This is a genomic window from Streptomyces sp. NPDC003720 (assembly GCF_042875075.1).
Classification (GTDB): Bacteria; Actinomycetota; Actinomycetes; order Streptomycetales; family Streptomycetaceae; genus Streptomyces.
The window spans coordinates 167,904-223,135 of record NZ_JBIANZ010000012.1; the positions used below are offsets into that span (position 1 = coordinate 167,904).

Sequence of the window (55,232 nt, forward strand, 5' to 3'; positions counted from 1 at the left end):
GGCCACCACGGCCGCCACCGCCACGGCGTGCGCCTGCCCCGGCCACACGTAGGCCCCCACCGTGAGCGCCATGGCCGCGCAGGAGGCCGTCTTGCCGACCACGAACGCCCAGCCGGCCAGATACCCCCAGAACTCGCCCAGCCGCTCCCTGCCGTACACGTACGTCCCGCCCGACGCCGGGTAGCGGGCGGCCAGACGCGCGGAGGACGTGGCGTTGCAGTACGCCACGACGGCCGCGACGGCCAGCCCCACGAGCAGCCCCCGCCCTGCGGCACGGGCGGCCGGGCCCATGGCGGAGAACACGCCCGCGCCGAGCATCGCGCCGAGGCCGACGACCACCGCGTCCCGCACGCCCAGGGTGCGCCGCAACGCCGTTCCGGAAGCTGTCATGCGCCGCACCCTACTGATCGGCGCAACCGGCGGGTGGACTCGAGGCGTCCTCTCCCTCGACACGGCACGAACACGCGCGCGACCGACAGCCGATCCTCACCGGATTCTCAGGGGCCGGCCAGTGCGGACACAGCGCGGAAGGGCAGGTTCACGGCATGAGCATCATCGGTTGGATCATCCTGGGGCTTCTCGCCGGAGCCATTGCCAAGATCCTGCTGCCGGGCCGCGACCCGGGCGGCTTCATCGGCACGACCCTCATCGGCATAGCGGGCGCGTTCATCGGCGGCTACATCTCGTCCCGCTGGCTGGACCACCCGGTCAGCAAGCACTTCTACGACGGCGCCACCTGGGCCGCCGCGATCGGCGGCTCGCTGGTCCTGCTGATCGTCTACCGCATCCTGTTCGGCAACTCGCGCGACTGACGCGACGCGGGCGGTGAGGCGCGCCTCAGGAGCGAGCGAAGGGTGGGCACCGTACGGTGCCCACCCTTCCTGCTCACGACCCGGCGGGCCGGCGGCGCCTGACGCGGTGGCCGTCGCCGCCGGACCGCGCCGTACTACCGGTAATTGACGAACTGCAGCGCGAAGTCGAAGTCCTTGCCCTTCAGCAGGGCGATCACGGTCTGCAGGTCGTCACGGCTCTTGGAGCTGACCCGCAGCTCCTCGCCCTGGACCTGGGCCTTCACGCCCTTGGGGCCCTCGTCACGGATGATCTTGGCGACCTTCTTCGCGTTGTCCTGGGAGATGCCCTCCTCGATCGTCGCGAAGATCTTGTACTCCTTGCCGGAGAGCTGGGGCTCGCCCGCGTCCAGCGCCTTCAGCGAGATGCCGCGCTTGATCAGCTTGGACTGGAAGACGTCGAGGACGGCGTTCACCCGGTCCTCGGAGTTCGCCTCCATGAGGATCTTGTCGCCGGACCACGAGATCGAGGCACCCACGCCCTTGAAGTCGTAGCGCTGCGAGATCTCCTTGGCGGCCTGGTTGAGGGCGTTGTCGACCTCCTGCCGCTCGACCTTCGAGACGATGTCGAAACTGGAGTCGGCCATGTCCTGTGGCTCCTTGTATCGGGGTGCGTATCGGGTGCGTGGCGGCGGCCGCCGAACCCGGCGTGACGCCGGGCCGCATCCGCCCCAGCCTAGCCACCCCGCGAGCCGGGAGGTGGAGATCAATGGGGTGGCGAAGCACCCCCACGCATCGGGTATTGTTTACGTCGTTGCCACGGAGCACCGCCGAAAGACGGTCCGAAGGGCAGCAACCCCGGCGGTGTGCCCGAGCGGCCAAAGGGAGCAGACTGTAAATCTGCCGGCTCAGCCTTCCCAGGTTCGAATCCTGGCGCCGCCACGCTGAGGGAGACCCCCTCTCACCAGGTTAATCACCTGGTGAGAGGGGGTCTCTGCGTTGCCTGCACTCTTCCGGGCGCTGTCCATGCCGTCCTCGACTTGGGCGTACTTCTCTATCAGCGGGGCGATGGCATCGCGCGTGGCGGATCAAGATCGCATGCGCGGGGCTCCGGTAACAGCCTGCCCGATCGCCCACAGGAGAAGAACGGGCCGGTGCAACGCTACGCCGGCGGCACGCCGTGCTGGCCGCAGGTCTCCTACCCGCCGGTGGAAGGTCTTGGGTGGCTCCACGAGGGTGAACCCTTCCCGCCTCAGCCAAGCCACGGCATGCTTGAGGCCGCCACGGAATCCTGGCGATGAGGGATTGAGCGCTACGCCGAAGTCGCACTTGTGGGCAACACAGCTATCGCCTTCGAGTCGTACAGGTTGTTGCGGTTCGTCCGGGGGGCAGTCCTGACCAGGCGGCAGTCGAAAAGGCCGGCGGCCACGGCGGGCCCGGGGCGATGAGCAGCGTCAGCGCCCCGAACCTCCGCCTGGCACATCACCTCAGTCGCTGAAGTCCCCGCCCATCGAGGGCAGTTCCGTCAGCCCGGTGGCTGTCGGGACAGTGCCCGTGCCGCGGAGCAGGACGCTCAACTCCGCCGCCCCGATGCCCAGGTCCGCTTTGCCGTCGCCCGTCACGTCGCGCAGGCGGAGGGTGTAGCCGAAGCCAACGTTCGAGTCGGCCGCGCCCTGCACCGTCTGCGGGATCCAGGAGGACCGCGAACCGCTCAGGCCGCCGGATCCGCCCCGGAAGACGTGGACGCCGCCCTGGTCCTCCATACCGTTCACGTCCTCGTGCGGGACGCCGACCGCCAGGTCCGCGTAGCCGTCACCGTTGGTGTCGGCGGCCGAGACGTCGTAGCCGAAGTCGTCGTCGGTCTCGGGGGAGCCGGAGACGCCGGAGGTGGCCTGCGTGAACGTCGTCGAGCCGTTCGGGCCCGACGAGCTGCCGCGCCAGACGGTCACCGCGCCCTTGCCGTGGTCGCGGTCGGGCTGGGCGAGGGCGATGTCGCCGTAGCCGTCCTTGTCGAAGTCCCCGATGGCGGCGTTCGCGCCGAGGCCGCCGTTCCAGTCGCTGTCGAGGGTCTTGGACGTGCCGGAGGCCAGGCCGGTGGAGGTGCCCTTGAGGAACCAGGCGCGCAGCTGTACGGCGCTGTCGGATCCCTGCTCGCCGAGGACCACGAGGTCGGTCTTGCCGTCGCCGTTGACCTTTCCGGCGGCGAGGCCGTACGAGTTCCATATCGCGTCCGGTTTGTCGATCTCGGAGACGCTGCCGGTGGTGCCAGACTTGGTGAACGGGCCTCGGTACAGCCAGGCGTCCCCTCCGCCGAGGACCGTAAGGTCGGGCGAACCGTCGCCGTTGAAGTCGCCGGCGGCGAGGTCGCCGCCGAAGTGGGCCCCGGAGCCGCTCGCGCCGGACTTCGGGCTGATGACCGTGCCACCGGACAGGCCCGAGGCGGAGCCCCACACCACGGTCACCGTGCCGCGGTACCGGGCGCTGCCCACGTGCTCCGTCGAGTTGCCGACGATCAGGTCCGCGTACCCGTCCTTGTTGAGGTCGGCACTGGTGAGGCTCTCGCCGAACATGTCGTCCTCCTCGCCCGCGCCCGGGATGCCGGAGGTGTCCTGGTCGATGACCTGGGTGTGCGAGGTGTCGAGGCCGCCTGCCTTGCCGTAGACGACGGTGACGGCGCCGCCGGGGTGGTTGATCCGTTCGTAACCGCCGTACGCCACGTCGCGGTATCCGTCGCCGTTGAAGTCGTCGTAGTGCTTGGCGACCGCCGGCGAGGCCGGCGTGCTCAAGGCGAGAGGGGTCAGGGCGGAGGCGAGGAGTGCGGCCTTCAGGACCGCGGGGATGGGTCTGCGCATGGGGGCTCCTTGGGTCAGTCAGCCGGTCAGGTCGCGGCCGAGGCCGGGGTCGCCGGTGGTGGAGATGCCGAAGGCGCTCGGGCCGTACGTCGTCGCGCCGGAGGTCGTGATACCGGAGGCCGAGCCCTTCAGGACGGTGACGTTGCCGTTGAAGTCGTTCTCGCCGTCCGAGCCGGCCAGCAGGTCGGCCTTGCCGTCCTTGTTCAGGTCGGTGAGCAGCGTGCCGTCGCCGAAGAAGTCGTTGCGCTCGCCGCTGCCGGGGACGCCGGCAGCGTTCTGTGTGAGCGTGACGGCGTCGGACGTGAGGCCCCGGGCGGTGCCGTAGAGGATGCGGACGGCTCCGCTGACGACGTCATCGGTTGAGTCCTCGGGGTCGCCGAGTGCCAGGTCCTTGTAGCCGTCGCCGTTGATGTCGCCGGCGGACGGGATGCCCGGCCAAGGCAGGCCGGCACTGGAGGAGACGCCGGAGGACGAGACGTACGAGATACGGGCCCGGCCGGTGGCCGCCAGGTCGCCGCCGGTCGCGGTCTGCGTCCAGCCGGTGACGATGTCGCCGTAGCCGTCCTTGTTCAGGTCGGCGATGGCGAGCTTGGTGCCGTACGGCAGTTCGCTCTTCCTGGTCGGAGCCGAAGCCGTGCCGTAGTACAGGTGGTTGTGGTCGAGGTAGCGCTCCGAACCGATCTTGGTGTGGCCGCCGATGACTAGGTCGGCCTTGGCGTCGGTGTTCACCTTGCCGGCGGTGAGGCGCAGGACGCCCGCGCCGCCGGTCCACGACGTCGTGTACGTGATCTTCGCGCCGGTCGAACCGGACCTGCTGAAGGCGCCCTTGATGATCCACTGGGTGGTGCCGGTGGCGCCGACCGCGAGGTCGGGCCTTCCGTCGCCGGTGAAGTCGCCGATTGCCAGGGCCTGTCCCCAGTTGCCGTGCCGGGTCGGCGCCGGGTCCTTCACGGTGGTGGCCCCCTTCAGGCCGCTCGCCGAACCCCAGACGATCACCACCGCGCCGGCGCTCTCGTCGTCACCGACCGACTCGTACGGGGAACCGACCACCAGGTCGCTGTAGCCGTCCTTGTTCAAGTCGCCGACCGCTACCGCGGCGCCGAACCAGTCCTCTTCCTCGGCGGATCCGGGGACGTCGGAGCTGTTCTGGCTGACGGACGAGGTACGGCCGACGCCGCCCGGTCCGCCGTACACGATGCCGATGGCGCCCGCGTGCCACTTGCCGCCGACGGTGGCCTCGGGGGTCGGGGCGACGGCGTCCTTGTAGCCGTCGCCGTTGAAGTCAGCGCTGTACTGGCCGGTTACGGCCGCCGCCGGGGTGGCCGCAACTGAGAGCAGACCGCCCGTCAGCGCGGCCGCGGTGGCCGTCGCGAGGGCGAGTCGTAGGTGGTGCTTGTGCATGGGGGTATCGAGCTGGGGCATGCGGGTTCTCCTGGCTGCGGCATGCGGGATGCCGGAGTCAGGGCATCCACGGTCGATATGCGATCAAGAGACTCACGTCCAGGCCCGAGGGTTGTATGTGCCTTCGAATCATTTTCGAGGTTCACCAGATGGTGATGGCCGCGGTCTACCACCAGCGAGAGCGGGACCCGGCACGGCCGTCACGCCGAGGTCGCCGTCCCCTCGGGCTGAGGGGGATCCGGTGACCTCGGGGTGGGCCGGACGCAGCAGGCGGTCACCGACGCGGTAGCCGGGGCGCAGGCGTGTCCCGCTCCCTGCACGTAGGGAGCCGCAGAGCCGGGGCGCGTCGGCAGCAGTGGGGTAGGCATGGGGCGAGATGTTGCCCCTTGAGCGCAAGTGCTGGTCGCGGCGCGCTGCTTCCGCGGCCTGTAAATCTGCCGGCTCAGCCTTCCCAGGTTCGAATCCTGGCGCCGCCACACGGGAACAAGGGCCCCGTGACCTGCGATTATCGCAGGTCACGGGGCCCTTGTCGTGCGTGGGTGTGTCCCGCGCCGCCCCTCCACACAGGGTCTCGAACATGCGGCCGTACCCGTGCAGAGAGGCGTCGCCCCCTCCCGCAGTGCGGGGTTTCCCACCGTGGTGATCAGCGCCAGTTGGTGTCGTGGGTGAGTCGGTTGTGGTGGGTGTCGTACTGGTCTACGGCGGTGATGGTGTGTCCGTTGGGGATGGGGGCGGCCCAGGCGCGGTAGGTGGTGCCGGGGAGGGTGGCGGTGGTGGCTTTGACGTGGGTGCCGTCGGAGAGGGTGAGGGTGCCGTAGGCGACGTTTGTTTCGGGGTTGGAGACCATGAGGCGGCTGCCGCTGAGGCCCTTGTCGTGCAGGCCCCACAGGCCCATCTCGCCGGCTGCGCGGGGGTCGTGTGTGCCGTTGACGGGTTGGCAGTCGGCCCAGGGGCCGCCTTGGTGGTCGATGCGGATGCCGCCGATGTACATGCGCTGGCACAGCAGCGACGTGCCCTGTGGTGCGGTTCCGTCGGGGAGTTTGGGCGGGGTGTAGCCCTTGGGGAATGTGCGGTGGAACTCCAGCGCCACCGACCAGCGGTGCCCGTCCACTCGCCCGTTGCCGATCAACTGCGTGACCGTCGTCGGCACCTTCCGGTGCGCGGAAGCAGAGTGCTTGGTGACGGCGGAGGCGGGCGCGGTCGCCGGGTGGACGGCCTGGCCCGGCGCCGCCTCGCTCGCGGATGCGGCGAACGAGACCCCTACGAGCGCGGCGACTGCGGCGGTCGCCACGGCTGCCTTCCTGGCGGAACTGAGAGCCACGGAGCGTTTCTCCTTCGGAGCTGCCGCCCGGCGCCACGCCGGACGGTCGTCGACGGCCGGCGCGCTGGGCCCGCGTACCGGCTGCCGCGACCACCAGGAGCGGTGGCCGCGGCGTGGACGTCCGCCCGTAGGTACTCCCAAACACTTACGGCGGGTTGCACGCCGCGCGACATCGCTTCGCGGCATCCGCGCTCGCCGCGCACCGGAGTTGCGCACGCGGGGTGACGCCGCTCCTGGTCAGGGTCGATCCAACGGGGGTTGACTGCGCGTCAATCTCGGGCGCACCGTCTAGAGTTCTGTATCAGCTGCTGAGATGAAGGTCTACGTCAGCCTTCTCTGTCGAGCCGCAGCGGATCGCATGTCACGGCGGCGTGGGAGCCTCAAGCCCTCGGTGTCGGGCGCAGGGCCAGCAGGGCGATGTCGTCGGAGGTGTCGGCGCCGAGTTTGATGATCAGTTCGTCGCAGAAGACGTCCAGCGGGTCTCGCGCGTACGTGGCGGTGAGCCGGCTCAGGCGCTTCATCCCCTCGTCGAGGGACTCGCCGCGGCGTTCGATGAGGCCGTCGGTGAAGAGCAGCAGGGTGGAGCGGGGTGGCAGCGGGTCGCGGGCGGAGGTCCGGGGGAGGCCCGGCTCCATGCCGATCAGCAGGCCCCGGCCCGTGTTCAGGTAGCGGGTGTCGCCGTCCTCGGTGGTGAGGAGCGGCGGGAGGTGCCCGGCCGACGAGTGGTGCAGGTGCCACGGGCCGCCCGCGGGGCCCTTGACCAGGCCGTAGGCGCAGGTGGCGGTGGCATGCGGGTTCAGGGTGTGGTTCGCGCGGTCCAGGCGGCGCAGGACGTCCCCCGGCGGTTCGTGGCCGTCCACGGCGAGGCCGCGCAGCATGTTGCGCAGGGCGCTCATGGCGACGGCCGTCCGCAGGTCGTGGCCGGACACGTCGCCGATGACCAGCACGGTGTCGCCGCTGGGCACGGTGAAGGCGTCGTACCAGTCCCCGCCGACCTCCGCCGTGGTGCTGGAGGGGACGTAGCGCGCGACCAGCTCCAGATGGCCGATCCGGGGCAGCTCGGGCAGCAGGGCGCGCTGGAGGCGCGCGGCGGTGGACTGGGTGTGCCGGTGCAGCCGGGCGCTGTCCACGCCCAGGGCGATGCTCCGCACCAGTTCCGCGATCGGGAGGATGTCCTCCCTGGTGAACGGCTGCCCGTCGTGGACGCGGACCATCGTCAGGGCGCCCAGCACCTCCCGGTGCGCGGACTGCAGCGGAGCCATGACGGCGCTGTTGCCGCCGAAGTGGTCAACCAGCTCCCTCTGCCGGGCGTCCAGGGCACTGTGCACCTCGTCGGGCCGCAGGACCTCGGTGACCAGCAGCGGGCCCGCGCCGCGCAGCACCCGGGGCAGCGGGCCCCGCGTGTTCCCGGACACCGGCGGAAGCCGGCCGAGGTGCGCCCCGGCGACCCGTACCTCGGGATCGCGGTGTACGACGCAGACCCGGTCCACGTGCCCGGTCTCGTCGACGAGGTCCACCGCGCACCAGCCACCGGGTCAGCACATGGCACACCCGCCGCAGGCCCTCCTCCACGCTGGGAGTGCTGGTCAGCGCCCTGCCCGTGTCGGCGAACAGGGACAGCCACTCGGGCGTCGCCCTTCCGAAGCTCTCCGCGGCGGCCTTCTTCGTGGTGGACGGCAGGTGCACCGGGCCCGGCACCGGACGCGTCGCGTGCCGGTCGCCCGCCGGGGAGTACGGAGGAGCGGGGGGAGCCGTCCTCGCGGTGAGCTGGGCGACGAACACGGTGCGCCCGTCGATCGCCTCCTGCGTCTGGATGTGCAGGCGGATGGGGATCAGCCGGCCGTCCCTGTGCAGCGCGGGAACCGGGATCGAGCGGCCCAGGATGCGCGACCGGCCGGTGAGCAGCAGCGAGGTGAAGGCCGCCGTGTGGCGTTTGCGCAGGTGCCCGGGCATCAGGTCGGTCAGCCGCCGGCCCATGAGGTCGTGTGCCTGCCAGCCCAGCATGCCCGCCGCTGAGGCGTTCACCGCGATGATCCGGTTGCCGTCGTCGGCCGCGATGGTGGGCACGCTGCTGGCCTCGACGTCGCTGGCGTCCCAGGGGGACAGCGCCGTGGGCGTGGCTCCCGGCGTGCCGGGGGCCAGCGTCCAGGCGGTCGGGTGCTCCCCGGAAAGCTGGGCGACGATCTGGTCCAGCAGCCAGTGCCGGAAGGCCCTGATCTGCGGCAGCGTCGGCAGGATGAGCATGCTGCCCTGCTGGGCCATCTCGTCGGCCGCCTCCAGCACGTCGTGCAGGGTCCGCGTGGCCGGAGCGGCGTCCACCGGGAACGCCACGAGCAGGGACAGCGTCGAGCTGTCGGGGGTCTCCTGTTCCACGGCGGCCGTCATGGACGCGGAGATGACGTTGCTGGTGTCCTGGGCGACGACGAGCTCCCGCGGCGCCACCCCGGCCCGGTCGGCCGTGGACGGGGAGAGGAGCAGTTCGCGCAGCAGTCCCTCCCACTGCTGTTGCGCGGCCCAGTACAGCGCGTACGGAACGTCGTTCAGCGCGACGGACAGGGTCCGGCCGGGTGGCGCCACGGTCTCCCACGCCGAGGCCGGCGGCGCGGGCGCCTCGGGCCACATCTCGAACCAGACCGTCTTGCGGTCCCCGCCGCTGTGCACGCCGTGACTGGTGGCCAGGTCCTCCACCAGGGTCAGGCCCCTCCCCGTGCAGGCGTAGGGGTGGCGGTCGTGGGGCACGAGCCCGCGGTCCGGCCGCCGGTCAGTGACCCGTACCTGGACCCGGCCCTCGGTCGTCCAGGCCCGCACCTCGATCTCGGTGCGGGCGTGGATCACGGCGTTGGTCACCAGCTCGCCGACCAGCAGCTCGGCGGTGTGCGCCGACTCGGGCGGTACACCGTCGAGCACCGACCGCACGAACCGCCGGGCCAGCGCGACGCTCTCCGGTTCCGGTGGCAGCCGCCGGGACGGCACTCCGGGCGGACTGGGGCTGCCCATACGGGCAGAGTGCCCAGATATGCCCGCTCGAACAGGGCCTAGGCAGCGACTGCGAGTGGCGAGTCCGCGATGCCTACCGGCGGTCACCGGTCCGGCGCGGCGAATGCGGGGCGGGGGCCGGCGTCGCCACGGTTCTGGGGCTCCGGCGTCGCCTCGGGTTCTGGGGCTCCGGTGGGACAGCGGGCACACTGGCCGCATGGCATCCCGTCGCAGAACCTGTCCCGTGTGCCGCCGTGAGATCGCCGTCGTCGCGGGCCGCTTCGCACGGCACGACCCGCCCGGAGCACGGGGGAACGGCGAACTGCTCTCCTGCTCCGGGTCGCGGCGGCCGGCCCAGCTCGGAGCCGCCCAGCCGGCGTTGGACGGGTACGCCGTGCCGGACTTCCCCGGGCAGCTGCCCCTCTTCTGATCTCTGACCGGTGAACGGCCGTTGTTCCGCGGCCGGTCGAACGGCCGGCCGGCGGTCTCAGTTCCCCGCGACCGACTTCACGGCCACCGACACCGGCGTCGAGCCGCCGATCAGCTCCAGCGTCAGACCGGCCGTCGCCGAGGTGTCCACCAGTTCCGCCAGGACGGCCGCCACGTCGTCCCGCGGGACCGTGCCGCGACCGGTGTGCGCCTCCAGCCGGACCAGGCCGGTGCCCGGTTCGTCGGTCAGCGCGCCGGGGCGCAGGATCGTCCAGTCGAGGGCCTCCTGCCGGGCGACGTACGCGTCGGCCTCGCCCTTGGCGCGCAGGTAGACGTCGAAGACGTCGTCGCCCTGGTGCGTGGGATCCGCGCCCATCGAGGAGACCACCACGAAACGGCGCACGCGCGCGCGTACGGCCGCGTCCGCGAACAGCACCGCCGCGCCCCTGTCCACCGTGTCCTTGCGGCCCGCGCCGCTTCCCGGGCCCGCGCCCGCCGCGAAGACCGCCGCGTCCGCGCCCTGAAGATGTGCCGCGACCTCCTCCACCGAGGCGGACTCCAGGTCGAGCAGGACCGGTTCGGCGCCCGCCGCCCGCAGGTCGTCGCCCTGCTCCGCCTTGCGGATGATGCCCGCGACCTCGTCCCCGCGCGCGGCGAGCATCCGCTCCAGCCGCAGCGCGATCTGTCCATGACCACCAGCGATGACAATGCGCATGATTCCGACCGTACGCCCGAAGGGGCCCGCGCGCCGCATCGGTTGGGGGAGCACCGGCCCCCGTCACTCCGGGCGCACTCCGGGCTTCCCGGCGACGGCTGTCCTTCCCGTGACAGCGAGCGCCCTCGCGCCCCCGGGCTCCCTCACGCCCGCCAGCCCTCTCATGACAGCCGGCCCCCTCCCAGGACAGGAGCCGCGCTCACGTCAGCGGGCCCCCACGCCAGCGGGCCCCCACGCCAGCGGGCCCCTCGCGACAGCGGGCCTTCCCAGGACCGGAGCCGCGCTCACGTCAGAGAGTCTCCTTGCAGCAGCGAGCCCTCCTAGGACCGGAGCCGCGCTCACGTCAGCGGCCCCCTCGCGACAGGACCCGCGCTCACGTCAGCGGGCCCACTCGCGAACCCGGCGCCCTCCCGACAGCCGGCGCCCTCCCGACAGCCGGCACCCGCACAACCTCCGGCACCCGCACAACACCCGGCGCCCTCCCGACAGCCGACGCCCCCGCACAACAACCGCCGCCCGCACGACATCCGACCCCCTCAGGACAGCTCCCCCCGTCCCTGCCGGGGCAGCCCCAGTTCGGCGGCCGCAGCCGAGTTGCAGTACTCGCGGACCGCGCTCGTGCGGGCCACCACCCGGCCGCGGTGCACCACGATCCGGCTGTAGGCGAGGGACAGGGCGCCGGACAGGTGATCGCCGCGCACGGCCAGCAGCTCGGCGGGGAAGCCGGCCTCGACGCGCACCGAGGGCAGGCCCAGCGCCTCCCGGGCCGCGGTGCTGACCGCCTCGTAGGCGTCCTCGGGGCGCAGGCCGTGCGCGGAGGCGAGGAGATAGGCGGCCTCCAGGGGGTCGCCGCGGCCGACGGGGTTGGCGACGTCCCGGAGGGCGCCGCTGCCGGCCGCCACCCGGACCCCGGCCGCGCGCAGCAGCCGTACCGGCGCCGCGCCCCGCCGGTCGGCCGTGCCGCAGCCGCCCTGGGGGAGGCACACCACCGTCACACCGGCCGCCGCGAGCTGCTCCGCGAGCCGGGAGGCCGCCTCGGCCGGCAGGCGCGCGAGACCGGCGCACGGGCCGACCGTCACGCCGGGGCGCAGACCGGCCGCCATGGCCGCGAGCCGGGAGAGCCGGGCCGGGTCGGTGGCGTCCGTGTGCAGGTCCACGGGGCAGCCGTGCTCGGAGGCCACCTCCAGGACGGCCTCCACATAACCCGTGGGGTCCGGGTCCGCGTCCGGGCAGCCGCCCACCACCGACGCGCCCATCTTCACCGCGTCCCGGAGCATCGCGAGCCCCTCGGCCCCCGCCACCCCGGTCAGCAGGCGCGGCATCGCCACCGTGGTCAGCTCCGCCAGGCCCCGCAGCGAACGCCGGGCCTGCAGTACGGCGCCGAGCGCGCCGAGGCCCTGGACGTCGCCGACGCGTACGTGCGCGCGTGCCGCCGTCGCGCCGTGGCCGAGCTGGAGCAGGGCCGCCTCGGTGGCCCGGCGCTGGACGTCCTCGGGGGCGTACGAGACCGGTCCCGGGTGCTCGGCGGACAGCGCGGTGTCGCCGTGGGCGTGCGGTTCGGCCGGGGCCGGCAGCAGCAGGTAGCCGCTGAGGTCGACGCGGGAGGTGCCCGGCCTCGGCGGACCCGGGGTCAGGCTGCCGGCCGTGCCGACGGCTTCGATGCGCCCGCCGCCCAGCCGTACGTCCACGGCCCGGCCGTCGGTGAGCCGCGCCCCGCACAGCAGCACCACGGCCTGATCGGGCTGCCCGGAGGACCCCGACTGGTTCGACGGCCATGGGGGCGGCTGCGGCTGGCTGTCGGGCATCGGACTCCTGGGTTCGGGCCGGGGGCTCGGGGCAGGGTCGCGTGAGCGGGGCCCGGACGCGCGCCGGACCCAAGATCACGCAGAGTGAGTCGAGCCTAGGGTGGCGAACCCGGTGTGGCGCGGAGGAGCGCAATAGTCGTACCGGCGTGGTCCGTCCATGACGAGGCGTCCGTCTCCCGCCGCGGCGGGCGGTCTCCGCACGCGCGCGTGCCTGGATCGACGGGGGGCCGCGCGGGTGGTCCGGAGTGCCCTGAACCGCCCGCGACGGGGGGCGCGGCGGGCGTCCGGATACGGATTTGGGCGAACGGCGGCGGACCGTGTAATGTCTTCATCGCTCGCCCCAATAGCTCAGTCGGCAGAGCGTCTCCATGGTAAGGAGAAGGTCAACGGTTCGATTCCGTTTTGGGGCTCTGGTGTGAGAGGTTCCCGTCGAAAGGCGGGGCCCGATCGCATCACAGCGGTGTAGCTCAGTCGGTAGAGCAAGCGGCTCATAATCGCTGTGTCACCGGTTCAAGTCCGGTCACCGCTACTGACAGTAGCCGATTGCGGGGTCGGTCCTTCGATCGGCTACTCTTGCTTGCGTTAAATCAGTCAATCCGTTCGTCTTAGGAGCACTCACGTGGCTGCCACCGACGTCCGCCCGAAGATCACGCTGGCCTGCGTGGAGTGCAAGGAGCGGAACTACATCACGAAGAAGAACCGGCGTAACAACCCGGATCGTCTTGAGATGAAGAAGCACTGCCCGCGTTGCAACGCGCACACCGCGCACCGCGAAACGCGATAAATCAGGCTCGTACGTGAGGCCGCCCCCGCAAGCTGGGGGGCGGCCTCACGTCGTTTCACCGGCTGCTGAGACCAGACACGCTGCTTGAGACCAGGAGGTTCCGGGCCAATGGCGCTCGACCAGTCCTTCGTGGGGCGGACCTACCCGCCCACCCGGCCGTACGAGGTGGGCCGGGAGAAGATCCGTGAGTTCGCCGAGGCGGTCGGGGAGACCAACCCGGCGTACACGGACCCGGACGCCGCCAAGGCGTTCGGTCACCCCGACGTGATCGCTCCGCCGACCTTCGTGTTCTCCATCACCTTCCGGGCCGCCGGGCAGGTCATCGAGGACCCGCAGCTCGGGCTCGACTACAGCCGGGTGGTGCACGGCGACCAGAAGTTCGCCTACGTCCGCCCGGTGCGGGCCGGCGACCGGCTCACGGTGACGTCCACCATCGAGGGAATCAAGTCGCTCGCGGGCAACGACATCCTGGACATCCGCGGCGAGGTGCACGACGAGTCCGGCGAGCACGTGGTGACCGCCTGGACCAAGCTCGTGGCCCGTGCGGCCGAGGAGGCGTGAGGCAACCGATGACGGCGAGGATCGCGTACGACGACGTCGAGGTCGGCACCGAACTGCCGGCCCAGACCTTCCCCGTGACCCGCGCCACCCTGGTGCGGTACGCGGGCGCCTCCGGGGACTTCAACCCGATCCACTGGAACGAGAAGTTCGCCAAGGAGGTGGGCCTGCCGGACGTCATCGCGCACGGCATGTTCACCATGGCCGAGGCGATCCGCGTGGTCACCGACTGGGTGGGCGACCCGGGCGCGGTCGTCGAGTACGGCGTCCGCTTCACCAAGCCGGTCGTCGTGCCGAACGACGACGAGGGCGCGGTGGTCGAGGTCGGCGCCAAGGTCGCGGCCAAGCTGGACGACCGGACGGTGCGCGTGGACCTGACGGCGACGAGCGGCGGCCAGAAGGTGCTGGGCATGTCCCGGGCGGTCGTACGGCTGGCCTGAGGGTTCCCGATGTTCGAGCGAGGGGCGTCCACCGAGGTGGGCGCCCCTTCGCCGTACCCGGGCCTGAAGCCCTTGACGAAGTTAGTTATTGAGCACTAACTTCTTTCCATGCCCAGGATGAGTGCGGAAGAGCGGCGTGAGAGCGTCATTCGCGCGGCGATCTCCGAGTTCGCGCGGAAGGGGTATTACGGGACCTCCACCGAGGCGATCGCCAAGCGGGTCGGAGTCTCGCAGCCGTACCTCTTCCGGCTCTTCGAGGGCAAGAAGGCGATCTTCGTGGCCGCCTCGCTGCGGTGCGTGGAGGACATCTGCCAGGTCTTCGCGCAGGCGGCCGAGGGGCTGGAGGGCGAGGAGGCCCTGCGCGCCATGGCCGACGCGTACGTGCGCCTGATCACGGAGCAGCCCGAAAAGCTCCAGATGCAGATGCAGACGTACATCACGGTGGCCGCCGCGGAGGCGGAGGGCGAGCACGGGTTCGGCGAGGCCGTGCGGGCCGCGTGGATGCGGCTCTGGGACACCGTGCACCTGCCGCTCGGCGCGGACGACGGCGAGACCACGACCTTCATGGCGTACGGGATGCTCATCAACACCCTGGCCGCCATGGGGTTCCCGCCCGGGCACCGGGTCTGGCAGTCGGTGTACCCGTCGTCCCGGATCACCGGCCGGCTCCAGCACTAGCGGAACGGGGGCGGAAGTCCGCCCCCTTTTCTGTGGCCGTAAAAGTTAGTCAGCAATTACTAATCACCGCTGGAACACCCTCTGGGGGAGAGATGTCACAGCAGACCGCACGTCGCGGGGGCGCCGCCTGGGCCCTCGTCATCACCAGCGTCGCCGGGTTCATGGCGGCCCTCGACAACCTCGTCGTCACCACCGCCCTGCCCTCGATCCGCGAGGACCTCGGCGGCGCGCTGGACGACCTCGAATGGACCGTCAGCGCCTACACGCTCACCTTCGCCGTCCTGCTGATGTCCGGCGCCGCGCTCGGCGACCGCTTCGGGCGCCGCCGGCTCTTCCTCGCCGGACTCGTCGTCTTCACCGGCGCCTCCGCCGCCGCGGCCATGGCCCCCGGCATCGGCTCCCTCATCGCCGCCCGCGCCGTCCAGGGCGTCGGCGCGGCCGTGCTGATGCCGCTCACGCTGACCCTGCTCACCGCCGCCGTGCCGGCCGCCCGGCGCGGGATGGCGTACGGCATCTGGGGCGCCGTCAACGGCCTCGCGGTCGCCTCGGGGCCGCTGATCGGGGGCAGCCTCACCGAACACATCTCCTGGCACTGGATCTTCTGGCTCAACGTCCCGCTCGGCATGGCCCTGCTGCCGCTCGCCCGGCTGCGCCTCGCCGAGTCCTACGGCACCGGCGCCCGCCTCGACCTGCCCGGCACCCTGCTCGCCAGCGGCGGCCTCTTCGGCATCGTGTACGGCCTGGTCCGTGGGCCCGCCGACGGCTGGACCGGCCCCCTGGTGCTGACCGCGCTGTTCGCCGGGGGTGCGCTGCTGGTGGGCTTCGTCCTCTACAGCACCCGCGCCGCCGCCCCGATGCTGCCGATGCGGCTGTTCCGCTCCCGCGCGTTCTCCGGGATCAACGCGGCCAGCCTGCTGATGTTCGTCGGCATGTTCGGCTCGATCTTCCTGCTCAGCCAGTACATGCAGGGCGTGCTCGGCTACTCGCCCACCGAGGCGGGACTGCGCATGCTGCCGTGGACCGGTATGCCGATGCTGGTGGCGCCCGTGGCGGGCATCCTCTCCGACCGGGTCGGCGGCCGTCCGGTCGTCGCCACCGGCCTGTTCCTGCAGGCGGTGGGCCTCGGCTACATGGCCTCCGTGGTCTCCGCCGACGTCTCCTACACGGCCCAGCTCCCGGCTCTGGTGATCAGCGGCATCGGCATGGCCCTGTACTTCGCCCCGGCCGCCAACCTGGTGATGTCCAGCGTCCGCCCGCAGGAGCAGGGCATCGCCTCCGGCGCGAACAACGCGCTGCGCGAGGTGGGCGGCGCGCTCGGCATCGCCGTCATGTCGTCGATCTTCGCCGCCCAGGGCGGCTACGCGAGCGCCCAGAACTTCGTGGACGGTCTGCGGCCCGCCCTCGTCACCGGCTCGGCGGTGGTCGCCGTCGCCGGCCTGGCCGCCCTGCTCGTCCCGGGCCGACGGCACACCCCGAGCCCCGAGCCGGCCACCGGGCAGGAGGCCGCCCCGGCCGCCGAGGCACTCTCCGCCTGACACCCGCCGCACCGGCACGCGCGCGGTCGTGTCAGTCGGCTGTCAGGGTGCGGTCAGTGGGGGTTGGCATGGTGGTGCTTGTGAACGGCGCGGGGGACCGGGTCGGGAGCTGGGAGAGGTGCCCGGAGTGGTTTATCGGGGACCGAGAGCATGTCTTGAGGTCGGGCCTCACGGGGTCCGCGCAGGTTCGAATCCTGCCCTCTCCGCAGCCGTGGACGCGCGTGTGGGCTTTTGGGGCCTGCGCGCGCGTCTTGTTTTTGTGCGGCGCGGTCGTGTCAGTCGGCTGTCAGGGTGCGGTCAGTGGGGGTTGGCATGGTGGTGCTTGTGAACGGCGCGGGGGACCGGGTCGGGAGCTGGGAGAGGTGCCCGGAGTGGTTTATCGGGGACCGAGAGCATGTCTTGAGGTCGGATCTCACGGGGTCCGCGCAGGTTCGAATCCTGCCCTCTCCGCTCGCAGGGAGCGCCGGCGCCGCAGGGCCGCCGGCGCCGTCTCGTACTCTTGGGCCCGTGCAGGAACTCCACGACGCCCCCCTCGCCCCGCTGACCACCTTCCGGCTGGGCGGCCCCGCGGCCCGGCTGGTCACCGCCACCACCGACGCGGAGGTGATCGACGCCGTCCGCCGGGCCGACGACACCGGCACCCCGCTGCTGATCATCGGCGGCGGGTCGAACCTGGTCATCGGCGACAAGGGCTTCGACGGCACCGCCCTGCGCATCGCCACCCGCGGCGTCGAACTGCGCGGCACCACGCTGGAGCTGGCGGCCGGCGAGGTCTGGACGGACGCCGTCGCCCGCAGCGTCGAGGCCGGGCTCGCCGGGATCGAGTGCCTGGCCGGGATCCCCGGCTCCGCGGGCGCCACCCCCATCCAGAACGTCGGGGCCTACGGCCAGGAGGTCTCCTCGACGGTCACCGAGGTGATCGCCTACGACCGCCGGGCCGGCGAGACGGTCACGCTGACGAACGAGGAGTGCGCCTTCTCGTACCGGCACAGCCGCTTCAAGGCCGACCCCGAGCGCTACGTCGTGCTGCGGGTCCGCTTCGGTCTGGAGGACGCGGGCGGCCTGTCGGCGCCGGTCAAGTACGCCGAGGCGGCCCGCGCGCTCGGCGTCGGGCCGGGCGACAGGGTGCCGCTGGCCGCGGCTCGCGAGACCGTGCTGAAGCTGCGCGCCGGGAAGGGCATGGTGCTCGACCCCGAGGACCACGACACCTGGTCCGCCGGGTCCTTCTTCACCAACCCGATCCTCACCGAGGAGCAGTTCGCCGCCTTCCACGCGCGCGTGCGCGACCGGCTGGGCGAGGACGCCGAGCCGCCCGCGTACCCGGCGGGGGAGGGCCGCACCAAGACCTCGGCCGCCTGGCTGATCGACAAGGCCGGCTTCACCAAGGGCTACGGCACCGGACCCGCCCGCATCTCCACCAAGCACACGCTCGCGCTCACCAACCGGGGCGGCGCCACCACCGAGGACCTGCTCGCCCTGGCCCGCGAGGTCGTCGCCGGAGTCCGCGAGGCCTTCGGGGTCACCCTGGTCAACGAACCCGTGACCGTCGGCGTGAGCCTGTGACGGCATGAGACTGACGCTGCGCGAGTTCCGGCCCAGGACGGGCCCGCACGAGCGCCGCGTCCTCCAGCCCTGACCGCCCCCGCGGCACACGCCGTACGCCGCTTTCAGACGGCCGGGCGAGTCAGCCAGTCGTCCACGCCGGACAGCAGCCGGGCCCTGACGTCGTCCGGGGCGGCCGAACCGCGGATGGACTGGCGGGCCAGCTCGGCGAGTTCGGCGTCGGTGAAGTCGTGGTGCTCGCGGGCGATGCCGTACTGGGCCGCGAGGCGGGAACCGAAGAGCAGCGGGTCGTCGGCGCCCAGGGCCAGCGGGACACCGGCCTCGAACAGGGTCCGCAGGGGCACGTCCTCGGGCTTCTCGTAGACGCCGAGCGCGACGTTCGAGGCCGGGCACACCTCGCAGGTGACGCCCCGGTCCGCCAGCCGCTTCAGCAGCCGCGGGTCCTCCGCGGCGCGCACGCCGTGCCCGATCCGCGAGGCGTGCAGATCGTCCAGGCAGTCGCGCACCGACGCCGGGCCGGTCAGCTCGCCGCCGTGCGGGGCCGCCAGCAGCCCGCCCTCGCGCGCGATGTGGAAGGCACGGTCGAAGTCCCGTGCCATCCCGCGCCGCTCGTCGTTCGACAGCCCGAAGCCGACCACGCCCCGGCCGGCGTACCGCACCGCGAGCCGGGCCAGGGTGCGCGCGTCGAGGGGGTGCTTCATGCGGTTCGCCGCCACCAGCACCCGCATGCCGAGCCCGGTCTCCCGGGACGTCGTCTCGACCGCGTCCAGGATGATCTCCAGGGCCGGGATCAGACCGCCCAGCCGGGGCGCGTACGACGTGGGGTCCACCTGGATCTCCAGCCAGCCCGAACCGTCCCGCACGTCCTCCTCGGCGGCCTCCCGGACCAGCCGCTGGATGTCCTCCGGCTCTCTCAGGCAGGAGCGCGCCGCGTCGTACAGCCGCTGGAAGCGGAACCATCCCCGCTCGTCCGTCGCCCGAAGCCGCGGCGGTTCCCCGCTGGTCAGGGCGTCCGTCAGGGCCTCGGGCAGGCGTACGCCGTACTTGTCGGCCAGTTCCAGGACGGTCGTCGGACGCATCGAACCGGTGAAGTGCAGGTGCAGATGGGCCTTCGGCAGTTCGGAGAGATCACGTACATGCTCCATTCCCAGATCCTGCCGCACGTCACCGCCGTCCCGGTAGCCGTTTCCCCCTACGTGCTCTTGCTCGCACACAGAAGCGGGCCGCCTCCCCGCAGGGAGACGGCCCGCACGCGCGCGTGAAGCGACGGGACTAGTCCCGCGCCTCCGCCAGCAGCTTCTGGATCCGGCTCACGCCCTCGACGAGGTCCTCGTCGCCGAGCGCGTACGACAGCCGCAGGTAGCCGGGCGTGCCGAAGGCCTCGCCCGGGACGACCGCGACCTCGGCCTCCTCCAGGATGAGCGCGGCCAGCTCGACGGTGTTCTGCGGGCGCTTGCCGCGGATCTCCTTGCCGAGCAGCGCCTTGACCGACGGGTAGGCGTAGAAGGCGCCCTCGGGCTCCGGGCAGAGCACGCCGTCGATCTCGTTGAGCATCCGCACGATGGTCCTGCGGCGGCGGTCGAACGCCTCGCGCATCTTCGCCACGGCCTCCAGGTCGCCGGAGACGGCGGCCAGGGCGGCCACCTGGGCCACGTTGGAGACGTTGGACGTGGCGTGCGACTGCAGGTTCGTCGCGGCCTTGACCACGTCCTTCGGGCCGATGACCCAGCCCACCCGCCAGCCGGTCATGGCGTACGTCTTGGCGACACCGTTGACCACGACGCACTTGTCGCGCAGCTCGGGCAGCAGCGCCGGCAGGGACACGGCGGACGCGTCGCCGTAGACCAGGTGCTCGTAGATCTCGTCGGTCAGCACCCACAGGCCGTGCTCGACGGCCCAGCGGCCGATCGCCTCGGTCTCGGCCTCGGAGTACACCGCGCCGGTCGGGTTGGACGGGGAGACGAACAGGACGACCTTGGTCTTGTCCGTGCGCGCCGCCTCCAGCTGCTCCACGGTGACGCGGTAGCCGGTGGTCTCGTCGGCGACGACGTCGACCGGGACGCCGCCGGCCAGGCGGATCGACTCCGGGTACGTCGTCCAGTACGGCGCCGGGACGATGACCTCGTCACCCGGGTCGAGGATCGCGGCGAACGCCTCGTAGATGGCCTGCTTGCCGCCGTTGGTGACCAGGATCTGCGAGACGTCGGGCTCCCAGCCGGAGTCGCGCAGCGTCTTCGCGGCGATCGCGGCCTTCAGCTCGGGCAGGCCGCCGGCCGGCGTGTACCGGTGGTACTTCGGGTTCTTGCAGGCCTCGACGGCCGCCTCGACGATGTAGTCCGGGGTCGGGAAGTCGGGCTCACCGGCGCCGAAGCCGATCACCGGACGCCCGGCGGCCTTCAGGGCCTTGGCCTTGGCGTCCACGGCGAGGGTGGCGGACTCGGAGATCGCGCCGACTCGGGCGGAGACCCGGCGCTCGGTGGGAGGGGTTGCAGCGCTCATGCGCCCATCGTTTCAGACCGGAAATGGCCCCGGCACGCGGGTTTCACAGACTGAACAGCAACGGGTCGAGGCGTGAACACGGGTCCGAATCCGGCCTCCGGCCTGGACGATCTTCATTCCGACGGCCCCGGACCGGGTCTTTCTGTTCGACGCCGGGCCCCGGACCACGTACACTCTTCCCTCGTTGGCCTTCAGCGGCCGTCGCTCAGCCGGTGCACACCGAGCACCCGGCCGAATGCGGTACGTTGGGGGACACACAAAGGGTCGTAGCTCAATTGGTAGAGCACTGGTCTCCAAAACCAGCGGTTGGGGGTTCAAGTCCCTCCGGCCCTGCTACACACACCGCCAGGATGTGTGCGCATGTACGTACAGCAATGCACCGCCGTGCGGCTCAGAAACCGGGCGCGGCACGGCCACGACCCCGGGATCAGGTGAGGACGCATGACGGACGCCGTGGGCTCCATCGACACGCCTGATGCTCAGGACGAGGTGCCCGAGTCCAAGAAGAAGGGCCGCAAGGGCGGCAAGCGTGCCAAGAAGGGCCCGCTGAAGCGCCTCGCCATCTTCTACCGCCAGATCATCGCGGAACTCCGCAAGGTCGTCTGGCCGACTCGTAACCAGCTGACGTCGTACACCACCGTGGTGATCTTCTTCGTCGCCATCATGATCGCCCTGGTGACCGTGATTGACTATGGGCTCAACCACGCGGCCAAGTACGTCTTCGGCTGAGCCGAAAGCGAAGGGCGCCGTGGTACCGGCGCCCGTTTTCGCATGTTCCACCCCTATGTATCCAGGAAGAAGCAGCCATCGTGTCTGACCCGAACCTGAACGACGCCATCGAGCCGGACGAGACGGTGGACGACGAGCTCGACATCGTCGAGGGCGCGGACGAGCGGGACGAGTTCGAGGCTGCCGAGGCCGAACTGGGGGAGCCGGCCGAGGAGGCCGCTCTGCACGTCGAGGACGAGGACGGCGCGGACGTCACGGACGCCGCCGAGGCCGAGCCCGAGGCCGCCGAGGCCGAGGCCGAGGAGGAGCCGGCCGAGCCCGTCGACCCGGTCCAGGCCCTGCGCGAGGAGCTTCGCACCCTGCCCGGCGAGTGGTACGTGATCCACACCTACGCCGGCTACGAGAACCGCGTGAAGACCAACCTGGAGCAGCGCGCCGTCTCGCTGAACGTCGAGGACTACATCTTCCAGGCCGAGGTGCCGCAGGAAGAGGTCGTCCAGATCAAGAACGGCGACCGCAAGACGATCAAGCAGAACAAGCTTCCGGGCTACGTCCTGGTCCGCATGGACCTGACGAACGAGTCCTGGGGCGTCGTCCGCAACACCCCCGGCGTCACCGGCTTCGTCGGCAACGCCTACGACCCCTACCCGCTGACGCTGGACGAGATCGTCAAGATGCTCGCCCCGGAGGCCGAGGAGAAGGCCGCCCGCGAGGCCGCCGAGGCCGAGGGCAAGCCCGCTCCGCAGCGCAAGGTCGAGGTCCAGGTGCTGGACTTCGAGGTCGGCGACTCGGTCACCGTCACCGACGGCCCGTTCGCCACGCTGCAGGCGACCATCAACGAGATCAACCCCGACTCGAAGAAGGTCAAGGGCCTGGTGGAGATCTTCGGCCGCGAGACGCCGGTCGAGCTCTCCTTCGACCAGATCCAGAAGAACTAGTTCCTTCTGGACGAACTGCTTCCGTGCAGGTCAGGCAGGCGCTCGGCGTCCGCCTGACCTGCACGGTTTTTGGCCGCGCATCTATACCCGTTATCGTTGTGCGGTATGCCTGCGTCCGGGTGGTCCCCGGAGGCGGGCAGGACCCGAATCGAAAGGACCCGGAGAGCTATGCCTCCCAAGAAGAAGAAGGTCACGGGGCTCATCAAGCTCCAGATCAACGCCGGTGCGGCGAACCCGGCCCCGCCGGTCGGCCCGGCGCTGGGTCAGCACGGCGTCAACATCATGGAGTTCTGCAAGGCCTACAACGCCGCGACCGAGTCGCAGCGTGGCTGGGTGATCCCGGTGGAGATCACGGTCTACGAGGACCGCTCCTTCACCTTCGTCACCAAGACGCCGCCGGCCGCGAAGATGATCCTCAAGGCCGCGGGCGTGGAGAAGGGCTCCGGCGAGCCGCACAAGACCAAGGTCGCCAAGATCACCGAGGCGCAGGTCCGCGAGATCGCCACGACCAAGATGCCCGACCTCAACGCCAACGACCTGGACGCCGCGTCGAAGATCATCGCCGGCACCGCCCGCTCCATGGGCATCACGGTCGAGGGCTGAACCCCACCTTCGTAGCACCATGCGGCCATGACGGCCGCACGTGGCAGGGCCTGCTCGGCCCGTACCACGACTCCGAACAGAACCCACAGGAGCAGTTGTGAGCAAGCGCAGCAAGGCTCTCCGCGCTGCGGACGCCAAGGTCGACCGGGAGAAGCTGTACGCCCCGCTCGAGGCCGTCCGTCTCGCCAAGGAGACCTCCACGACCAAGTTCGACGGCACCGTCGAGGTCGCCTTCCGCCTGGGTGTCGACCCGCGCAAGGCCGACCAGATGGTCCGTGGCACCGTGAACCTTCCGCACGGCACCGGTAAGACCGCCCGGGTCCTGGTCTTCGCGACCGGTGACCGTGCCGAGGCCGCGCGTGCCGCGGGCGCCGACATCGTCGGCGCCGACGAGCTGATCGACGAGGTGGCGAAGGGCCGTCTGGACTTCGACGCCGTCGTCGCCACCCCGGACCTCATGGGCAAGGTCGGCCGCCTCGGCCGCGTCCTCGGCCCGCGTGGTCTGATGCCGAACCCGAAGACCGGCACCGTCACCCCCGACACGGCCAAGGCCGTGACGGAGATCAAGGGCGGCAAGATCGAGTTCCGCGTCGACAAGCACTCGAACCTGCACTTCATCATCGGCAAGACGTCCTTCGACGACGCCAAGCTGGTGGAGAACTACGGCGCGGCCCTGGAGGAGATCCTCCGTCTGAAGCCGTCCGCCGCCAAGGGTCGCTACATCAAGAAGGCCGCCATCAGCACCACGATGGGCCCCGGCATTCCGGTCGACTCGAACCGCACCCGCAACCTCCTCGTCGAGGAGGACCCGGCCGCCGTCTGAGCCCCGCGCTCTCCCGGCAGCCGCGTCACGGACGCGTAAGCAAAGGGCGGACCCCGCAACCTCCGAGGTGCGGGGTCCGTCCTTTCTTTGTGCGGACTGTCGTACGACCGTCAGCGGCCTGGGCTACGGTGCAGGCACCGGACTCGCATGGGGGTAGGACGAATGAAGAGCACGACCGCACGCCGGGTGGGCCTCTCCGTCGCGGTGGTCACCGCGCTGACCGGTCTGGCGGCCTGCGGCACCGAGAGCTCCGGGAACGGCGACAAGGCGGTCGGCAGAAGCCTCACCCACGCCAACCCCCTCGCGGCCCTGCGCTCCGCCGAGAAGTCCACCGACAAGGCGGAGTCCGCCAAGGTCCGTTCCACCACCAGCATCGGCGACACCATGTCGATGACCGCGAACGGCGCCCTGACGTGGGGCGACGGCATGAAGGGCAACCTCACCATCACCTACACCGGCGGCAAGCTGGCGGAGGCGATGCGCAAGGCCGGCACGTCCTCGATGGAGGCCCGCTACCTCCCGGACGCCTACTACGCCAGGATGAGCGAGCAGTACGCCCGGCAGTCCGGCGGCAAGCACTGGATCCGGTACGCCTACGCCGACCTCGCCAAGCTCGGCGGCGGCTCCGGGGCGTACATGAAGGACCAGATGCAGAACACCACGCCGAACCAGTCGGTGAAGCTGCTGCTGGCCTCCGGCGACGTGAAGAAGGTCGGTGAGGAGCAGGTCTCCGGCGTCAGCGCCACGCACTACTCCGGCACGGTCGACGTCGCCGACCTCGCCGGCAAGAACAGCGACCTCGACGCCGGCCAGCTCGCCGACCTGAGGAAGCAGCTCAGCCAGGCCGGCGTCAGCACGGAGACCGTAGACATCTGGGTCGACGGCCATGACCTGCTGGTCAAGAAGGTCGAGAAGGCGCAGATGACCGCCGGCACCATGACCAGCACGGCCTACTACAGCGACTACGGCGTGCGGGTCACCGCGGAGGCGCCCCCGGCCGCCGACACCCAGGACTTCAAGGACCTGATGAAGGCCGGCGGCGCCGCGTCGGGCAGCGGCGTCAGCGCCTCCTGACCGGCCGCCGCACCTGGACCGGGGCGGGCGCGGGGCCCGATTTGCTCTGCGGCGTCCCAGTCCCGTACTCTCCTACCGAAGCCAAAGACCGCTGGTCGTTGCCGCACGTTCGAATGAAGGTGCGGTGGCCGAAGGATCCGCTGCAAAGTGGACGACCCGCGCAGGTGTCAGTGGAAGCACTCCCGGATGGTACGCGCCCAGCGTGTGCCGACGGTCGAGTCCGCCCCGAGCGCCTGCGCCGGGGCGTTTCGTTTTCCCCAGTCCTCCTTCGGGTCCGCGCGGTCAGAATCACCCGGAAGGAGGCCGAGGCTCTATGGCGAGGCCCGACAAGGCTGCCGCGGTTGCCGAGCTGACGGACAAGTTCCGCAGCTCCAACGCCGCTGTGCTGACCGAGTACCGCGGTCTCACCGTGGCGCAGCTCAAGACGCTGCGCCGGTCGCTCGGTGAGAACGCCCAGTACGCCGTGGTGAAGAACACGCTGACCAAGATTGCGGCCAACGAGGCCGGGATCACGCTGGACGACCAGCTCTTCGCTGGTCCGACGGCCGTCGCCTTCGTCACCGGTGACCCGGTGGAGTCGGCGAAGGGTCTCCGTGACTTCGCCAAGGACAACCCGAATCTCGTCATCAAGGGCGGTGTCCTTGACGGCAAGGCGATGTCCGCCGACGAGATCAAGAAGCTTGCGGACCTCGAGTCCCGCGAGGTTCTGCTCGCCAAGCTGGCGGGCGCCTTCAAGGGCAAGCAGACGCAGACTGCGCAGCTCTTCCAGGCGCTTCCCTCGAAGCTCGTCCGCACCGTGGACGCGCTTCGTGCCAAGCAGGACGAGCAGGGCGGTGCCGAGTAATTCGGCTCGCTTTCTGATCCGGGCCGCCTGACGCGGCCAGGGTCACAGCGGGCCAACGTACGCCCGCCACTCATGTACATCCGGCACCCGCCGAATTAGTGGAAGGATCGCCCATCATGGCGAAGCTGTCTCAGGAAGACCTGCTCGCGCAGTTCGAGGAGATGACCCTCATCGAGCTCTCCGAGTTCGTGAAGGCGTTCGAGGAGAAGTTCGACGTCACCGCCGCCGCGGCCGTCGCCGTCGCGGGCCCGGCCCAGGGTGGCCCGGCTGCCCCGGCCGAGGAGGAGAAGGACGAGTTCGACGTCATCCTCACCGGCGCCGGCGAGAAGAAGATCCAGGTCATCAAGGTCGTGCGTGAGCTGACCTCCCTGGGCCTGAAGGAGGCCAAGGACCTCGTCGACGGCACCCCGAAGCCGGTCCTCGAGAAGGTCAACAAGGAGGCCGCGGACAAGGCTGCCGAGTCCCTCAAGGCCGCCGGCGCCTCCGTCGAGGTCAAGTAACACCTTCCGGGTTCCCGTAACCCGGCTGCGCGCAGACTGCGGCCCTCAGGGGCTGTAACGCGGACGCACCGAAGAGCGATCATCCATCCGGGTGGTCGCTCTTCGGCGTCTTCGGAGGGTGACCCGGGTCGCCTTGAACTCGCCCCGGCGGGGGGTATGGTGATCTTCGTCCTGTCTCCGGACGGCCCCGTTTGGGCTGGGGGGCCTTGACGAACCGCACGCAGCGCGCAATTCTCAGGACGCGTCGTCACAAGGATCCGAATCCGAGGCATGGATCGACGGCGAAGAGGGCAGTATCAACGTGCGTTGAGGGCAGGCATGCCGAGGGCGTTGTTGACGAAGGCAGTGAGCACGACGAGGGTCTCGAGAAACCCGGGCTGGACATCAGTGTGCCAAGTGGCTACACTGACCCTTTGCGCTGCCTGTTAGCTTCCCCTGCCCGTCACCAGGGGTCTGCCCTCACTCGAGCACCGATGACCGAAGCTCCCCTGACCTGGGGTTTCCGTCTCTGTGTCTGGGAGAGGGGCCGGTACGCGCGTAGTGAGTCCGAGCCCTCGGAAGGACCCCCTCTTGGCCGCCTCGCGCAACGCCTCGACCGCGAATACGAACAACGGCGCAAGCACCGCCCCGCTGCGCATCTCCTTTGCAAAGATCAAGGAGCCTCTCGAGGTTCCGAACCTGCTCGCGCTGCAGACCGAGAGCTTCGACTGGCTGCTCGGCAACACCGCTTGGCAGAGTCGGGTCGAGGAGGCTCTTGAGAACGGTCAGGACGTCCCCACCAAGTCCGGTCTGGAGGAGATCTTCGAGGAGATCTCCCCGATCGAGGACTTCTCCGGGTCGATGTCCCTGACGTTCCGGGACCACCGCTTCGAGCCGCCGAAGAACTCCATCGACGAGTGCAAGGAGCGCGACTTCACGTACGCCGCCCCGCTCTTCGTCACCGCCGAGTTCACCAACAACGAGACCGGTGAGATCAAGTCCCAGACGGTCTTCATGGGCGACTTCCCGCTCATGACGAACAAGGGCACTTTCGTCATCAACGGCACCGAGCGTGTCGTGGTGTCGCAGCTGGTCCGTTCCCCCGGTGTCTACTTCGACTCCTCCATCGACAAGACGTCCGACAAGGACATCTTCTCCGCCAAGATCATCCCGTCCCGGGGTGCCTGGCTGGAGATGGAGATCGACAAGCGCGACATGGTCGGTGTCCGCATCGACCGCAAGCGCAAGCAGTCGGTCACCGTACTGCTGAAGGCGCTCGGCTGGACCACCGAGCAGATCCTCGAGGAGTTCGGCGAGTACGAGTCGATGCGCGCCACCCTGGAGAAGGACCACACCCAGGGCCAGGACGACGCGCTGCTGGACATCTACCGCAAGCTGCGTCCGGGCGAGCCCCCCACGCGTGAGGCCGCGCAGACGCTGCTCGAGAACCTCTACTTCAACCCCAAGCGCTACGACCTCGCCAAGGTCGGCCGCTACAAGGTCAACAAGAAGCTGGGTGCTGACGCGCCGCTCGACGCGGGTGTCCTGACCGTCGAGGACGTCATCTCGACGATCAAGTACCTGGTGAAGCTGCACGCCGGCGAGACCGAGACCTCGGGTGACAACGGTGGCACGATCGTCGTCGAGACCGACGACATCGACCACTTCGGCAACCGTCGTCTGCGCAGCGTCGGCGAGCTGATCCAGAACCAGGTCCGTACGGGTCTCGCCCGTATGGAGCGCGTCGTGCGCGAGCGCATGACGACCCAGGACGTCGAGGCGATCACGCCGCAGACCCTGATCAACATCCGGCCGGTCGTCGCCTCCATCAAGGAGTTCTTCGGCACCAGCCAGCTGTCGCAGTTCATGGACCAGAACAACCCGCTGTCGGGTCTCACCCACAAGCGCCGTCTGTCGGCTCTTGGCCCGGGTGGTCTCTCCCGTGAGCGGGCCGGCTTCGAGGTCCGTGACGTGCACCCGTCGCACTACGGCCGCATGTGCCCGATCGAGACGCCCGAAGGCCCGAACATCGGTCTGATCGGCTCGCTCGCCTCCTACGGCCGGGTCAACGCGTTCGGCTTCGTCGAGACGCCGTACCGCAAGGTCGTCGACGGTCAGGTCACCGACGAGGTGGACTACCTGACGGCCGACGAGGAGGACCGGTTCGTCATCGCGCAGGCCAACGCCACGCTCTCGGACGACATGCGGTTCGCCGAGAACCGCGTGCTGGTCCGCCGCCGTGGCGGCGAGGTCGACTACGTCGCCGGTGACGACGTGGACTACATGGACGTCTCGCCGCGCCAGATGGTGTCGGTCGCGACCGCCATGATCCCGTTCCTCGAGCACGACGACGCCAACCGTGCCCTCATGGGCGCGAACATGATGCGTCAGGCCGTGCCGCTGATTAAGTCCGAGTCCCCGCTCGTCGGCACCGGCATGGAGTACCGCTCCGCGGTCGACGCCGGCGACGTGGTCAAGGCCGAGAAGGACGGTGTGGTCCAGGAGGTCTCCGCGGACTACATCACCACCGCCAACGACGACGGCACGTACATCACGTACCGCCTGGCCAAGTTCTCCCGGTCCAACCAGGGCACCTCGGTCAACCAGAAGGTCATCGTCAACGAGGGCGACCGGATCATCACGGGCCAGGTGCTCGCCGACGGTCCCGCCACCCAGAACGGCGAGATGGCCCTCGGCAAGAACCTGCTCGTGGCGTTCATGCCGTGGGAGGGTCACAACTACGAGGACGCGATCATCCTGTCGCAGCGCCTCGTGCAGGACGACGTCCTCTCCTCGATCCACATCGAGGAGCACGAGGTCGACGCCCGTGACACCAAGCTCGGCCCCGAGGAGATCACCCGGGACATCCCGAACGTCTCCGAGGAGGTCCTCGCCGACCTCGACGAGCGCGGCATCATCCGCATCGGCGCCGAGGTCATCGCCGGCGACATCCTCGTCGGCAAGGTCACGCCCAAGGGCGAGACCGAGCTGACCCCCGAGGAGCGCCTGCTGCGCGCGATCTTCGGCGAGAAGGCCCGTGAGGTCCGTGACACCTCGCTGAAGGTGCCGCACGGCGAGACCGGCAAGGTCATCGGCGTGCGCGTCTTCGACCGCGAGGAGGGCGACGAGCTTCCCCCCGGTGTGAACCAGCTGGTGCGCGTCTACGTCGCGCAGAAGCGCAAGATCACCGACGGTGACAAGCTCGCCGGCCGCCACGGCAACAAGGGTGTCATCTCCAAGATCCTGCCGATCGAGGACATGCCGTTCCTGGAGGACGGCACCCCGGTCGACATCATCCTCAACCCGCTGGGTGTCCCGTCCCGAATGAACCCGGGACAGGTCCTGGAGATCCACCTCGGCTGGCTCGCCAGCCGCGGCTGGGACGTCTCCGGCCTCGCGGAGGAGTGGGCCCAGCGCCTCCAGGCGATCGGCGCCGACTCCGTCGCCCCGGGCACCAACGTCGCCACCCCGGTGTTCGACGGTGCGCGGGAGGACGAGCTGGCGGGTCTGCTGCAGCACACCATCCCGAACCGGGACGGCGAGCGCATGGTGCTCCCGACCGGCAAGGCGCGGCTGTTCGACGGCCGCAGCGGTGAGCCGTTCCCGGACCCGATCTCGGTCGGCTACATGTACATCCTGAAGCTGCACCACCTGGTCGACGACAAGCTGCACGCCCGTTCGACCGGTCCGTACTCGATGATCACCCAGCAGCCGCTGGGTGGTAAGGCCCAGTTCGGTGGCCAGCGGTTCGGTGAGATGGAGGTGTGGGCCCTCGAGGCCTACGGCGCCGCGTACGCCCTCCAGGAGCTGCTGACCATCAAGTCCGACGACGTCACCGGCCGCGTGAAGGTCTACGAGGCCATCGTCAAGGGCGAGAACATTCCCGAGCCCGGCATCCCCGAGTCCTTCAAGGTGCTCATCAAGGAGATGCAGTCGCTCTGCCTGAACGTGGAGGTGCTGTCCAGCGACGGTATGTCCATCGAGATGCGCGACACCGACGAGGATGTCTTCCGCGCTGCGGAGGAGCTCGGCATCGACCTGTCCCGGCGCGAGCCGAGCAGCGTCGAAGAGGTCTGACGGGAGTCCGGTAGGGGCCTCGCCACCGTGTGAGGCCCCCGCCGACCCCCAGGCCCCCGTTTCAGACCACAGACTTACGACCCTGAGAGGGATTGACGCATAGTGCTCGACGTCAACTTCTTCGACGAGCTCCGGATCGGCCTGGCCACCGCTGACGACATCCGTCAGTGGAGCCACGGCGAGGTCAAGAAGCCCGAGACCATCAACTACCGCACCCTCAAGCCGGAAAAGGACGGGCTCTTCTGCGAGAAGATCTTCGGTCCGACCCGGGACTGGGAGTGCTACTGCGGCAAGTACAAGCGCGTCCGCTTCAAGGGCATCATCTGCGAGCGCTGTGGCGTCGAGGTCACGCGCGCCAAGGTGCGCCGTGAGCGGATGGGCCACATCGAGCTGGCCGCGCCCGTCACGCACATCTGGTACTTCAAGGGTGTCCCCTCGCGCCTCGGCTACCTGCTGGACCTGGCGCCGAAGGACCTCGAGAAGGTCATCTACTTCGCGGCGTACATGATCACGTACGTCGACGAGGAGCGCCGCACCCGCGACCTGCCCTCCCTCGAGGCGCACGTCTCGGTCGAGCGCCAGCAGATCGAGAACCGCCGCGACGCCGACCTCGAGGCCCGCGCCAAGAAGCTCGAGACCGACCTGGCCGAGCTCGAGGCCGAGGGCGCCAAGGCCGACGTGCGCCGCAAGGTGCGCGAGGGCGCCGAGCGCGAGATGAAGCAGCTGCGCGACCGCGCGCAGCGCGAGATCGACCGCCTCGACGAGGTGTGGACCCGGTTCAAGAACCTCAAGGTCCAGGACCTCGAGGGCGACGAGCTGCTCTACCGCGAGCTGCGCGACCGGTTCGGCACCTACTTCGACGGCTCGATGGGCGCCGCCGCGCTGCAGAAGCGCCTGGAGTCCTTCGACCTCGACGAGGAGGCCGAGAAGCTCCGCGAGATCATCCGCACCGGCAAGGGCCAGAAGAAGACCCGTGCGCTCAAGCGCCTGAAGGTCGTCTCCGCGTTCCTGCAGACCAGCAACAGCCCCAAGGGCATGGTGCTCGACTGCGTGCCGGTCATCCCGCCGGACCTGCGTCCGATGGTGCAGCTCGACGGTGGCCGCTTCGCGACCTCCGACCTGAACGACCTGTACCGCCGTGTCATCAACCGCAACAACCGCCTGAAGCGGCTTCTCGACCTCGGCGCGCCCGAGATCATCGTGAACAACGAGAAGCGCATGCTCCAGGAGGCCGTGGACGCCCTCTTCGACAACGGTCGTCGCGGTCGCCCGGTCACCGGTCCCGGTAACCGCCCGCTGAAGTCCCTGAGCGACATGCTCAAGGGCAAGCAGGGTCGTTTCCGTCAGAACCTGCTCGGCAAGCGAGTCGACTACTCGGCGCGTTCCGTCATCGTCGTCGGCCCGCAGCTCAAGCTGCACCAGTGCGGTCTGCCCAAGGCGATGGCGCTGGAGCTGTTCAAGCCGTTCGTGATGAAGCGCCTGGTCGACCTGAACCACGCGCAGAACATCAAGAGCGCCAAGCGCATGGTGGAGCGCGGCCGCACGGTCGTGTACGACGTCCTCGAAGAGGTCATCGCCGAGCACCCGGTTCTGCTGAACCGTGCTCCCACCCTGCACCGCCTCGGCATCCAGGCCTTCGAGCCGCAGCTGGTCGAGGGCAAGGCCATCCAGATCCACCCGCTCGTCTGCACCGCGTTCAACGCGGACTTCGACGGTGACCAGATGGCCGTGCACCTGCCGCTGTCCGCGGAGGCGCAGGCCGAGGCCCGCATCCTGATGCTGTCCTCGAACAACATCCTCAAGCCGGCCGACGGCCGTCCGGTGACGATGCCGACCCAGGACATGGTCCTCGGTCTGTTCTTCCTCACCACCGACGGCGAGCTGCGTGACACCAAGGGCGAGGGCCGCGCGTTCGGCTCCACGGCCGAGGCGATCATGGCCTTCGACGCCGGTGAGCTCGCGCTGCAGTCGCCGATCGACATCCGCTTCCCGGTGGGCACCATCCCGCCGCGCGGCTGGACCCCGCCGGCGCGCGAGGAGGGCGAGCCCGAGTGGCAGCAGGGTGACTCGTTCCGCCTGCGCACCACCCTGGGCCGCGCGCTCTTCAACGAGCTGCTGCCCGAGGACTACCCGTTCGTCGACTACTCGGTGGGCAAGAAGCAGCTCTCCGAGATCGTCAACGACCTGGCCGAGCGCTACCCCAAGGTCATCGTGGCGGCGACGCTCGACAACCTGAAGGCGGCCGGCTTCTTCTGGGCGACCCGTTCCGGTGTCACCGTGGCCATCTCCGACGTCGTCGTTCCCGAGGCGAAGAAGGAGATCGTCCGCGGCTACGAGGCGCAGGACGAGAAGGTCCAGAAGCAGTACGAGCGCGGTCTGATCACCAAGGAAGAGCGCACTCAGGAGCTCATCGCGATCTGGACCAAGGCGACCAACGAGGTCGCCGAGGCGATGAACGAGAACTTCCCCAAGACCAACCCCATCTTCATGATGGTTGACTCGGGTGCCCGAGGAAACATGATGCAGATGCGGCAGATCGCCGGTATGCGCGGTCTGGTGTCGAACGCGAAGAACGAGACCATCCCGCGTCCGATCAAGGCGTCCTTCCGTGAGGGCCTGTCCGTGCTGGAGTACTTCATCTCCACGCACGGTGCCCGTAAGGGTCTGGCCGACACCGCCCTGCGTACCGCCGACTCGGGTTACCTGACCCGTCGTCTGGTGGACGTCTCGCAGGACGTCATCATCCGCGAGGAGGACTGCGGCACCGAGCGCGGTCTGAAGCTGCGGATCGCCAACCGCGGCGCCGACGGTGTGCTGCGCAAGGCGGACGACGTCGAGACCAGCGTCTACGCCCGCATGCTCGCCGAGGACGTCGTCATCGACGGCAAGGTGATCGCGCCGGCCAACGTGGACCTCGGCGACGTGCTCATCGACCAGCTGGTGCACCACGGCATCGAGGAGGTCAAGACCCGCTCGATCCTGACCTGCGAGTCGCACGTCGGCACTTGCGCCATGTGCTACGGCCGTTCGCTGGCCACCGGCAAGCTGGTCGACATCGGTGAGGCGGTCGGCATCATCGCCGCCCAGTCCATCGGTGAGCCCGGTACTCAGCTGACGATGCGTACCTTCCACACCGGTGGTGTGGCCGGTGACGACATCACCCAGGGTCTGCCCCGTGTCGTCGAGCTCTTCGAGGCCCGTACCCCGAAGGGTGTCGCCCCGATCTCCGAGGCCAACGGCCGCGTGCGGATCGAGGAGACCGAGAAGACCAAGAAGATCGTCGTCACCCCGGACGACGGCAGCGACGAGACGGCGTTCCCGATCTCGAAGCGCGCCAAGGTCCTGGTGAAGGAGGGCGACCACGTCGAGGTGGGCCAGCAGCTCACCGTGGGTGCCACCAACCCGCACGACGTGCTGCGCATCCTGGGCCAGCGTGCCGTCCAGGTCCACCTGGTCGGCGAGGTCCAGAAGGTCTACAACTCGCAGGGTGTGTCGATCCACGACAAGCACATCGAGATCATCATCCGGCAGATGCTGCGCCGTGTGACGATCATCGAGTCGGGCGACGCCGAGCTGCTGCCCGGCGAGCTGGTCGAGCGCTCGAAGTTCGAGACCGAGAACCGTCGTGTGGTCCAGGAGGGCGGTCACCCGGCCTCCGGTCGTCCGCAGCTGATGGGTATCACCAAGGCCTCGCTGGCGACGGAGTCCTGGCTGTCGGCCGCCTCCTTCCAGGAGACGACCCGAGTCCTGACGGACGCGGCGATCAACGCCAAGTCCGACAGCCTCATCGGCCTCAAGGAGAACGTCATCATCGGTAAGCTCATCCCGGCCGGTACGGGTCTGTCCCGCTACCGCAACATCCGGGTGGAGCCCACCGAGGAGGCCAAGGCCGCGATGTACTCGGCCGTCGGCTACGACGACATCGACTACTCGCCGTTCGGCACCGGCTCCGGCCAGGCCGTCCCGCTGGAGGACTACGACTACGGTCCGTACAACCAGTGAGTGGTTGAGTTGAACTGAAGGGCGGTCACCCCGGTGGGGTGACCGCCCTTCGGCGTTCCCGCGGCCGCCTGCCGTCCGCGGGGTGCCCGGCTCGGCTACGGGATGCCCAGCTCGAAGATCACGTAGTGCGCGTACCAGCCCGACGCCACCGCCGTCGTCGTGAAGAACACGGCCAGGCCGGGCCACTTCAGGCGGCTCAGCGCCGCCGCCGGCGCCAGCAGCAGCGGGAAGGAGGGCAGCAGGTAGCGGGAGGTGTTGCCGAACATCTGCTGGGTGCCCAGGACGGTGACGATGCCCGCCAGGGTGTAGGCGACCAGCACCAGCGGCGGCCTACGGCGCAGCATCAGCGTGATCAGGAAGGGCAGCGCGATGACGAGCTGGACGCCGAGCAGATCGGGCGTGGAGAAGGCGAACAGGTAGTCGCTGTGCCCCACGGCCACGTTGCCGAGGACGTCGGCCGTGTACGCGCCCCAGTCGAAGTAGTGCGCCCAGCCCTCACGCTGGAGCGTGAAGTACGCGGTGAGGTCGCCCATGCTCCACCCGACCCAGGCGACGTAGGTGAGCAGGCCGAGCGGCGCCGCGATCATCGCGAAGACCGGCCCGCCGACCCCGTGCTCACGCCGGCCGTCCCGCCGCAGGACGGTGACCAGGGCGGCCAGTCCCACCGCGCCGATGAGGGCCGCCGAGGTGGGCCGGTTGAGGCCCGCCAGGAAGGCCAGGAGGCCCGCGGCGACCCAGCGGCCCCGCATCACGCTGTAGCAGGTCCAGGCGGCGATGGCGACGAACAGGGACTCCGAGTACACGGCCCACTCGACGCCCGCGCCGGGCACCACGGCCCACAGCCCGGCGGCGATGGTGCCGGCCCGCGCGCCGGCCAGCGCCGCGACCACCGCGTAGACGCCCGCCGCCGCCACCAGGGAGGCCAGGACCGACACGAGGATGCCGGAGCCGTACAGGCCGAGCCCGGTGGTCTCGGAGACGCTGCGGATCAGCCCGGGGTAGAGCGGGAAGAACGCGACCGAGTTCTGCTGGACCGTGAAGAGGCCGCCCCCGGGCAGCGGCTGCAGCGGCTTCGGGTCGTACCCGTGCCCCGCGACCTGCAGATACCACCAGCCGTCCCAGGTGGACAGCACGTCCCACCAGTGGGCGCCGCCGCCGAACCGCGGGTCCTTCCTGCGGTAGTCGCCCGCATGCTCCAGCAGGCAGGCGAATATGGTGAGCCCCACGAGCTTCGTGACGCAGTACAGGACGAGTGGAGCCACGTACGGCCGCGCACCCGGCGGCAGCGTGAGCCGGCGGCTCGGGCGCGGAGTGCCGGACTGCTCCCCGGGCAGGACGGTGTCCGCCTCGATGTCACCGGAAGCCGTGCTCATCCCTGCGGTCTCCCCCCTCGGCCGACCGCCGGGGCCGGAGGATTCCGCAGCCCGGGGGGTCGTGAAGTGTCAGTCACGAGATCACACAAGGATCACTTGTGTGTGGCCAAAGCGTCGCATGTGCGGGGCGAAGGGGGGAGAAGCGGGTGACCGGTGGAACGGAGCCGGCGATCGAGCTGTCCGTCGTCGTACCGATGTTCAACGAGGTCGAGGCGCTGCCCGCCCTGGTCAGCCGGCTGCGCCCGGTCCTTGAGGGCCTCGGCGTGCCGTACGAGCTGGTCGCCGTCGACGACGGCAGCACCGACGGCACCGGCGAGCTGCTCGCGGCCTTCCGGCTCGGCTGGCCGGAACTGCGGGTGATCGGCCTGCGCCGCAACTCGGGCCACCAGGCGGCCCTGACCGCGGGCCTCGACCGGGCGGCCGGCGCGTACGTGGTCAGCATCGACGCGGACCTGCAGGACCCGCCCGAGAAGATCCCCGACATGCTGGCCCTGGCCCGCGCCGAGGGGCTGGACATCGTCTACGGCATCCGTGCCGACCGGGCCAGCGACACCGGCTTCAAGCGGTGGACCGCCGGGCTGTACTACCGGCTGGTGCGCCGTCTGGCGGGGCCTTCCGTGCCCGCGCAGGCCGGCGACTTCCGGCTGCTGAGCCGGGCCGCCGTGGAGGCGCTGAAGGCGCTGCCCGACCAGCAGCGGGTCTACCGGCTGCTGGTGCCCTGGCTGGGCTTCCCCAGCGGCCGGGTGACCTACGAGCGCGCCCCGCGCACGGCAGGCCGCAGCAAGTACCCGCTGGGCCGGATGATCCGGCTGGCCGTCGACAGCGTCACCGGGTTCTCGGCGGCCCCGCTGCGGCTGGCCACCTGGCTCGGCGGCTTCGCCTTCCTGGTCTGCCTCGGGCTGATGGTGTACACGCTCTCCGCCCACGTCCTGGACCACACGGTCCCGGGCTGGACCTCGCTGTTCACCGGGGTGCTCTTCATCGGCGCGGTGCAGCTCATCTGCGTGGGGCTGCTCGGGGAGTACGTGGCCCGGATATACACGGCCATACAGAACCGGCCGACGTACTTCGTGGGCCACGACACGGCGGAGCAGGCGGGGGAGACGACGACGCGCCGCTGACCCGCGGCAGCCCGCCGGGCCCGGCCCCGCGGCCTTTGTTTTGACCGAAGTGGGTGCGGTAGGTACGCTCAGACCTTGTGCCTGGGGTGTGCCCTGGCTTTCGTGCGTGCCTTCAACCGCACGCAGAGCCGACACCGGCCACCGTAATCCGTGCCTTTCCCGTCTCGCGGCGGAAGCGCGGCGGATTCGACACACCCGACCGCGTGGGTCGGAGATGTTCCAGGTTAGCTGTACTCATCGGCACACAGAAACCGGAGAAGTAGTGCCTACGATCCAGCAGCTGGTCCGCAAGGGCCGGCAGGACAAGGTCGAGAAGAACAAGACGCCCGCACTCGAGGGTTCCCCTCAGCGTCGTGGCGTCTGCACGCGTGTGTTCACGACCACCCCGAAGAAGCCGAACTCGGCCCTGCGTAAGGTCGCGCGTGTGCGTCTGACCAGCGGCATCGAGGTCACCGCTTACATTCCGGGTGAGGGACACAACCTGCAGGAGCACTCCATCGTGCTCGTGCGCGGCGGCCGTGTGAAGGACCTGCCGGGTGTTCGCTACAAGATCATCCGCGGTTCGCTCGACACCCAGGGTGTCAAGAACCGCAAGCAGGCTCGCAGCCGTTACGGCGCCAAGAAGGAGAAGTAAGAATGCCTCGTAAGGGCCCCGCCCCGAAGCGCCCGGTCATCATCGACCCGGTCTACGGTTCTCCTCTGGTGACCTCCCTGATCAACAAGGTGCTGCTGAACGGCAAGCGCTCCACCGCCGAGCGCATCGTCTACGGTGCCATGGAGGGTCTGCGTGAGAAGACGGGCAACGACCCGATCATCACGCTGAAGCGCGCGCTGGAGAACATCAAGCCGACCCTCGAGGTCAAGTCCCGCCGTGTCGGTGGCGCCACCTACCAGGTGCCGATCGAGGTCAAGCCCGGTCGCGCCAACACGCTGGCGCTCCGCTGGCTGGTCGGTTACTCCCGCGCCCGTCGCGAGAAGACCATGACCGAGCGCCTGCTCAACGAGCTTCTCGACGCCTCCAACGGCCTGGGTGCCGCTGTGAAGAAGCGCGAGGACACGCACAAGATGGCCGAGTCCAACAAGGCCTTCGCGCACTACCGCTGGTAGTCGCTACCCACATCGAGACCGAGAGAAGACTGAAGCCTTATGGCTACCACTTCACTTGACCTGGCCAAGGTCCGCAACATCGGGATCATGGCCCACATCGACGCGGGCAAGACGACCACCACCGAGCGGATCCTGTTCTACACCGGTGTGTCCTACAAGATCGGTGAGGTCCACGACGGCGCTGCCACCATGGACTGGATGGAGCAGGAGCAGGAGCGTGGCATCACGATCACCTCTGCTGCCACCACCTGTCACTGGCCGCTCGAGGACGTCGATCACACCATCAACATCATCGACACCCCGGGTCACGTCGACTTCACCGTCGAGGTGGAGCGCTCCCTGCGCGTGCTCGACGGTGCCGTGACGGTGTTCGACGGTGTCGCCGGTGTCGAGCCGCAGTCCGAGACGGTGTGGCGTCAGGCGGACCGCTACGGCGTCCCGCGCATCTGCTTCGTCAACAAGCTCGACCGGACCGGTGCCGAGTTCCACCGCTGCGTCGACATGATCACTGACCGCCTGGGCGCTCAGCCGATCGTGATGCAGCTGCCGATCGGTGCCGAGGCCGACTTCAAGGGCGTCATCGACCTCGTGACGATGAAGGCCCTGGTCTGGTCCGCCGAGGCCACCAAGGGCGAGATGTACGACACCGTCGACATCCCGGACACGCACGCCGAGGCTGCCGAGGAGTACCGCGGCAAGCTGCTCGAGGCCGTGGCCGAGAACGACGAAGAGATCATGGAGCTGTACCTGGAGGGCCAGGAGCCTTCCGTGGAGCAGCTGTACGCCGCGATCCGTCGTATCACCATCGCGTCCGGCAAGGGCACCGGCACCACCGTGACCCCGGTGTTCTGCGGTACCGCCTTCAAGAACAAGGGCGTCCAGCCCCTGCTCGACGCGGTCGTCCGCTACCTGCCGTCGCCGGTCGACATCGAGGCCATCGAGGGCCACGACGTCAAGGACCCCGAGGTCGTCGTCAAGCGCAAGCCGTCCGACGACGAGCCGCTGTCCGCGCTGGCGTTCAAGATCATGAGCGACCCGCACCTCGGCAAGCTCACCTTCGTCCGGGTCTACTCGGGCCGCCTGGAGTCCGGCACCTCGGTGCTGAACTCCGTCAAGGGCAAGAAGGAGCGCATCGGCAAGATCTACCGCATGCACGCCAACAAGCGTGAGGAGATCGAGTCGGTGGGCGCCGGCGACATCGTCGCCGTCATGGGCCTGAAGCAGACCACCACAGGTGAGACGCTGTCCGACGACAAGAACCCGGTCATCCTGGAGTCCATGGACTTCCCGGCGCCGGTCATCCAGGTCGCCATCGAGCCCAAGTCGAAGGGCGACCAGGAGAAGCTGGGCGTCGCGATCCAGCGCCTGGCCGAGGAGGACCCGTCCTTCCAGGTCCACTCGGACGAGGAGACCGGCCAGACCATCATCGGTGGCATGGGCGAGCTGCACCTCGAGGTGCTGGTCGACCGTATGCGCCGTGAGTTCAAGGTCGAGGCCAACGTCGGCAAGCCGCAGGTGGCCTACCGCGAGACGATCCGCAAGGCCGTCGAGCGCGTCGACTACACCCACAAGAAGCAGACCGGTGGTACCGGTCAGTTCGCGAAGGTGCAGATCGGCATCGAGCCGCTCGAGGGTGGCGACACCTCGTACGAGTTCGTGAACAAGGTGACCGGTGGTCGTATCCCGAAGGAGTACATCCCTTCGGTCGACGCCGGTGCGCAGGAGGCCATGCAGTTCGGCATCCTCGCCGGTTACGAGATGACCGGCGTGCGCGTCATCCTCCACGACGGCGCCTACCACGAGGTCGACTCCTCCGAGCTCGCCTTCAAGATCGCCGGCTCGCAGGCCTTCAAGGAGGCCGCGCGCAAGGCCAGCCCCGTGCTGCTCGAGCCGATGATGGCCGTCGAGGTCACCACGCCCGAGGACTACATGGGTGAGGTCATCGGCGACATCAACTCCCGCCGTGGTCAGATCCAGGCCATGGAGGAGCGGGCCGGTGCCCGCGTCGTGAAGGGCCTCGTGCCCCTTTCGGAGATGTTCGGCTACGTCGGCGACCTCCGCAGCAAGACGTCGGGTCGCGCGAGCTACTCGATGCAGTTCGACTCCTACGCCGAGGTTCCGCGGAACGTCGCCGAGGAGATCATCGCGAAGGCCAAGGGCGAGTAACGCACCGCGTTCCCACGCTTTAGGCTTGACTCCGGAGCCTCAAGGGGCAAACAACCGCAAACGCGGATGCTTGCCCCGGGTTCCGGGACTTAACAGCAAAGATCACCTGGCGCCGACGAACCAAGGCGTACAGAACCACTCCACAGGAGGACCCCAGTGGCGAAGGCGAAGTTCGAGCGGACTAAGCCGCACGTCAACATCGGCACCATCGGTCACATCGACCACGGTAAGACGACCCTCACGGCCGCCATTACCAAGGTGCTGCACGACGCGTACCCGGAGCTGAACGAGGCCACCCCGTTCGACAACATCGACAAGGCGCCCGAGGAGCGCCAGCGCGGTATCACCATCTCCATCGCGCACGTCGAGTACCAGACCGAGGCGCGTCACTACGCCCACGTCGACTGCCCGGGTCACGCGGACTACATCAAGAACATGATCACCGGTGCCGCGCAGATGGACGGCGCGATCCTCGTGGTCGCCGCCACCGACGGCCCGATGCCGCAGACCAAGGAGCACGTGCTCCTGGCCCGCCAGGTCGGCGTTCCGTACATCGTCGTCGCCCTGAACAAGGCCGACATGGTGGACGACGAGGAGATCATGGAGCTCGTCGAGCTCGAGGTTCGTGAGCTCCTCTCCGAGTACGAGTTCCCGGGCGACGACCTGCCGGTCGTGCGTGTCTCGGCGCTGAAGGCCCTCGAGGGCGACGCGCAGTGGACGCAGTCCGTCCTGGACCTCATGAACGCCGTCGACACCGCGATTCCGGAGCCGGAGCGCGACGTCGACAAGCCGTTCCTGATGCCGATCGAGGACGTCTTCACGATCACCGGTCGCGGTACGGTCGTCACCGGCCGTATCGAGCGTGGTGTCCTCAAGGTCAACGAGACCGTGGACATCATCGGTATCAAGCAGGAGAAGACCACCACCACGGTCACCGGCATCGAGATGTTCCGCAAGCTGCTCGACGAGGGCCAGGCCGGTGAGAACGTCGGTCTGCTGCTCCGCGGCATCAAGCGCGAGGACGTCGAGCGCGGCCAGGTCATCATCAAGCCGGGCTCGGTCACCCCGCACACCGAGTTCGAGGCGCAGGCCTACATCCTGTCCAAGGACGAGGGTGGCCGCCACACGCCGTTCTTCAACAACTACCGTCCGCAGTTCTACTTCCGTACGACGGACGTGACCGGCGTCGTGACCCTCCCCGAGGGCACCGAGATGGTCATGCCGGGTGACAACACCGAGATGAAGGTGGAGCTCATCCAGCCCGTCGCCATGGAAGAGGGCCTGAAGTTCGCCATCCGTGAGGGTGGCCGGACCGTGGGCGCCGGCCAGGTCACCAAGATCAACAAGTGATCTTGAACTGACCCGGCCCGGTCTCTGACCTGGTAGCTGTCGGAGAGGCCCGTACGACTTCGGTCGTACGGGCCTCTTCGCTGTCCCGAGCCTTGTTCGCCCGGGGTTGTACGGCGGGGCGCTGCGAACCCCTACCGGTTGGATCACGGCTTCCGTACGACGCCGTCCACACCTTGTGAACGCCCGGACGGCCGCCTAGGAATGATCACAAGCGCCTGCCGTCGACGGAAGTGAGCCTGTGAGCACCGCCCCGCCCCCCGAACGGCCCGACGAGGACTCGGACGAGCGGTCCTCCCTGTCCGACGAGCAGTGGGAAACGTTCCTGCGGGAGTCGGCCGAGGGCGGCGGAGCCGGCGCGCCGAAGGAGCCGTCGGCTCGGGCCCGGATGGTCACCCGGCGGCTGCGCGAGCAGGCCGAGGCCGAGGAACGGGCGTGGGGCCGCACCGGCCGCAAGCGGCTGCCGGGGCGGCCCCGCGCGGCGGCACGGCCCGCCGCCCCGCCCGGCTGGCGCACCGGTCCCTGCCGCACCTGAGCGGTCCCGGGTCGGTTCCCGTTCCCCGGCCGGCGCCGTCCGGCCGGTCGTCGCAGAGAGAGGTCCCGTGCTCGACAGGCTGCGCGGCGTCGCGTTGGAGAAGGCGCAGGTGGTGGTCCCCTGGCTGGCCGTGGCCGCCGTAGTGATCGCCATGGGCTATCAGCAGGGGCTGTTCACGCTGGTCGGGCGACTCGCCCCGGGGCCGGCGAAGGCTGTGGCCCTGCCCGGGGGCGGTGTCTCCGACGGCGACCGGTGCGGAGCCAGGGGGTACCACCGCTTCCCGTTGCCCGCGGACGCGCTCGCCCCACCGCCCAGGGACGAGCCGCCGGCCGGCCCCAGGCTCGTCCTCGGCGCCTACGGGTACGGACACGGGCCCCGCACGCCCGCCCGCTTCACCATCGATCTCCTCCTCACCTCCGGCGGGAAGCGCCCGCTGGAGCTGTCCCGGACCCTCGGCACGGACGGCGTGGCGGTGGAGATCGAGGGCCCGGACGGACTGGTCGGCGGTGCGCACGGCCTGCCGGTCAGATGGCTCGAGCCCACCGGGACGGGGCCCGGCCACAGCGTGCGCGTCGACGGCCGCAACGGCGCCAGCGCCGAGGTCGAGCTGCCGGTGCGGGCCCTGTGCCCCGGCCAGGAGGGCGCCGAGGTCATGAAGGGGCTGCAGGCGCCGATCGACTCCCACGACACCATCACCGGCCAGCCGCCCTGCACCCTGACGGTCTCCTTCTCCGACCCCGGCGTCGGCAAGCTGCGCGCGTCGCTGGGCTCACCGGCCCGCGGTGACGTGCTCAGCGCCGGCAACCTCGTCCCGCTGGACCAGGAGACCGGACGCCCCTGAACCGCGGCGAGCCCCCGCCGGGCTGCCCGGCGACACCCCCCGGACGACGTCAACGCGGTGCATGTGAAAACCCCCGTGACGAAGATCGGCGTCCGCCGGTTGATGGAGCGGTGGTGGACGTCGAGACGGCGAGGGGTGAGCGGTGGACGGTCCGGCAGGAGGCCACGGCGGCAACGGTCACGGTCCTGGCGCGGGGAGGCTGGCGTCCAGTCCCGCCGAGAAGCGGGCGGCGGCCAGGGCGCTGAACGACCACATCGAGCCGGACACCCGCACGGCCGGCGGATGGGCGGACGACGAGACCGGAGCGGCGGTGAAGGCCTTCGGCGCCCGCGACGGACACGGCTGGCTGACCTCCGCCGCGCTGCGCAGGGCCCACGCGGCCTGGGCCGACCAGGTGCGGAACCTGATGGACCGGCTCGGTGCCGAGAAGGACGCGCTGCGCAGCGCCAACGTGGTCCTGACCGGCTCTGACGTGGCGGCCGGCTCTGCCCTGCGGCGCACGTCCGCGCTCGACCTGTACTGACGGGAACGGCCGGGCATGCCGACGTACCACGAGATCATGAGCACCGACCTCGCAGCGCTCACCGGCGCCGCCGAGCGCTGGGAGGGCATGGCGGGGAAGTTCGCCGAGCAGGAGAGGGCGTACCACCGGGACGTCCACCGCATCACGACGGCCCCCGCCTGGAGCGGGATGAGCGCGGAGGCGGCCCACGGCAGCTTCGGCGTCACGCTCAAGGAGCTGCGGTACGCCCAGACGGAGGCGAAGGCCGTCGCCTCCCTGCTGCGGGACGCCCACACCCAGTTCACGGAGCTGAAGGGCAGGCTCACGGCGGCGCACGAGGAGGCCCGCGCGGCCGGTATGCGGATCTCGGACCGGGGCAGGGTCAGCGCCGACCCCGCCCACGTCAAGGAGCCGGACGAGGCGACCGTACGGTCCTGGCAGGCCCGCATCGACGCGGCGGTGCGCGCCGTGACGGACGCGGACACCGGTGTGGAGACCGCCCTGGCGGCCGTGGTCGTCGACTCGGACCCGCTGGCCGGCGGCCGCGGCTTCAACGGCCGCGCTCTGGGCGACATCGAGAAGTACGAGGCGCTGGCCGCGGAGGACGCGCTCGGCAGACTGGGCCGCGGCGAGCACCTCTCCCAGCGCGAACTGACCGAGCTCCAGCGGGCGTTCCGCGACAACTCGGGCGACGAGGCGTTCTCCCGGACCCTGCTGGACGACCTGGGCCCGGCGGGCACGATCACGCTGACGAACGAGCTCAACGACCTGATCCACGTCCGCGGCGGGCCGGGGTCGGGCACGTACGCGACCATCGAGTCGGGTCTCGCGAACACCCTGGCGACGGCGACCAGGGACACGAACTCGCCCTGGTACAAGCACTGGCGGTCCTCCATGAGGCACGCCGGCGTCGAGCACTACGCCACGGACGCGCAGGGCGAGCGCATGGACAAGGCGGTCGGCTACCAGTCCCTCGTCACCCTGATGGGGAAGGGCCACGGCTACGCGCCGAAGATGCTCGAGAACCTGACCGACGACATGATCGCGGCGGAGCGCCGGGACCCGGGCATCTGGCGGCTGAAGCACGACTACAGCGGCAGGCACGGCGGCTGGTTCGCCAACGACCCGGTGGACGGCGCGCTGGGCATCATGAGCCGCGACCCGCACACGGCCGCGGACTACCTGGGCTCGGACGCCCGGATGAAGTACCTGGTCAAGGACCGGGACTGGGACGTGGTCCTGCACGAGCGCGGGGGAGACAAGAACGGCGGCTACGCGGCCGGGCTCGACGCTGACGACCGCGCGGGCTTCGGCAGGGCCCTCCAGGCGGCGGCCACGGGGATCGACCCGTCCGACCCGCAAGGCCACTATGTGCCGCACACCAGGCAGAACGACGCGGTCTTCCGGTCGGCGATCGGCCGGCTGTCCGACAGCGGCGACGAGTTCCCTCCGTCCCTTCGCCGGCCGATGGCGTCGATCCTGGTCAACCACGGCGACACGGTGCACGCGTCGATGAGCGAGATCGACATCTCCAGGTCCCCGTTGCCCCAGGACCAGCTCTTCGAGGTCGCCAAGCAGGTGTCGAAGGACAAGGACGCCTACGGCACGCTGAACGGCGGCCTGAACCAGGCGATGGTCTCCGGCATCCACGCCGATCACTCCAAGTCCACGGAACCACTGCTCCGCGCGGGCCGCACCGTCGGTTTCCTGGAGGAGGCCCGGATCCAGGCCCAGGGCGACCCCAAAACAGCCTCCTTCGAAGCGAAGCCGGTCTTCGACAAGGCGATCAGCTATATCCCGGTCGGCAGCAGCGATGTCCAGCAGGGGTTTGATTACGTCACGGGTAAGTGGTTGGCGGATGAGCAGAAGCGGTTGGATGATCAGCAGGCGGAGGACAACATCAAGGCCTACACCACCCGGAACGGTCAGTTGATGGCGTTAGCGGCTGAGTGGCAGAAAACGCATCGAGTAGACGGTGACTCCGATTTCAACCCCAATCAGGAAATTAGCCGCGCATCGATGGACGGCGCAGCGCAGGCATCCGGAATGTCGGGGGAGCGTCAATGAGTTCCCCCCTTCGGTCTGTCATCGCGGGCTTGGCTGCTCTGCTGGTAGCACTAGCCGTGGTCTCCTGTAACCGATCGGATACTCCGGCAGCGATTTGCGGCACACGCGTCGATCCGGCTCTCTCGCGTCCTCTTCTGACCGCGACCGAGGGCCTGCACGAGATCAACAGGGTCGATCGATCGGACCCTGTTTTCGCTCCGTGCGTGGTCCTCGCGGGCCATGACCCGGTCATGGAGTTGCACTTCTCATGGGATGGCAAGATGCCGGATCTCACGTACCTGGCGCAGGGCGCGGGATCCATTTCGCATATCAGTGAGCCTCGGGAGATCGAGCTCGCGGACGCAGCGGTCATCGGTACTGACGGTGCCATTTCAAGCGCTCGATGCAAGACCAAGGGTGGGAGCTACTTCACCCTCACTCTTCAGCTCCCCAAGATGAAGCTGACCGACCAATCCCACCGCACCGACATCGAGAAGTTCATGCGTGCCTACTTTCCCGCCACGGTGAAGACGCTCGGCTGTGCGTGAGTGCGTGGGTTTGTCGCGATCACGGTGTCTCGCATGGTGGACGTCTCGCTCACTTGCTGGCCTCGGTGTTTACAGCGGAGTAACACTGGAAGGCCTTGCGCGCGCTTCACTCGTCGCCCAGCCAGGAAGAGAGGCCCTGTGACCAACCGACCCGAGACCAGGATTTCGTCGACGCTGCTGTCCCCGTCGTCCTCCCTCGACGTCCTGCGGAGCGACATCGAGCACCGCAATCCGGCCCAGCCGGAGTTCCACCAGGCCGTGCGCGAGGTGCTGGAGACGCTCGCACCGGTGTTCGCGGCCCGGCCGGAGTACGCGGAGCCGGGCCTGCTGGAGCGGCTGTGCGAGCCGGAGCGGCAGATCATCTTCCGGGTGCCGTGGCAGGACGACCGGGGCCGGGTGCAGGTCAACCGCGGGTTCAGGGTCGAGTTCAACAGCGCGCTGGGGCCGTACAAGGGTGGCCTGCGCTTCCACCCCTCGGTGAACCTGGGAATCGTCAAGTTCCTCGGCTTCGAGCAGGTCTTCAAGAACGCCCTGACGGGTCTCGGCATCGGCGGCGGCAAGGGCGGCAGCGACTTCGACCCGCACGGCCGCAGCGACGCGGAGGTCATGCGGTTCTGCCAGTCGTTCATGACGGAGCTTCAGCGGCACATCGGCGAGCACACCGACGTGCCGGCCGGTGACATCGGGGTCGGCGGCCGCGAGATCGGCTACCTGTTCGGGCAGTACCGGCGGATCACCAACCGCTGGGAGGCCGGCGTGCTGACCGGCAAGGGCCCCGGCTGGGGCGGCTCGGCGATCCGGCCGGAGGCGACCGGGTACGGGAACGTGCTGTTCGCCGAGGCGATGCTGGGCGTGCGGGGCGAGGGCATGGAGGGCCAGACGGCGGTCGTGTCGGGGTCCGGGAACGTCGCCATCTACACCGTCGAGAAGCTGCTCGCCCTCGGAGCCAACCCGCTGACCTGCTCGGACTCCAGCGGGTACGTGGTCGACGAGAAGGGGATCGACGTCGGTCTGCTGAAGCAGGTCAAGGGGGTCGAGCGGGGGCGGATCAGCGACTACGCCGACCGCCGGGGCGCCTCCGCGCGGTTCGTGCGCGGCGGGCGGGTCTGGGAGGTCCCGGCCGACATCGCCCTGCCTTCGGCCACGCAGAACGAGCTCGACGCGCAGGACGCGGAGGTCCTGGTGCGCAACGGGGTGAAGGCCGTCTCCGAGGGCGCCAACATGCCGACGACGCCGGAGGCGGTGCGCCTCTTCCAGGAGGCCGGGGTCGCGTTCGGGCCCGGCAAGGCGGCGAACGCCGGCGGTGTCGCGGTGAGCGCGCTGGAGATGGCGCAGAACGCCGCGCGTACGGCCTGGTCGCCGGCCCGGGTCGAGGAGGAGCTGGCCCGGATCATGACCGACATCCACGCCACCTGCCACGAGACCGCCGACCGCTACGGCGCTCCGGGCGACTACGTCACCGGCGCGAACATCGCGGGATTCGAGCGCGTGGCCGACGCCATGCTCGCCCAGGGCGTCGTCTGACCGCGGCTGAGCGGGCCGACTGGTTTGACCTGCGTCACGTCAGGGGTAATCTCTTCGGCCCGATTGGCCAGGCCCCCGCCCCATATGGCAGACTGTCCGAGTTGCTCGGTCGAGTGTTGATGCTGCGCGCCTCCCGCCGGGAGGACCGGAAGCGAGTCCCACAGTACTCGTCGCCCTAACTGCCCACGGGCAGCACTGGGGCGGACGTACGGGAATCTTCCGGGAAGTGTGGGCGCGGCACCGGCCAGGCGCCCGGTGGGCCTCTGGTCCCCGGTCCGCGGTTCCGGAAGGGCCGTCGCATTCCCCGCAGGGATGTTCGAACAAGGGACATCTGTGTCAGCGGGGGCGCGACACACCCGACCGCGTGGGTCGGAGGAACGGAAGGCAGCAGAAGGAATCCGCCGGGTTCCAGAGCGTTGAAGAGACAGGACTACTGAGTAGCCATGGCGGGACAGAAGATCCGCATCCGGCTCAAGGCCTACGACCACGAGGTCATCGACTCCTCGGCGAAGAAGATCGTCGAGACGGTGACCCGCACTGGTGCGTCGGTCGCGGGCCCGGTGCCGCTGCCCACTGAGAAGAACGTGTACTGCGTCATCAAGTCGCCGCACAAGTACAAGGACTCGCGCGAGCACTTCGAGATGCGCACGCACAAGCGCCTGATCGACATTCTCGACCCCACCCCCAAGACCGTTGACTCTCTGATGCGACTCGACCTCCCGGCCGGTGTCGACATCGAGATCAAGCTCTGAGGGTCGGTGAGCTGAGAATGGCTAAGCAGATCAAGGGCATCCTGGGCGAGAAGCTCGGCATGACGCAGGTGTGGGACGAGAACAACCGTGTTGTTCCGGTCACCGTCGTCAAGGCCGGCCCCAACGTCGTCACCCAGGTCCGTACGAACGATGTCGACGGCTACGAGTCCGTCCAGATCGCTTTCGGCGAGATCGACCCGCGCAAGGTGAACAAGCCCCTCAAGGGCCACTTCGCCAAGGCCGACGTCACCCCCCGCCGCCACCTCGTCGAGATCCGCACCGCGGACGCCTCCGAGTACACGCTGGGCCAGGAGATCTCCGCGGAGGTCTTCGAGGCGGGCGTCAAGGTGGACGTGACCGGCAAGAGCAAGGGCAAGGGCTTCGCCGGTGTCATGAAGCGTCACAACTTCAAGGGCCTCGGCGCCGGACACGGCACCCAGCGCAAGCACCGCTCGCCCGGTTCCATCGGTGGCTGCGCCACCCCGGGCCGCGTGTTCAAGGGCCTCCGCATGGCGGGTCGCATGGGCAACGAGCGGGTCACCACCCAGAACCTGACCGTCCACGCCGTTGACGCGGAGAAGGGTCTGCTGCTCATCAAGGGCGCGGTTCCCGGTCCGAACGGCGGCCTCGTCCTGGTCCGCACCGCGGCCAAGGGGGCCTGAGGTAACCGATGAGCACTGTTGACATCCTTTCGCCGGCGGGCGACAAGGCCGGTTCCGTCGAGCTCCCCGCGGAGATCTTCGACGCCAAGGTCAGCGTTCCGCTGATCCACCAGGTCGTCGTCGCACAGCTGGCCGCTGCCCGTCAGGGCACGCACAAGACGAAGACCCGTGGCGAGGTCCGTGGTGGCGGCAAGAAGCCGTACCGCCAGAAGGGCACCGGTCGCGCCCGTCAGGGTTCGACCCGCGCCCCGCAGTTCGCCGGCGGTGGCGTCGTCCACGGCCCGCAGCCGCGTGACTACTCGCAGCGCACCCCGAAGAAGATGAAGGCCGCCGCCCTGCGCGGTGCCCTCACCGACCGGGCGCGTCACAACCGCATCCACGTCGTCTCCGGCGTGGTCGAGGGCGCGAACCCCAGCACCAAGGCCGCCAAGAGCCTGTTCGGCAAGATCAGTGAGCGCAAGAACCTGCTCCTGGTCGTCGACCGCTCCGACGAGGCCGCGTGGCTGTCCGCCCGCAACCTGCCCCAGGTCCACATCCTGGAGCCGGGCCAGCTGAACACGTACGACGTTCTCGTCTCGGACGACGTGGTCTTCACCCAGGCCGCGTTCGAGTCCTTCGTGTCTGGCCCCAAGGCCGCTGACACCGAAGGGAGCGAGGCCTGATGGCTACGCGTCACCCGAGCATCGCCTCGAAGGCCGCCAAGGCCGCCAAGGCCGCGCGCGTCGCCAAGGCGAAGCGCCACGCCACCGAGGGCAAGAACACTGTCGAGACCCCGCTGAGCAAGTCGTACACGGACCCCCGTGACGTCCTGCTGAAGCCGGTCGTCTCGGAGAAGAGCTACGCGCTCATCGACGACAACAAGTACACGTTCATCGTCGACCCGAACGCCAACAAGACCCAGATCAAGCAGGCCGTCCAGGCGGTCTTCGACGTCAAGGTCACCGGGGTCAACACGATCAACCGCCAGGGCAAGCGCAAGCGGACCCGCACCGGCTTCGGCCAGCGCGCGGCGACCAAGCGCGCGATCGTGACCCTCGCCGAGGGCGACCGTATCGACATCTTCGGCGGTCCGACCGCGTAAGCGGGTCGGATCGTCCGATATCGGACGAGGACTGAGAAATGGGAATCCGCAAGTACAAGCCGACTACGCCGGGCCGTCGTGGCGCCAGCGTCGCCGACTTCGTCGAGGTCACGCGGTCCACGCCGGAGAAGTCGCTGGTCCGCCCCCTGCACAGCAAGGGCGGCCGTAACAACGCCGGTCGTGTGACCGTTCGCCACCAGGGTGGCGGACACAAGCGCGCCTACCGCGTGATCGACTTCCGTCGTCACGACAAGGACGGCGTGCCGGCGAAGGTCGCGCACATCGAGTACGACCCCAACCGCACCGCGCGCATCGCGCTGCTGCACTACGCCGACGGCGAGAAGCGCTACATCCTCGCCCCGCGCAACCTGCAGCAGGGTGACCGCGTCGAGAACGGTCCCGGGGCCGACATCAAGCCGGGCAACAACCTGGCCCTCCGCAACATCCCGGTCGGTACCACGATCCACGCGATCGAGCTCCGTCCCGGTGGCGGTGCCAAGTTCGCCCGCTCCGCCGGTGCCTCCGTGCAGCTGCTCGCGAAGGAGGGCTCGATGGCCCACCTCCGCATGCCGTCCGGTGAGATCCGCCTGGTCGACGTCCGCTGCCGCGCCACCATCGGTGAGGTCGGCAACGCCGAGCAGAGCAACATCAACTGGGGCAAGGCCGGCCGCAAGCGGTGGCTGGGCGTTCGCCCGACCGTCCGTGGTGTCGTCATGAACCCGGTCGACCACCCGCACGGTGGTGGTGAGGGCCGGACCTCCGGTGGTCGCCACCCCGTGTCCCCGTGGGGCAAGAAGGAAGGCCGTACTCGTTCGCCCAAGAAGGCGTCGAACAAGTACATCGTCCGCCGCCGCAAGACGAACAAGAAGCGCTAAGGACGGGTTGAGATGCCTCGTAGCCTGAAGAAGGGGCCCTTCGTCGACGACCACCTGATCAAGAAGGTGGACGCCCAGAACGAAGCCGGCACCAAGAACGTCATCAAGACCTGGTCCCGTCGCTCCATGATCGTCCCGGCCATGCTCGGCCACACGCTCGCGGTGCACAACGGCAAGACCCACATCCCGGTGTTCGTCACCGAGTCGATGGTCGGTCACAAGCTCGGCGAGTTCTCGCCGACCCGCACCTTCCGGGGCCACGTCAAGGACGACCGGAAGTCGAAGCGCCGCTAGTAGCGGATCGCATTCAGACACGTAAGTAACTGAGAGGGACAACCATGGAAGCCAGGGCCCAGGCGCGGTACATCCGCGTTACGCCCATGAAGGCCCGCCGCGTGGTGGACCTTATCCGTGGCATGGATGCCACGGAGGCTCAGGCTGTTCTGCGATTCGCTCCGCAGGCAGCCTCCGTGCCGGTCGGCAAGGTGCTCGACAGCGCCATCGCCAACGCCGCGCACAACTACGACCACACCGACGCCGACAGCCTCTTCATCTCCGAGGCGTACGTCGACGAGGGCCCGACCCTGAAGCGGTTCCGGCCGCGCGCCCAGGGCCGTGCCTACCGGATCCGCAAGCGGACCAGCCACATCACCGTGGTCGTCAGCAGCAAGGAAGGAACCCGGTAATGGGCCAGAAGGTTAACCCGCATGGGTTCCGGCTCGGTGTCACGACCGACTTCAAGTCGCGTTGGTACGCCGACAAGCTGTACAAGGACTACGTCAAGGAAGACGTCGCCATCCGTCGGATGATGACGTCCGGCATGGAGCGCGCCGGCATCTCCAAGGTGGAGATCGAGCGCACCCGTGACCGCGTGCGTGTGGACATCCACACCGCTCGTCCGGGCATCGTCATCGGCCGCCGTGGCGCCGAGGCCGACCGCATCCGCGGCGACCTCGAGAAGCTCACGGGCAAGCAGGTCCAGCTGAACATCCTCGAGGTCAAGAACCCCGAGACCGACGCTCAGCTGGTTGCGCAGGCCGTCGCCGAGCAGCTCTCCTCCCGCGTCTCCTTCCGCCGCGCCATGCGTAAGAGCATGCAGTCGGCGATGAAGGCCGGCGCCAAGGGCATCAAGATCCAGTGCGGCGGCCGCCTCGGCGGCGCCGAGATGTCCCGCTCGGAGTTCTACCGCGAGGGCCGCGTGCCCCTGCACACGCTCCGTGCGAACGTGGACTACGGCTTCTTCGAGGCCAAGACGACCTTCGGCCGCATCGGCGTGAAGGTCTGGATCTACAAGGGCGACGTCAAGAACATCGCCGAGGTCCGCGCCGAGAACGCTGCGGCCCGTGCGGGTAACCGCCCGGCCCGTGGCGGTGCCGACCGCCCGGCCCGTGGTGGCCGTGGTGGCGAGCGGCGCGGTCGCAAGCCGCAGCAGGCTGCCGGCGCCGAGGCCCCCAAGGCCGAGGCTCCCGCCGCCGCTCCGGCTGAGAGCACCGGAACGGAGGCCTGACCGAAATGCTGATCCCCCGTAGGGTCAAGCACCGCAAGCAGCACCACCCGAAGCGCAGCGGCGCTGCCAAGGGCGGCACGCAGGTTGCGTTCGGCGAGTACGGCATCCAGGCGCTCACCCCGGCGTACGTGACGAACCGCCAGATCGAGGCCGCTCGTATCGCCATGACGCGTCACATCAAGCGTGGTGGCAAGGTCTGGATCAACATCTACCCGGACCGTCCCCTCACCAAGAAGCCTGCCGAGACCCGCATGGGTTCCGGTAAGGGTTCGCCGGAGTGGTGGATCGCCAACGTCAAGCCCGGACGCGTGATGTTCGAGCTGTCGTACCCCAACGAGAAGATCGCCCGTGAGGCGCTCCTTCGCGCGGCCCACAAGCTGCCGATGAAGTGCCGGATCGTCAAGCGCGAGGCAGGTGAAGCGTGATGTCGGCCGGTACCAAGGCGTCCGAGCTGCGCGAGCTGGGCAACGAGGAGCTTCTGGGCAAGCTCCGCGAGGCCAAGGAAGAGCTGTTCAACCTCCGCTTCCAGGCGGCGACCGGTCAGCTCGAGAACCACGGTCGGCTGAAGGCCGTCCGTAAGGACATCGCGCGGATCTACACCCTGATGCGTGAGCGCGAGCTGGGCATCGAGACGGTGGAGAGCGCCTGATGAGTGAGAGCAACGTGACTGAGCAGACTGCAGAGGCCCGCGGCTTCCGCAAGACCCGTGAGGGTCTCGTCGTCAGCGACAAGATGGACAAGACCGTCGTCGTCGCTGTCGAGGACCGCGTCAAGCACGCGCTGTACGGCAAGGTCATCCGCCGTACCAACAAGCTCAAGGCGCACGACGAGCAGAACGCCGCGGGTGTCGGCGACCGCGTCCTCCTCATGGAGACCCGGCCGCTGTCCGCGACGAAGCGCTGGCGCGTCGTCGAGATCCTCGAGAAGGCCAAGTAGGCAATTCCCGCAAGGGAATCCCACATGTACGTTCCTGCGGGGCATCCCTCGCAGGACAGTTCCGCCAGGCTCCGGGAGCCGCTCCGCTGAGCGGCTCCCGGGGAACCGGCAGACAAACAGGAGATAGACGTGATCCAGCAGGAGTCGCGACTGCGCGTCGCCGACAACACTGGTGCGAAGGAAATCCTTTGCATCCGTGTGCTCGGTGGCTCCGGTCGCCGCTACGCGGGCATCGGTGACGTCATCGTCGCCACCGTCAAGGACGCGATCCCCGGCGGCAACGTGAAGAAGGGTGACGTCGTCAAGGCGGTCATCGTTCGCACCGTCAAGGAGCGCCGTCGTCCGGACGGCTCGTACATCCGCTTCGACGAGAACGCCGCCGTCATTCTGAAGAACGACGGCGACCCTCGTGGCACCCGTATCTTCGGCCCGGTCGGCCGTGAGCTGCGCGAGAAGAAGTTCATGAAGATCATCTCGCTCGCGCCGGAGGTGCTGTAAGCATGAAGATCAAGAAGGGCGACCTGGTCCAGGTCATCACCGGTAAGGACAAGGGCAAGCAGGGCAAGGTCATTGCCGCTTACCCGCGCGACGAGCGTGTCCTGGTCGAGGGTGTCAACCGGGTCAAGAAGCACACCAAGGCCGGTCCGACCGCTGGCGGTTCGCAGGCCGGCGGCATCGTCACCACCGAGGCGCCGATCCACGTCTCCAACGTCCAGCTGGTCGTTGAGAAGGACGGTCAGAAGGTCGTCACGCGTGTCGGTTACCGCTTCGACGATGAGGGCAACAAGATCCGCGTTGCCAAGCGGACGGGTGAGGACATCTGATGGCTACCACCACCACTCCGCGCCTGAAGCAGAAGTACCGCGAGGAGATCGCGGGCAAGCTGCGTGACGAGTTCAAGTACGAGAACGTCATGCAGATCCCCGGCCTCGTCAAGATCGTGGTCAACATGGGTGTGGGCGACGCCGCCCGCGACTCCAAGCTGATCGAGGGCGCCATCCGCGACCTCACCACGATCACCGGCCAGAAGCCGCAGGTCACCAAGGCTCGCAAGTCCATCGCGCAGTTCAAGCTGCGTGAGGGTCAGCCGATCGGTGCCCACGTCACGCTTCGTGGCGACCGCATGTGGGAGTTCCTGGACCGCACCCTGTCGCTCGCGCTGCCGCGCATCCGCGACTTCCGTGGTCTGTCCCCCAAGCAGTTCGACGGCCGCGGCAACTACACCTTCGGTCTCACGGAGCAGGTCATGTTCCACGAGATCGACCAGGACAAGATCGACCGTACCCGGGGCATGGACATCACCGTGGTGACCACGGCGACCAACGACGCTGAGGGCCGCGCGCTCCTTCGTCACCTCGGCTTCCCGTTCAAGGAGGCGTGAGCGAGATGGCGAAGAAGGCTCTGATTGCCAAGGCTGCTCGCAAGCCCAAGTTCGGTGTGCGTGGCTACACGCGCTGCCAGCGCTGCGGCCGCCCGCACTCCGTGTACCGCAAGTTCGGCCTGTGCCGCGTGTGCCTTCGTGAGATGGCTCACCGTGGCGAGCTGCCGGGCGTGACCAAGAGCTCCTGGTAATCCCGCTTTTAGGGATTCCTGAAGCTCTCGGTAAGCATCTGGGTCGGCAGGGGCCCTTCTCCACATGCCGTAGGCTTGTGGGGTTGGGCGTCTGCCGCGCCCGTACGACTTACTACGCCGTAGGTCCACCGCGCCGCACCCGTCCCGTCTCGGATCGGGGAGAGGGATGGCGCACCAGGAAACCCCGGCGAGAGAGGCCGAAGGCCAATTCATGACCATGACTGATCCGATCGCAGACATGCTTACGCGTCTGCGGAACGCGAACTCGGCATACCACGACTCCGTGACGATGCCGGCATCGAAGATCAAGTCTCACATCGCGGAGATCCTCCAGCAGGAGGGCTTCATCACGGGCTGGAAGGTCGAGGACGCCGAGGTCGGCAAGAACCTCGTTCTCGAGCTGAAGTTCGGCCCGAACCGTGAGCGCTCCATCGCGGGCATCAAGCGGATCTCCAAGCCCGGTCTCCGGGTTTACGCGAAGTCCACCAACCTGCCGAAGGTGCTCGGCGGCCTGGGCGTGGCGATCATCTCCACGTCGCACGGTCTCCTCACCGACAAGCAGGCCGGCAAGAAGGGCGTGGGTGGGGAAGTCCTCGCCTACGTCTGGTAGCGGAAGGGAACGGAGGAAACAGCTATGTCGCGTATTGGCAAGCTCCCCATCACGGTTCCCGCCGGCGTGGACGTCACCATCGACGGCCGTACGGTCTCGGTCAAGGGCCCCAAGGGCACGCTGACCCACACCGTCGTCGCGCCGATCGACATCGTCAAGGGTGAGGACGGCGTGCTCAACGTCACCCGTCCGAACGACGAGCGTCAGAACAAGG

General features: G+C 69.2%; 57 protein-coding genes, 4 tRNA genes and 2 pseudogenes (2 of these 63 cut by a window edge). 51 read left to right on the forward strand and 12 right to left on the reverse strand.

The genetic code is table 11. The features are described from left to right. Positions 1-390, reverse strand: partial view of an APC family permease gene (locus ACFYU0_RS30635; protein WP_389305363.1) — the 5' end (the start) only. Its footprint begins 894 nt before the window's first position; the window shows 390 of its 1,284 coding nt (coding positions 1-390); the start codon lies at positions 388-390; its stop codon lies beyond the left edge, outside the window. A gap of 155 nt (positions 391-545) precedes the next feature. Between ACFYU0_RS30635 and ACFYU0_RS30640 the strand changes: the two genes are divergently transcribed. Continuing rightward, positions 546-812 carry a GlsB/YeaQ/YmgE family stress response membrane protein gene (locus tag ACFYU0_RS30640; protein ID WP_351667777.1) on the forward strand — a complete coding sequence of 89 codons (267 nt, stop codon included), beginning with the start codon at positions 546-548 and terminating at the stop codon, positions 810-812. 134 nt (positions 813-946) lie between these two features. On the opposite strand, the gene ACFYU0_RS30645 is transcribed toward ACFYU0_RS30640, so the two are convergent. Next, on the reverse strand, positions 947-1,435 hold the full coding sequence (locus ACFYU0_RS30645) for a YajQ family cyclic di-GMP-binding protein (protein WP_351667779.1): 489 nt from the start codon (positions 1,433-1,435) through the stop codon (positions 947-949). Between the two features lie 213 nt (positions 1,436-1,648). Between ACFYU0_RS30645 and ACFYU0_RS30650 the strand changes: the two genes are divergently transcribed. Beyond that, positions 1,649-1,730 (forward strand) — tRNA-Tyr (locus tag ACFYU0_RS30650). A gap of 545 nt (positions 1,731-2,275) precedes the next feature. On the opposite strand, the gene ACFYU0_RS30655 is transcribed toward ACFYU0_RS30650, so the two are convergent. The 5 genes from ACFYU0_RS30655 to ACFYU0_RS30675 all read right to left on the reverse strand — a co-directional run bounded on the left by ACFYU0_RS30655 (position 2,276) and on the right by ACFYU0_RS30675 (position 9,359). Continuing rightward, a complete protein-coding gene (locus ACFYU0_RS30655; protein ID WP_389305366.1) occupies positions 2,276-3,640 on the reverse strand; it encodes an FG-GAP and VCBS repeat-containing protein in 1,365 nt (454 codons plus the stop codon). A gap of 18 nt (positions 3,641-3,658) precedes the next feature. Then, positions 3,659-5,062, reverse strand: a complete 1,404-nt coding sequence (locus ACFYU0_RS30660; protein ID WP_389305368.1) for an FG-GAP repeat protein — start codon at positions 5,060-5,062, stop codon at positions 3,659-3,661. Positions 5,063-5,684: 622 nt separating this feature from the next. After that, positions 5,685-6,362: a hypothetical protein gene (locus ACFYU0_RS30665; RefSeq protein WP_389305370.1), complete on the reverse strand. Its 678-nt coding sequence runs from the start codon at positions 6,360-6,362 to the stop codon at positions 5,685-5,687. Positions 6,363-6,742: 380 nt separating this feature from the next. Further along, complete coding sequence (locus tag ACFYU0_RS30670) at positions 6,743-7,624, reverse strand: PP2C family protein-serine/threonine phosphatase (protein WP_389305411.1); 882 nt, start codon at positions 7,622-7,624, stop codon at positions 6,743-6,745. 25 nt (positions 7,625-7,649) lie between these two features. Further along, positions 7,650-9,359: an ATP-binding protein gene (locus ACFYU0_RS30675; RefSeq protein ID WP_389305372.1), complete on the reverse strand. Its 1,710-nt coding sequence runs from the start codon at positions 9,357-9,359 to the stop codon at positions 7,650-7,652. Positions 9,360-9,555: 196 nt separating this feature from the next. Here ACFYU0_RS30675 and ACFYU0_RS30680 point away from each other — a divergent pair, with 196 nt between their 5' ends. Continuing rightward, the gene (locus tag ACFYU0_RS30680) at positions 9,556-9,768 is read left to right on the forward strand and encodes a hypothetical protein (protein WP_351667828.1); all 213 of its coding nucleotides are present in this window, start codon (positions 9,556-9,558) and stop codon (positions 9,766-9,768) included. Positions 9,769-9,825: 57 nt separating this feature from the next. On the opposite strand, the gene ACFYU0_RS30685 is transcribed toward ACFYU0_RS30680, so the two are convergent. Then, positions 9,826-10,482, reverse strand: coding sequence for an NAD(P)H-binding protein (locus tag ACFYU0_RS30685; protein WP_351667830.1), 657 nt, complete (start codon positions 10,480-10,482; stop codon positions 9,826-9,828). 536 nt (positions 10,483-11,018) lie between these two features. Then, complete coding sequence (locus tag ACFYU0_RS30690) at positions 11,019-12,287, reverse strand: amidohydrolase family protein (protein ID WP_351667832.1); 1,269 nt, start codon at positions 12,285-12,287, stop codon at positions 11,019-11,021. A gap of 337 nt (positions 12,288-12,624) precedes the next feature. On the opposite strand from ACFYU0_RS30690, the gene ACFYU0_RS30695 reads away from it, so the two are divergent. The 10 genes and pseudogenes from ACFYU0_RS30695 (at position 12,625) to ACFYU0_RS30740 (ending at position 17,845) form a co-directional block, all read left to right on the forward strand. Then, positions 12,625-12,697 (forward strand) — tRNA-Thr (locus ACFYU0_RS30695). Positions 12,698-12,743: 46 nt separating this feature from the next. After that, positions 12,744-12,816, forward strand: a tRNA-Met gene (locus tag ACFYU0_RS30700). 90 nt (positions 12,817-12,906) lie between these two features. Beyond that, on the forward strand, positions 12,907-13,071 hold the full coding sequence (gene rpmG / locus ACFYU0_RS30705; protein ID WP_003948671.1) for a 50S ribosomal protein L33: 165 nt from the start codon (positions 12,907-12,909) through the stop codon (positions 13,069-13,071). Positions 13,072-13,179: 108 nt separating this feature from the next. Beyond that, on the forward strand, positions 13,180-13,632 hold the full coding sequence (locus ACFYU0_RS30710; RefSeq protein ID WP_351667834.1) for a MaoC family dehydratase N-terminal domain-containing protein: 453 nt from the start codon (positions 13,180-13,182) through the stop codon (positions 13,630-13,632). Between the two features lie 8 nt (positions 13,633-13,640). Beyond that, positions 13,641-14,069, forward strand: a complete 429-nt coding sequence (locus ACFYU0_RS30715; RefSeq protein WP_389305375.1) for a MaoC family dehydratase — start codon at positions 13,641-13,643, stop codon at positions 14,067-14,069. Positions 14,070-14,177: 108 nt separating this feature from the next. Next, positions 14,178-14,747, forward strand: a complete 570-nt coding sequence (locus tag ACFYU0_RS30720) for a TetR/AcrR family transcriptional regulator (protein WP_389305377.1) — start codon at positions 14,178-14,180, stop codon at positions 14,745-14,747. 92 nt (positions 14,748-14,839) lie between these two features. Beyond that, positions 14,840-16,282 carry a DHA2 family efflux MFS transporter permease subunit gene (locus ACFYU0_RS30725; protein WP_389305379.1) on the forward strand — a complete coding sequence of 481 codons (1,443 nt, stop codon included), beginning with the start codon at positions 14,840-14,842 and terminating at the stop codon, positions 16,280-16,282. Between the two features lie 112 nt (positions 16,283-16,394). Continuing rightward, positions 16,395-16,488: pseudogene (locus ACFYU0_RS30730) on the forward strand. 150 nt (positions 16,489-16,638) lie between these two features. After that, positions 16,639-16,732: pseudogene (locus tag ACFYU0_RS30735) on the forward strand. Positions 16,733-16,789: 57 nt separating this feature from the next. Further along, positions 16,790-17,845 (forward strand): UDP-N-acetylmuramate dehydrogenase, encoded by a 1,056-nt coding sequence (locus ACFYU0_RS30740; protein WP_389305381.1) that lies wholly within the window; start codon positions 16,790-16,792, stop codon positions 17,843-17,845. A 104-nt stretch (positions 17,846-17,949) separates the two neighbouring features. Here the strand turns inward: ACFYU0_RS30740 and ACFYU0_RS30745 are convergent, their stop codons facing one another. Both ACFYU0_RS30745 and ACFYU0_RS30750 read right to left on the reverse strand, forming a co-directional pair. After that, entirely contained in the window at positions 17,950-18,990 is a 1,041-nt protein-coding gene (locus ACFYU0_RS30745) for an adenosine deaminase (RefSeq protein WP_351667844.1), read from the reverse strand. 127 nt (positions 18,991-19,117) lie between these two features. Further along, on the reverse strand, positions 19,118-20,344 hold the full coding sequence (locus tag ACFYU0_RS30750) for a pyridoxal phosphate-dependent aminotransferase (RefSeq protein ID WP_351672646.1): 1,227 nt from the start codon (positions 20,342-20,344) through the stop codon (positions 19,118-19,120). Between the two features lie 260 nt (positions 20,345-20,604). Here ACFYU0_RS30750 and ACFYU0_RS30755 point away from each other — a divergent pair. From ACFYU0_RS30755 to ACFYU0_RS30800, 10 genes are all read left to right on the forward strand, one after another. Continuing rightward, positions 20,605-20,677, forward strand: a tRNA-Trp gene (locus tag ACFYU0_RS30755). 108 nt (positions 20,678-20,785) lie between these two features. Further along, positions 20,786-21,073 carry a preprotein translocase subunit SecE gene (gene secE, locus ACFYU0_RS30760; protein WP_351672648.1) on the forward strand — a complete coding sequence of 96 codons (288 nt, stop codon included), beginning with the start codon at positions 20,786-20,788 and terminating at the stop codon, positions 21,071-21,073. Positions 21,074-21,153: 80 nt separating this feature from the next. Further along, positions 21,154-22,011 (forward strand): transcription termination/antitermination protein NusG, encoded by an 858-nt coding sequence (gene nusG / locus ACFYU0_RS30765; RefSeq protein ID WP_351672650.1) that lies wholly within the window; start codon positions 21,154-21,156, stop codon positions 22,009-22,011. Positions 22,012-22,179: 168 nt separating this feature from the next. Next, on the forward strand, positions 22,180-22,614 hold the full coding sequence (gene rplK, locus ACFYU0_RS30770; RefSeq protein WP_018543896.1) for a 50S ribosomal protein L11: 435 nt from the start codon (positions 22,180-22,182) through the stop codon (positions 22,612-22,614). Between the two features lie 97 nt (positions 22,615-22,711). Continuing rightward, positions 22,712-23,437: a 50S ribosomal protein L1 gene (gene rplA / locus ACFYU0_RS30775; protein ID WP_351672652.1), complete on the forward strand. Its 726-nt coding sequence runs from the start codon at positions 22,712-22,714 to the stop codon at positions 23,435-23,437. Between the two features lie 162 nt (positions 23,438-23,599). Continuing rightward, entirely contained in the window at positions 23,600-24,511 is a 912-nt protein-coding gene (locus ACFYU0_RS30780; protein ID WP_389305386.1) for a hypothetical protein, read from the forward strand. Positions 24,512-24,824: 313 nt separating this feature from the next. Continuing rightward, positions 24,825-25,355, forward strand: a complete 531-nt coding sequence (rplJ, locus tag ACFYU0_RS30785; protein WP_030823469.1) for a 50S ribosomal protein L10 — start codon at positions 24,825-24,827, stop codon at positions 25,353-25,355. 116 nt (positions 25,356-25,471) lie between these two features. Beyond that, complete coding sequence (gene rplL, locus ACFYU0_RS30790; protein WP_351672656.1) at positions 25,472-25,855, forward strand: 50S ribosomal protein L7/L12; 384 nt, start codon at positions 25,472-25,474, stop codon at positions 25,853-25,855. A 570-nt stretch (positions 25,856-26,425) separates the two neighbouring features. Then, positions 26,426-29,911 (forward strand): DNA-directed RNA polymerase subunit beta, encoded by a 3,486-nt coding sequence (gene rpoB, locus ACFYU0_RS30795; RefSeq protein ID WP_351672658.1) that lies wholly within the window; start codon positions 26,426-26,428, stop codon positions 29,909-29,911. Between the two features lie 102 nt (positions 29,912-30,013). After that, positions 30,014-33,913 carry a DNA-directed RNA polymerase subunit beta' gene (locus tag ACFYU0_RS30800; RefSeq protein WP_351672660.1) on the forward strand — a complete coding sequence of 1,300 codons (3,900 nt, stop codon included), beginning with the start codon at positions 30,014-30,016 and terminating at the stop codon, positions 33,911-33,913. 95 nt (positions 33,914-34,008) lie between these two features. Here the strand turns inward: ACFYU0_RS30800 and ACFYU0_RS30805 are convergent, their stop codons facing one another. Beyond that, positions 34,009-35,286: a glycosyltransferase family 39 protein gene (locus ACFYU0_RS30805; RefSeq protein ID WP_351672662.1), complete on the reverse strand. Its 1,278-nt coding sequence runs from the start codon at positions 35,284-35,286 to the stop codon at positions 34,009-34,011. A 194-nt stretch (positions 35,287-35,480) separates the two neighbouring features. On the opposite strand from ACFYU0_RS30805, the gene ACFYU0_RS30810 reads away from it, so the two are divergent. From ACFYU0_RS30810 to rplF, 28 genes are all read left to right on the forward strand, one after another. Then, a complete protein-coding gene (locus tag ACFYU0_RS30810) occupies positions 35,481-36,407 on the forward strand; it encodes a glycosyltransferase family 2 protein (RefSeq protein ID WP_389305413.1) in 927 nt (308 codons plus the stop codon). 262 nt (positions 36,408-36,669) lie between these two features. Beyond that, on the forward strand, positions 36,670-37,041 hold the full coding sequence (gene rpsL, locus ACFYU0_RS30815; protein ID WP_003948652.1) for a 30S ribosomal protein S12: 372 nt from the start codon (positions 36,670-36,672) through the stop codon (positions 37,039-37,041). A gap of 2 nt (positions 37,042-37,043) precedes the next feature. Next, positions 37,044-37,514, forward strand: coding sequence for a 30S ribosomal protein S7 (gene rpsG / locus ACFYU0_RS30820; RefSeq protein ID WP_003992340.1), 471 nt, complete (start codon positions 37,044-37,046; stop codon positions 37,512-37,514). 39 nt (positions 37,515-37,553) lie between these two features. Then, a complete protein-coding gene (fusA, locus tag ACFYU0_RS30825) occupies positions 37,554-39,680 on the forward strand; it encodes an elongation factor G (RefSeq protein WP_351672666.1) in 2,127 nt (708 codons plus the stop codon). Positions 39,681-39,836: 156 nt separating this feature from the next. Beyond that, the gene (gene tuf, locus ACFYU0_RS30830; protein ID WP_143627906.1) at positions 39,837-41,030 is read left to right on the forward strand and encodes an elongation factor Tu; all 1,194 of its coding nucleotides are present in this window, start codon (positions 39,837-39,839) and stop codon (positions 41,028-41,030) included. Positions 41,031-41,268: 238 nt separating this feature from the next. Continuing rightward, complete coding sequence (locus tag ACFYU0_RS30835; RefSeq protein ID WP_389305390.1) at positions 41,269-41,562, forward strand: hypothetical protein; 294 nt, start codon at positions 41,269-41,271, stop codon at positions 41,560-41,562. Between the two features lie 67 nt (positions 41,563-41,629). Continuing rightward, complete coding sequence (locus ACFYU0_RS30840) at positions 41,630-42,403, forward strand: hypothetical protein (protein ID WP_389305392.1); 774 nt, start codon at positions 41,630-41,632, stop codon at positions 42,401-42,403. A gap of 142 nt (positions 42,404-42,545) precedes the next feature. After that, complete coding sequence (locus tag ACFYU0_RS30845; protein ID WP_389305394.1) at positions 42,546-42,926, forward strand: hypothetical protein; 381 nt, start codon at positions 42,546-42,548, stop codon at positions 42,924-42,926. A 36-nt stretch (positions 42,927-42,962) separates the two neighbouring features. Then, positions 42,963-44,972, forward strand: coding sequence for a hypothetical protein (locus ACFYU0_RS30850; protein ID WP_389305396.1), 2,010 nt, complete (start codon positions 42,963-42,965; stop codon positions 44,970-44,972). 29 nt (positions 44,973-45,001) lie between these two features. After that, positions 45,002-45,499: a hypothetical protein gene (locus tag ACFYU0_RS30855; RefSeq protein WP_351672674.1), complete on the forward strand. Its 498-nt coding sequence runs from the start codon at positions 45,002-45,004 to the stop codon at positions 45,497-45,499. A 174-nt stretch (positions 45,500-45,673) separates the two neighbouring features. Further along, on the forward strand, positions 45,674-47,023 hold the full coding sequence (gene gdhA / locus ACFYU0_RS30860; protein WP_389305415.1) for an NADP-specific glutamate dehydrogenase: 1,350 nt from the start codon (positions 45,674-45,676) through the stop codon (positions 47,021-47,023). Positions 47,024-47,466: 443 nt separating this feature from the next. Beyond that, a complete protein-coding gene (gene rpsJ / locus ACFYU0_RS30865; protein WP_003948644.1) occupies positions 47,467-47,775 on the forward strand; it encodes a 30S ribosomal protein S10 in 309 nt (102 codons plus the stop codon). Positions 47,776-47,792: 17 nt separating this feature from the next. Beyond that, the gene (gene rplC, locus ACFYU0_RS30870; RefSeq protein ID WP_005481233.1) at positions 47,793-48,437 is read left to right on the forward strand and encodes a 50S ribosomal protein L3; all 645 of its coding nucleotides are present in this window, start codon (positions 47,793-47,795) and stop codon (positions 48,435-48,437) included. Between the two features lie 8 nt (positions 48,438-48,445). Continuing rightward, positions 48,446-49,099, forward strand: a complete 654-nt coding sequence (gene rplD / locus ACFYU0_RS30875) for a 50S ribosomal protein L4 (protein ID WP_143627894.1) — start codon at positions 48,446-48,448, stop codon at positions 49,097-49,099. Further along, entirely contained in the window at positions 49,099-49,518 is a 420-nt protein-coding gene (gene rplW, locus ACFYU0_RS30880) for a 50S ribosomal protein L23 (protein ID WP_351672676.1), read from the forward strand. Before rplD ends, rplW begins: the two co-directional genes overlap by 1 nt. 38 nt (positions 49,519-49,556) lie before the next feature. Beyond that, entirely contained in the window at positions 49,557-50,393 is an 837-nt protein-coding gene (gene rplB / locus ACFYU0_RS30885; RefSeq protein WP_031167077.1) for a 50S ribosomal protein L2, read from the forward strand. A gap of 12 nt (positions 50,394-50,405) precedes the next feature. After that, positions 50,406-50,687 (forward strand): 30S ribosomal protein S19, encoded by a 282-nt coding sequence (rpsS, locus tag ACFYU0_RS30890; protein ID WP_003992359.1) that lies wholly within the window; start codon positions 50,406-50,408, stop codon positions 50,685-50,687. Positions 50,688-50,731: 44 nt separating this feature from the next. Then, positions 50,732-51,079 carry a 50S ribosomal protein L22 gene (gene rplV, locus ACFYU0_RS30895; RefSeq protein ID WP_003974262.1) on the forward strand — a complete coding sequence of 116 codons (348 nt, stop codon included), beginning with the start codon at positions 50,732-50,734 and terminating at the stop codon, positions 51,077-51,079. Then, the gene (gene rpsC, locus ACFYU0_RS30900) at positions 51,079-51,900 is read left to right on the forward strand and encodes a 30S ribosomal protein S3 (protein ID WP_014674374.1); all 822 of its coding nucleotides are present in this window, start codon (positions 51,079-51,081) and stop codon (positions 51,898-51,900) included. Before rplV ends, rpsC begins: the two co-directional genes overlap by 1 nt. Positions 51,901-51,905: 5 nt before the next feature. Continuing rightward, positions 51,906-52,325, forward strand: coding sequence for a 50S ribosomal protein L16 (gene rplP, locus ACFYU0_RS30905; protein ID WP_143627890.1), 420 nt, complete (start codon positions 51,906-51,908; stop codon positions 52,323-52,325). Continuing rightward, a complete protein-coding gene (rpmC, locus tag ACFYU0_RS30910; protein ID WP_030174543.1) occupies positions 52,325-52,549 on the forward strand; it encodes a 50S ribosomal protein L29 in 225 nt (74 codons plus the stop codon). Before rplP ends, rpmC begins: the two co-directional genes overlap by 1 nt. Then, positions 52,549-52,836: a 30S ribosomal protein S17 gene (gene rpsQ, locus ACFYU0_RS30915; protein WP_003992363.1), complete on the forward strand. Its 288-nt coding sequence runs from the start codon at positions 52,549-52,551 to the stop codon at positions 52,834-52,836. Before rpmC ends, rpsQ begins: the two co-directional genes overlap by 1 nt. Positions 52,837-52,965: 129 nt before the next feature. After that, a complete protein-coding gene (gene rplN / locus ACFYU0_RS30920) occupies positions 52,966-53,334 on the forward strand; it encodes a 50S ribosomal protein L14 (RefSeq protein WP_003998823.1) in 369 nt (122 codons plus the stop codon). 2 nt (positions 53,335-53,336) lie between these two features. Next, complete coding sequence (gene rplX, locus ACFYU0_RS30925) at positions 53,337-53,660, forward strand: 50S ribosomal protein L24 (protein WP_351672679.1); 324 nt, start codon at positions 53,337-53,339, stop codon at positions 53,658-53,660. Beyond that, the gene (gene rplE / locus ACFYU0_RS30930; protein ID WP_067119440.1) at positions 53,660-54,217 is read left to right on the forward strand and encodes a 50S ribosomal protein L5; all 558 of its coding nucleotides are present in this window, start codon (positions 53,660-53,662) and stop codon (positions 54,215-54,217) included. Before rplX ends, rplE begins: the two co-directional genes overlap by 1 nt. 5 nt (positions 54,218-54,222) lie before the next feature. Then, on the forward strand, positions 54,223-54,408 hold the full coding sequence (locus ACFYU0_RS30935) for a type Z 30S ribosomal protein S14 (RefSeq protein WP_003948630.1): 186 nt from the start codon (positions 54,223-54,225) through the stop codon (positions 54,406-54,408). Between the two features lie 211 nt (positions 54,409-54,619). Beyond that, positions 54,620-55,018: a 30S ribosomal protein S8 gene (gene rpsH, locus ACFYU0_RS30940; protein WP_007384075.1), complete on the forward strand. Its 399-nt coding sequence runs from the start codon at positions 54,620-54,622 to the stop codon at positions 55,016-55,018. 24 nt (positions 55,019-55,042) lie between these two features. Beyond that, positions 55,043-55,232: the beginning of a 50S ribosomal protein L6 gene (gene rplF / locus ACFYU0_RS30945; protein WP_250402395.1), read on the forward strand. Its footprint extends 350 nt past the window's final position; the window shows 190 of its 540 coding nt (coding positions 1-190); the start codon lies at positions 55,043-55,045; its stop codon lies off the right edge, out of view.

Coding starts and splice junctions, on each gene's coding strand:
- ACFYU0_RS30640 (WP_351667777.1), top strand. CDS start 546: ATGAGCATCATCGGTTGGATCATCCTGGGGCTTCTCGCCGGAGCCATT.
- ACFYU0_RS30645 (WP_351667779.1), bottom strand. CDS start 1,435: ATGGCCGACTCCAGTTTCGACATCGTCTCGAAGGTCGAGCGGCAGGAG.
- ACFYU0_RS30655 (WP_389305366.1), bottom strand. CDS start 3,640: ATGCGCAGACCCATCCCCGCGGTCCTGAAGGCCGCACTCCTCGCCTCC.
- ACFYU0_RS30660 (WP_389305368.1), bottom strand. CDS start 5,062: ATGCCCCAGCTCGATACCCCCATGCACAAGCACCACCTACGACTCGCC.
- ACFYU0_RS30670 (WP_389305411.1), bottom strand. CDS start 7,624: ATGGCTCCGCTGCAGTCCGCGCACCGGGAGGTGCTGGGCGCCCTGACG.
- ACFYU0_RS30675 (WP_389305372.1), bottom strand. CDS start 9,359: ATGGGCAGCCCCAGTCCGCCCGGAGTGCCGTCCCGGCGGCTGCCACCG.
- ACFYU0_RS30680 (WP_351667828.1), top strand. CDS start 9,556: ATGGCATCCCGTCGCAGAACCTGTCCCGTGTGCCGCCGTGAGATCGCC.
- ACFYU0_RS30685 (WP_351667830.1), bottom strand. CDS start 10,482: ATGCGCATTGTCATCGCTGGTGGTCATGGACAGATCGCGCTGCGGCTG.
- ACFYU0_RS30690 (WP_351667832.1), bottom strand. CDS start 12,287: ATGCCCGACAGCCAGCCGCAGCCGCCCCCATGGCCGTCGAACCAGTCG.
- ACFYU0_RS30710 (WP_351667834.1), top strand. CDS start 13,180: ATGGCGCTCGACCAGTCCTTCGTGGGGCGGACCTACCCGCCCACCCGG.
- ACFYU0_RS30715 (WP_389305375.1), top strand. CDS start 13,641: ATGACGGCGAGGATCGCGTACGACGACGTCGAGGTCGGCACCGAACTG.
- ACFYU0_RS30720 (WP_389305377.1), top strand. CDS start 14,178: ATGCCCAGGATGAGTGCGGAAGAGCGGCGTGAGAGCGTCATTCGCGCG.
- ACFYU0_RS30725 (WP_389305379.1), top strand. CDS start 14,840: ATGTCACAGCAGACCGCACGTCGCGGGGGCGCCGCCTGGGCCCTCGTC.
- ACFYU0_RS30745 (WP_351667844.1), bottom strand. CDS start 18,990: ATGGAGCATGTACGTGATCTCTCCGAACTGCCGAAGGCCCATCTGCAC.
- ACFYU0_RS30750 (WP_351672646.1), bottom strand. CDS start 20,344: ATGAGCGCTGCAACCCCTCCCACCGAGCGCCGGGTCTCCGCCCGAGTC.
- secE (WP_351672648.1), top strand. CDS start 20,786: ATGACGGACGCCGTGGGCTCCATCGACACGCCTGATGCTCAGGACGAG.
- rplK (WP_018543896.1), top strand. CDS start 22,180: ATGCCTCCCAAGAAGAAGAAGGTCACGGGGCTCATCAAGCTCCAGATC.
- ACFYU0_RS30780 (WP_389305386.1), top strand. CDS start 23,600: ATGAAGAGCACGACCGCACGCCGGGTGGGCCTCTCCGTCGCGGTGGTC.
- rplJ (WP_030823469.1), top strand. CDS start 24,825: ATGGCGAGGCCCGACAAGGCTGCCGCGGTTGCCGAGCTGACGGACAAG.
- rplL (WP_351672656.1), top strand. CDS start 25,472: ATGGCGAAGCTGTCTCAGGAAGACCTGCTCGCGCAGTTCGAGGAGATG.
- ACFYU0_RS30805 (WP_351672662.1), bottom strand. CDS start 35,286: ATGAGCACGGCTTCCGGTGACATCGAGGCGGACACCGTCCTGCCCGGG.
- ACFYU0_RS30810 (WP_389305413.1), top strand. CDS start 35,481: ATGTTCAACGAGGTCGAGGCGCTGCCCGCCCTGGTCAGCCGGCTGCGC.
- rpsG (WP_003992340.1), top strand. CDS start 37,044: ATGCCTCGTAAGGGCCCCGCCCCGAAGCGCCCGGTCATCATCGACCCG.
- fusA (WP_351672666.1), top strand. CDS start 37,554: ATGGCTACCACTTCACTTGACCTGGCCAAGGTCCGCAACATCGGGATC.
- ACFYU0_RS30850 (WP_389305396.1), top strand. CDS start 42,963: ATGAGCACCGACCTCGCAGCGCTCACCGGCGCCGCCGAGCGCTGGGAG.
- rpsJ (WP_003948644.1), top strand. CDS start 47,467: ATGGCGGGACAGAAGATCCGCATCCGGCTCAAGGCCTACGACCACGAG.
- rplC (WP_005481233.1), top strand. CDS start 47,793: ATGGCTAAGCAGATCAAGGGCATCCTGGGCGAGAAGCTCGGCATGACG.
- rplD (WP_143627894.1), top strand. CDS start 48,446: ATGAGCACTGTTGACATCCTTTCGCCGGCGGGCGACAAGGCCGGTTCC.
- rplW (WP_351672676.1), top strand. CDS start 49,099: ATGGCTACGCGTCACCCGAGCATCGCCTCGAAGGCCGCCAAGGCCGCC.
- rplB (WP_031167077.1), top strand. CDS start 49,557: ATGGGAATCCGCAAGTACAAGCCGACTACGCCGGGCCGTCGTGGCGCC.
- rpsS (WP_003992359.1), top strand. CDS start 50,406: ATGCCTCGTAGCCTGAAGAAGGGGCCCTTCGTCGACGACCACCTGATC.
- rplV (WP_003974262.1), top strand. CDS start 50,732: ATGGAAGCCAGGGCCCAGGCGCGGTACATCCGCGTTACGCCCATGAAG.
- rpsC (WP_014674374.1), top strand. CDS start 51,079: ATGGGCCAGAAGGTTAACCCGCATGGGTTCCGGCTCGGTGTCACGACC.
- rplP (WP_143627890.1), top strand. CDS start 51,906: ATGCTGATCCCCCGTAGGGTCAAGCACCGCAAGCAGCACCACCCGAAG.
- rpmC (WP_030174543.1), top strand. CDS start 52,325: ATGTCGGCCGGTACCAAGGCGTCCGAGCTGCGCGAGCTGGGCAACGAG.
- rpsQ (WP_003992363.1), top strand. CDS start 52,549: ATGAGTGAGAGCAACGTGACTGAGCAGACTGCAGAGGCCCGCGGCTTC.
- rplX (WP_351672679.1), top strand. CDS start 53,337: ATGAAGATCAAGAAGGGCGACCTGGTCCAGGTCATCACCGGTAAGGAC.
- rplE (WP_067119440.1), top strand. CDS start 53,660: ATGGCTACCACCACCACTCCGCGCCTGAAGCAGAAGTACCGCGAGGAG.
- ACFYU0_RS30935 (WP_003948630.1), top strand. CDS start 54,223: ATGGCGAAGAAGGCTCTGATTGCCAAGGCTGCTCGCAAGCCCAAGTTC.
- rpsH (WP_007384075.1), top strand. CDS start 54,620: ATGACCATGACTGATCCGATCGCAGACATGCTTACGCGTCTGCGGAAC.